Annotated in this window: 27 protein-coding genes and 3 pseudogenes; 23 read left to right on the forward strand and 7 right to left on the reverse strand. The window is 68.4% G+C overall.

Going from position 1 to position 41,196, the window contains the following annotated elements:
• Positions 1-999, reverse strand: a pseudogene (locus ACFWWR_RS40480) (VCBS repeat-containing protein); the annotation flags it as partial.
• 512 nt (positions 1,000-1,511) lie between these two features.
• On the opposite strand from ACFWWR_RS40480, the gene ACFWWR_RS40485 reads away from it, so the two are divergent.
• The 5 genes from ACFWWR_RS40485 (at position 1,512) to ACFWWR_RS40505 (ending at position 10,480) form a co-directional block, all read left to right on the forward strand.
• Entirely contained in the window at positions 1,512-8,216 is a 6,705-nt protein-coding gene (locus ACFWWR_RS40485) for a polymorphic toxin-type HINT domain-containing protein (protein WP_384308872.1), read from the forward strand.
• Positions 8,213-8,623 (forward strand): DUF6896 domain-containing protein, encoded by a 411-nt coding sequence (locus ACFWWR_RS40490; protein ID WP_383875112.1) that lies wholly within the window; start codon positions 8,213-8,215, stop codon positions 8,621-8,623. The genes ACFWWR_RS40485 and ACFWWR_RS40490 overlap by 4 nt, the downstream gene beginning before the upstream one ends.
• A gap of 148 nt (positions 8,624-8,771) precedes the next feature.
• A complete protein-coding gene (locus ACFWWR_RS40495) occupies positions 8,772-9,098 on the forward strand; it encodes a polymorphic toxin type 27 domain-containing protein (protein WP_383875114.1) in 327 nt (108 codons plus the stop codon).
• 42 nt (positions 9,099-9,140) lie between these two features.
• Positions 9,141-9,545, forward strand: coding sequence for a hypothetical protein (locus ACFWWR_RS40500; protein WP_383875116.1), 405 nt, complete (start codon positions 9,141-9,143; stop codon positions 9,543-9,545).
• A gap of 431 nt (positions 9,546-9,976) precedes the next feature.
• Positions 9,977-10,480: an SUKH-4 family immunity protein gene (locus ACFWWR_RS40505; RefSeq protein ID WP_383875118.1), complete on the forward strand. Its 504-nt coding sequence runs from the start codon at positions 9,977-9,979 to the stop codon at positions 10,478-10,480.
• A gap of 650 nt (positions 10,481-11,130) precedes the next feature.
• On the opposite strand, the gene ACFWWR_RS40510 is transcribed toward ACFWWR_RS40505, so the two are convergent.
• Positions 11,131-11,730, reverse strand: a complete 600-nt coding sequence (locus tag ACFWWR_RS40510) for a transposase (RefSeq protein WP_383875119.1) — start codon at positions 11,728-11,730, stop codon at positions 11,131-11,133.
• A gap of 213 nt (positions 11,731-11,943) precedes the next feature.
• Here ACFWWR_RS40510 and ACFWWR_RS40515 point away from each other — a divergent pair, with 213 nt between their 5' ends.
• The 3 genes from ACFWWR_RS40515 (at position 11,944) to ACFWWR_RS40525 (ending at position 13,563) form a co-directional block, all read left to right on the forward strand.
• Positions 11,944-12,333 carry a hypothetical protein gene (locus ACFWWR_RS40515; RefSeq protein WP_383875120.1) on the forward strand — a complete coding sequence of 130 codons (390 nt, stop codon included), beginning with the start codon at positions 11,944-11,946 and terminating at the stop codon, positions 12,331-12,333.
• Positions 12,334-12,853: 520 nt separating this feature from the next.
• Positions 12,854-13,246: a hypothetical protein gene (locus ACFWWR_RS40520; RefSeq protein ID WP_383875122.1), complete on the forward strand. Its 393-nt coding sequence runs from the start codon at positions 12,854-12,856 to the stop codon at positions 13,244-13,246.
• A gap of 146 nt (positions 13,247-13,392) precedes the next feature.
• On the forward strand, positions 13,393-13,563 hold the full coding sequence (locus tag ACFWWR_RS40525; RefSeq protein WP_383875124.1) for a hypothetical protein: 171 nt from the start codon (positions 13,393-13,395) through the stop codon (positions 13,561-13,563).
• Positions 13,564-13,769: 206 nt separating this feature from the next.
• Here the strand turns inward: ACFWWR_RS40525 and ACFWWR_RS40530 are convergent.
• Together ACFWWR_RS40530 and ACFWWR_RS40535 are read right to left on the reverse strand one after the other, a co-directional pair.
• Positions 13,770-15,147: pseudogene (locus ACFWWR_RS40530) on the reverse strand (IS1380 family transposase).
• Positions 15,148-15,412: 265 nt separating this feature from the next.
• Positions 15,413-17,971, reverse strand: a complete 2,559-nt coding sequence (locus ACFWWR_RS40535; RefSeq protein ID WP_384308874.1) for a GH32 C-terminal domain-containing protein — start codon at positions 17,969-17,971, stop codon at positions 15,413-15,415.
• Between the two features lie 542 nt (positions 17,972-18,513).
• Here ACFWWR_RS40535 and ACFWWR_RS40540 point away from each other — a divergent pair.
• The 7 genes from ACFWWR_RS40540 to ACFWWR_RS40570 all read left to right on the forward strand — a co-directional run bounded on the left by ACFWWR_RS40540 (position 18,514) and on the right by ACFWWR_RS40570 (position 30,211).
• Positions 18,514-19,521: a LacI family DNA-binding transcriptional regulator gene (locus tag ACFWWR_RS40540; RefSeq protein ID WP_383875128.1), complete on the forward strand. Its 1,008-nt coding sequence runs from the start codon at positions 18,514-18,516 to the stop codon at positions 19,519-19,521.
• Between the two features lie 395 nt (positions 19,522-19,916).
• Positions 19,917-21,215 (forward strand): extracellular solute-binding protein, encoded by a 1,299-nt coding sequence (locus tag ACFWWR_RS40545; RefSeq protein ID WP_384308877.1) that lies wholly within the window; start codon positions 19,917-19,919, stop codon positions 21,213-21,215.
• A gap of 48 nt (positions 21,216-21,263) precedes the next feature.
• Positions 21,264-22,250 carry a carbohydrate ABC transporter permease gene (locus tag ACFWWR_RS40550; RefSeq protein WP_383875132.1) on the forward strand — a complete coding sequence of 329 codons (987 nt, stop codon included), beginning with the start codon at positions 21,264-21,266 and terminating at the stop codon, positions 22,248-22,250.
• A 6-nt stretch (positions 22,251-22,256) separates the two neighbouring features.
• A complete protein-coding gene (locus ACFWWR_RS40555; protein ID WP_383875134.1) occupies positions 22,257-23,144 on the forward strand; it encodes a carbohydrate ABC transporter permease in 888 nt (295 codons plus the stop codon).
• Positions 23,145-23,311: 167 nt separating this feature from the next.
• The gene (locus tag ACFWWR_RS40560; RefSeq protein ID WP_384308908.1) at positions 23,312-25,609 is read left to right on the forward strand and encodes a glycoside hydrolase family 3 N-terminal domain-containing protein; all 2,298 of its coding nucleotides are present in this window, start codon (positions 23,312-23,314) and stop codon (positions 25,607-25,609) included.
• 100 nt (positions 25,610-25,709) lie between these two features.
• The gene (locus ACFWWR_RS40565) at positions 25,710-27,182 is read left to right on the forward strand and encodes a glycoside hydrolase family 32 protein (protein WP_384308880.1); all 1,473 of its coding nucleotides are present in this window, start codon (positions 25,710-25,712) and stop codon (positions 27,180-27,182) included.
• Positions 27,183-27,274: 92 nt separating this feature from the next.
• A complete protein-coding gene (locus ACFWWR_RS40570; RefSeq protein ID WP_384308883.1) occupies positions 27,275-30,211 on the forward strand; it encodes a discoidin domain-containing protein in 2,937 nt (978 codons plus the stop codon).
• Between the two features lie 159 nt (positions 30,212-30,370).
• Here the strand turns inward: ACFWWR_RS40570 and ACFWWR_RS40575 are convergent.
• A pseudogene (locus ACFWWR_RS40575) lies at positions 30,371-30,946 on the reverse strand (transposase); the annotation flags it as partial.
• A gap of 289 nt (positions 30,947-31,235) precedes the next feature.
• Between ACFWWR_RS40575 and ACFWWR_RS40580 the strand changes: the two are divergent.
• The 4 genes from ACFWWR_RS40580 (at position 31,236) to ACFWWR_RS40595 (ending at position 34,765) form a co-directional block, all read left to right on the forward strand.
• Complete coding sequence (locus ACFWWR_RS40580; protein ID WP_384308886.1) at positions 31,236-31,607, forward strand: hypothetical protein; 372 nt, start codon at positions 31,236-31,238, stop codon at positions 31,605-31,607.
• 276 nt (positions 31,608-31,883) lie between these two features.
• A complete protein-coding gene (locus tag ACFWWR_RS40585) occupies positions 31,884-33,119 on the forward strand; it encodes an acyltransferase family protein (RefSeq protein WP_384308888.1) in 1,236 nt (411 codons plus the stop codon).
• A gap of 767 nt (positions 33,120-33,886) precedes the next feature.
• A complete protein-coding gene (locus tag ACFWWR_RS40590) occupies positions 33,887-34,096 on the forward strand; it encodes a hypothetical protein (RefSeq protein WP_383875142.1) in 210 nt (69 codons plus the stop codon).
• Between the two features lie 462 nt (positions 34,097-34,558).
• Positions 34,559-34,765: a hypothetical protein gene (locus ACFWWR_RS40595; protein ID WP_384308890.1), complete on the forward strand. Its 207-nt coding sequence runs from the start codon at positions 34,559-34,561 to the stop codon at positions 34,763-34,765.
• Positions 34,766-35,063: 298 nt separating this feature from the next.
• Here ACFWWR_RS40595 and katG read toward each other — a convergent pair whose 3' ends face one another.
• Together katG and ACFWWR_RS40605 are read right to left on the reverse strand one after the other, a co-directional pair.
• Entirely contained in the window at positions 35,064-37,280 is a 2,217-nt protein-coding gene (katG, locus tag ACFWWR_RS40600) for a catalase/peroxidase HPI (protein WP_384308893.1), read from the reverse strand.
• Between the two features lie 33 nt (positions 37,281-37,313).
• The gene (locus ACFWWR_RS40605) at positions 37,314-37,751 is read right to left on the reverse strand and encodes a Fur family transcriptional regulator (RefSeq protein WP_384308896.1); all 438 of its coding nucleotides are present in this window, start codon (positions 37,749-37,751) and stop codon (positions 37,314-37,316) included.
• 226 nt (positions 37,752-37,977) lie between these two features.
• Between ACFWWR_RS40605 and ACFWWR_RS40610 the strand changes: the two genes are divergently transcribed.
• From ACFWWR_RS40610 to ACFWWR_RS40625, 4 genes are all read left to right on the forward strand, one after another.
• Positions 37,978-39,288: a phytase gene (locus ACFWWR_RS40610; protein WP_384308899.1), complete on the forward strand. Its 1,311-nt coding sequence runs from the start codon at positions 37,978-37,980 to the stop codon at positions 39,286-39,288.
• A 298-nt stretch (positions 39,289-39,586) separates the two neighbouring features.
• A complete protein-coding gene (locus ACFWWR_RS40615; RefSeq protein ID WP_384308902.1) occupies positions 39,587-40,168 on the forward strand; it encodes a hypothetical protein in 582 nt (193 codons plus the stop codon).
• A gap of 84 nt (positions 40,169-40,252) precedes the next feature.
• Positions 40,253-40,960: a YcnI family protein gene (locus ACFWWR_RS40620; RefSeq protein ID WP_384308911.1), complete on the forward strand. Its 708-nt coding sequence runs from the start codon at positions 40,253-40,255 to the stop codon at positions 40,958-40,960.
• Between the two features lie 33 nt (positions 40,961-40,993).
• A partial coding sequence (locus ACFWWR_RS40625) for a helix-turn-helix domain-containing protein (protein ID WP_384308905.1) occupies positions 40,994-41,196 on the forward strand: 203 nt, incomplete at its 3' end.

Consider the following 41,196-nt stretch of genomic DNA (forward strand, 5'->3'; position numbering starts at 1 on the left):
GTTCCAGTAACTGCTGGTCGGATGCGGCTTGTAGGCGATCGTCCAGGCCTCGCGGGTGCCGGTCATCCGCGGGTCGATGTAGACCGGGAACTCGGTGTCCGCAGCGTCCAACAGCTTCTGATCCGGCGTCAGCAAGATCTGGTCGTCGTTGACTTCGACGCCGACCTCACTGCTCTTGGTGCCGGGGGTGAGCGGGGAGGGCTCGGTGTCGGCGGCTGCGGCCTGAACGGTGGCGGCACTCGCCGTACGCAGCGACTTGGCGGTGCCGGACGAGGAGGCGGTCCGGGCCTCGGTTCCGGACGAGGCCGTCTGCGGCGCCGTCTCCTCCTCCACCGTGCCCGAGGAGTCCCACATCCGGGCCGTGGACGACGCGAACACCGTCTGCCCGGCCGCGTTGACCGCCCGGAGCGTGCCCGTCTCGGTGTCCTTGTGGACGTCCAGGCCCTTGGTGCGCAGACCGAAGCCGATCTCCGCCAGCTCCGGACGGTCGGCCGCCTCGGGCGTCTTCACGATCAGCGCCTGGCTGAAACCGTCCAGGCTCGCCCGGACCGCCAGGTCGACGCCGGGGAACACCTCGCGGTAGGTCGCGGTGGAGCCGTCGAGAACCGGCTCCGGCAGGGCTTTCGGCCAGGTCAGGGCCAGTTCGCCGCCCTGGTCGGCGAGGGTCACCAGACGGGTGTCGCCGCCGGCGGAGAACGTGATGCGACCGGGTGCCGCCTTGGGCGAGATCCGGCCGGTCACCTCGGTGAGCGTCGTGTCCACCGGGGTCCAGGTGCCCTCGCGCTTCACGCGGACGGGCAGGGTGTGCTGGGTCTGGCGCAGGTTCCCATTGGGTAAGGCGTGTGTCTCGCTGGTCTCGGTGCGGGCGGACGCCACCTCCACCGGCTCACCCGTTTCGGCGGCCCGCTCCAGCGCGCGTTCCTCGGCACTCGTGGCCGTCGGGGAGTCGGAGCCGGCCGGCGTGTCGGTCGCCAGGGACGTGAGCGGTGTCAGTCCCACTGACGTTCCGGCGAGCACCGCGACGAGCGCGGCCCGACTCCAGCGTCTGGCCCGGCGCTGTCTTCGTAATGTTTCTGGCATGGGCGAATCCCCCCGGAATCGTTGCCAGGCGAACCCCTCCACGGCGCCCGCCGCGCACCCGCCGACGCGGGCCGCAGCGCCGAACAGTACACGTTACAAGGGAAGTTCTTTACTGAAAGATGATCAGAGTGGGGATTGTCGCATTGCCTTCCCTTTGCTTGTCAGGCTGATCTTCACACCCTACTGTCTGACCGTTCACCACTCAATCACACAGAGTGAGTAAAGGGGGAGGTCCTTCAGTGGACCAATTAACGAGACAGTTGCGCTACTTAGCCCACTGGCACAGATCCGTGTCCCTCATCGTGGGACTCATCCTTTTCGTCGGACTCATACCCGACGATGCCAGTGCGGCCGACGGTGATTCCCGACTCGGGGACGTACAGCACGAAAAGTCTGTCCCAGGCAGGGATTTCGACAAAAAACGCCCACAGGTGCGCAATGACGCCGACGGCGCTTTTCGGCCGTCGGCCGGAAAAGCCGCAGCCGACACCTTCACGACTCTCGTCACCGACCGGAAGAACAAGCTGCCCAGGCGGGCGCCGCTGACCAGCGGCGGCGCCGTGGAGGGCTTCGGCGGCGACACCAGCCTGCGGAACCACATGGTGAGGGTCCGTCAGGCTTCGGCCCAGGCGTCGACCACCGGTACCGGCCCAGGCGTTCGCGCCCGGGGAGCGGCCCCGAAGCGCGCCGCAGCAGACCCCGGCACGGCCGTCCAGGTCCAGGTCAAGGACCAGGCCGTGGCCGAGCGGGCCGGCGTGCGAGGCGTGGTCTTCACCGCCGCGCCGGCCGAAGACGGTCAAGCAACCGCCGCTTCCGGCTCGGTCGAACTGGAGTTGGACTACAAGTCGATCAGGGACACGTATGGCGGTGACTGGGGCTCCCGGCTCCGGCTCTACCGCCTGCCGGCCTGTGCGCTGACCACGCCCGAGCTGGAGAAGTGCCGTACCCGCACCGCGCTGCCGGGCGCCAACGACCCGGCCGCGCAGAACGTCACCGGCACCGCCGACCTGGCGGCGGCGCCCACCGTGTTCGCCGCGGCGGCCGCGGCCGCCGGCCCCGGCGGGAGCCACGAAGCCACCTCACTGTCGCCCTCCGGCTCCTGGATGGCCGGTTCGTCCTCCGGCGGTTTCGCCTGGACCTATCCGATCGAGGCTCCCGAGGTCCCCGGCGGCCCGCAGCCCGAGGTCGAGCTGTCCTACTCCTCCCAGGCCGTGGACGGCCGTACCGCCTCCACCAGCGCGCAGTCCTCCTGGATCGCCGAGGGCTGGGACTACGAACCGGGCTTCATCGAGCGGCGCTACCGCTCCTGCTCGGACGACAAGGCGGCCATCAAGGACGACGCCGGCAAGGAGCTGAAGCCGAACAACACCGGCGACAGCGGAGACCTGTGCTGGGGCTCGGACCACGTGGTGATGTCGCTGGGCGGCAACACCACCGAACTCGTCAAGAAGGACGGCACCGACGAGTGGCGTCCCGCCGACGACGACGGCTCGCGCCTCCAGCGCAAGAGCGGCGCCGCCAACGGCTCGAAGGACGGCGAGTACTGGGTCCTGACCACCACCGACGGCACCCAGTACCACTTCGGCCTGAACAAGCTGCCCGGCGCCCCGGACGGCACGGTCACCAACTCGGCGCTGACGGTGCCGGTGTTCGGCAACCACCCGACCGAGCCGTGCCACGCCACCGCGTTCCTGGACTCCGACTGCAAGCAGGTCTACCGCTGGAACCTGGACTACGTCGTCGACCCGCTCGGCGACGCCATGACCCTGTGGTGGACCAAGTGGGCCAATTACTACGGCCAGAACATGAAGGCCGACCAGCAGGCGTCCTACGACCGCAACGCGCAGCTCTCGCGCATCGACTACGGCCTGCGTTCCGACAAGCTGTTCGGCGTCCTGCCGGCCGGCCGGGTCGCGTTCACGCTGGCCGAACGCTGCATTCCCAGCACCGCGTTCGACTGCGCGGAGTCCAAGCGGACCACCGCCAACGCCAAGTACTGGCCGGACACGCCGCTGGACCAGGAGTGCCTGTCCGGTGCCAAGTGCACCGACAAGTACTCCCCGACGTTCTGGACCACCAAGCGCCTGACGAAGATCAGCACGAGCGTGCTCTCCGGCAGTGCCCTGAAGCCGGTGGACTCCTGGACGCTGGACCAGTCCTACCCGGCCACCGGTGACGGCACCTCCCCGGCCCTGTGGCTGGAGTCCGTCGCCCGCACCGGGCACGGCGCCGGCGCCACCGCCGCCATGCCGAAGGTCACCTTCGCGGGACTCCAGCTCGACAACCGCGTCGACGGGGTCGAGGGCCTGCCGCCCTTCTCCCGCTACCGCGTCCACGCCATCGACACCGAGACCGGCGGCCGCATCGGCGTCAAGTACTCCGACCGTGACTGCCGGGCCCTGGAGCCGAAGCGGATGCCGGCGGCCCCCGAGTCCAACACCATGCGCTGCTACCCGCAGTACTGGACGCCCAAGGGCGCCCTCAACCAGGTGAAGGACTGGTTCCACAAGTACCTCGTCACCGAGGTCACCGAAGAGGACCTGGTCACCGACAGCCCCGCCAAGGTGACCTCCTACGAGTTCCTCGGCGGCGCCGGATGGGCGTACGACGACAGCGAGTTCACCGAGAACAAGCACCGCACCTGGTCGCAGTACCGCGGCTACGAGCGGGTCCGTACCCGTCTGGGCGGCGGAGACGACGTCAAGCAGCTCACCGAGCACCGCTACTTCCGCGGCCTGCACGGCGACAAGCAGCCCTCCGGCACCCTGACGTCGGCCGTCGTGACGAGCGACAACACCAGCTACGACGACCTTCCCCAGTACCAGGGGCAGTTGCTGGAGCAGATCAGCTACGAGTCCGACGGCGGACCCGTCGACTCGGCCACCGTCACCACCCCCTGGGCGGTGAAGACGGCGACTCGAACCCGCGCCGGGACCACGCCGCTGGAGGCGTGGATGACCCGTCCGGAGACCGCCCGCACCCGTGAGCGCGTCAAGGGCGACACCTGGCGGACCTCCACCGAGACCACCAAGTACGACAGCTACGGCATGCCGTACCAGGTGGAGGACAAGAGCCCCGGCGGCAAGGTCCGCTGTTCCACGGTCACTTACGCCCGCAACACCACGGCGTACCTGATCGAGCTGGAGTCCCGCGAGAGGACGACGCTCGGCGCCTGCGGCACGACCGGCGGCGAGGTCGTCGAGGACACCCGCACGCTGTACGACAACCTGGCCTTCGGCGCGGCCCCCACCAAGGGACTGCCCACCGAGATCCAGGAGATGAACGCCACCGGCGACGGCTACGTCACCATCGACCGCACCGAGTACGACATCCACGGCCGGGAGACCGCGACCTGGGACACGGACAACCGTAAGACGTCCGTCAAGTACGTGCCCCCGACGGTGGCTCGCCCCACCCAGCAGACCTCCACCGACCCCCTCGAACACACCGAGACCACGGTGTTCGACGACGTCCGTGGCCTGCCGCTGACCGAGGAGGACGCCAACGGCAAGAAGGCCACGATGGAGTACGACCCGCTGGGCCGTCTCCTGAAGGTCTGGGAGATCGACCACGATCCGGCGACCCAGACCCCCACGGCCACGTACGACTACACCGTCCGTCGCGACGGCCCGACGATCGTCACCTCGCGCACCCTGAAGGACAACGGCCAGTACGCCGTGTCCTACGAGATCCTCGACGGCCTGCTGCGCGAGCGGCAGACGCAGGACGAGGCGATCGGCGCGGGACGGATCGTCAACGACACCTTCTACGACAGCGCCGGGCGCCAGTGGAAGGAGAACGACGGCTACTACAACGTCGCCGAGCCCGAGGCGAAGCTGTTCCCGGTCGGGGACAACGACGTCCCGTCCCAGAACCGCATCACCTTCGACGGCATGGGCCAGCCCACCGCGGAGATCACGTACTACCGCGGCACGGAGAAGCTCCGCACGACGACCGAACGCGACGGTGACGTCTCCACGACGATCCCGCCCAAGGGCGACACTGTCACGGCCGTCTTCGAGGACGCCGAGGGCCGCGCCGAGCGGCTGCGCGAGTACACCGACACCGCCCGCACCAAGTGGCGGGACACGCTGTACGAGTACGACGACCTCGACAACCTGCGTAAGGTGACCGCCCCCGGCGGCGCCGTCACCACGTTCGAGTACGACAAGCGGGGCCGCCAGACGGCGATCACGGAGCCCGACGGCGGCCGTACCGAGATGCGGTACGACAACGCCGACAATGTGATCGCGACCGTCGACCCGCTCCAGCGGACCCTGGTCACCACCTACGACGCGGGCGGCCGTCCGACCACCCTGCGCGAGGGCAGCGACACCGGCCCCAAGCGCGTGGAGTGGACGTACGACACCCTCCTCAAGGGCATGCCCACGGCGCAGATCCGCCACGAGAACGGCCGTGAGTACCGGGAGGAGATCACTGCGTACGACAGCGCCTACCGGGTGAAGTCGACGAAGACGGTGATCCCCACCGAGGAGACGGGCCTGGCGGGCACGTACACGTACGACTACTCGTACACCCCGACCGGAAATCTCGCCTGGGTCGAGGTGCCGGGCCTGGGCGGCCTGGTGACCGAGAAGATCGTCTTCCGTTACAACTCCGACGACCTGCCGATCGCCATCGGCGGTGCGTCCACGTACCTCGCGGACGTCGAGTATTCGGCGTTCGGCGAGATCCTGCGCACGGACGCGGGTCCGGCCGGCAAGAAGGTGTACGGCAGTTACGTCTACGACGAGTTCACGCGTCGGCTCCAGACGTCCACCTTCGACCGCTCGGTCGCCCCGGGCCGCATCAGCGAGACGCGGTACGGGTACGACGAGGCCGGCAACGTCACCAAGATCACCGACGTGCCCGGCAGCGCGGCGCCCGGAGCGGGCGGGACGGACACGCAGTGCTTCGTCTACGACCAACTGCGTCAGATGTCCTCGGCCTGGACGGCGAAGACGGACGACTGCACGGCGGCCCCGTCCAAGGACACCGTCGGCGGTCCGGACGCCTACTGGAACTCGTACGCGTACGACACGGCGGGCAACCGCAAGACCCTCGTCGAGCACGACCCGACGGGCGACACCACCAAGGACGTCACCCGCTCGTACGTGTACGGCAAGGCGGGCGTCGGCGGCCCGAACGCGCTGGCCGAGATCAAGTCGGTCGGCCCGCAGGGCGAACGTCTGAACACCTTCGCCTACGACAAGGCCGGCAACACCACCGGGCGCCAGCACGGCGGCACCAACCAGGCCCTGGAATGGGACATGGAGGGCCAGCTGCGCAAGGTGACCCAGCCGGTCGAGGGCGGCGGCACGAAAACCACGTCGTACCTCTACGGCGCGGACGGCGAACGCCTGATCCGCACCGGCGCGGACGGCAGCCGCACGCTCTACCTCGGCGAGGCGGAGCTGACCGTCAACGCGGCCAACACCAGCGCGAAGGCGGAACGGTTCTATCCGCATCCCGACGGCTCGACGACGGTCCGTGCGACCGGCGGCGTCCGTCAGATCATGCTGGCCGACCATCACGGCACGTCCCACACGGTCGTGGACATGGTGGACCCGGCGATGGGCGTCACGCGGCGCAAGTCGATGCCGTTCGGTGAGGCGCGGGGGCAGCAGCCCACCACCTGGCCGGGACAGCGCGGCTTCGTCGGCGGCACGGTCGACCAGGACACGGGTCTGACCCGCCTCGGCGCCCGTGACTACGACCCGGTGACGGGACGGTTCATCACGGTCGACCCCATGGTCGACTACGGTCAGCCGGCCACGATGAACCCGTACGGCTACAGCAACAACGCGCCGGCCACCTTCTCCGACCCGTCGGGCGAGTTCTTCCCGATCCTGATCGGAATCGCGGCCCGCATCGCCATCCAGGCGGCGATCCGCGCGGCGGCCCGCCGTGCGGCGATCATCGCGGCGCGCAAGGCGGCCCAGGCGGCGGCCCGTCGGGCGGCTGCCCTGGCCCGCAAGCGGGCGCTCGAGGCCGCGAAGCGCGCGGCGGCGAAGGCCCGCCGTGAGGCGGCCCGCAAGGCGGCTGCCGCCAAGCGGGCGGCGGCCAAGCGGGCTGCGGCCCGTGCGGCGGCCAAGCGGGCGGCGGCCCGCAGGGCGGCGGCACAGGCGAGGGCCCGCGCGGCCCGAGCGGCGGCCAAGAAGGCGGCAGCCCGTAGGGCCGCGGCCCGCAAGGCGGCGGCCCGTCCGAAGCCGCGCTCCAAGCCGCGTTCCCAGCCGAAGCCGCGTCCGAAACCGTCGCAGGTGAAGCGGGCGGTGAAGAAGGTCGCGAAGGAGGTCCGGGAAGAGGCAAAGGAAACGGTCAAGGACGAGGCCGAGGGTGCGGCCTGCGAGGCCAACAGCTTCGCGCCCGGCACGAGAGTGTTGATGGCCGACGGCACCACGAAGGCGATCGAGAAGGTCAGAGCCGGCGACAAGGTCATGGCCACCGACCCGAAGACGGGGAAGACCTCCGTCCAGACGGCCGCGGCGACGATCATCGGCAAGGGCGCCAAGCGACTGGTGAAGGTGACGCTGTCGATCCACGACGGCTCCACCGCCGCGGCCAGAACCACCACGGTCACCGCCACCGCCGGACACCCCTTCTGGGTCCCGTCGCTGCGGGAGTGGATTGATGCCGACGAACTGAAGCCGGGCCAGTGGCTCCTGACAGCCTCGGGCACCTGGCTCCAGGTCGACGCGGTCCAGGCGTGGACGGCCACGAAGGCGACGGTGCACAACCTGACCGTCACGGACGTCCACACGTACTACGTGCTGGCGGGTGCCGAACCGGTCCTGGTGCACAACTGCTCCATCAGCCCTCACCAACTGGAGCGGACGGAGCAGCTCGGGGGCAAGGCCGACCGGGCGATCGTCGACACGATCGCCGACAGCATGTCCAGGGACGGCTGGGTCGGTGAGCCCATCGAAATCTTCGAGCACGTGAACAGGCGCTACGTCATCAATGGCCACCATCGGGTCTCGGCGGCCAAGAAGGCGGGGATCGACGTTCGCTATCGAGCCCTTACGCTTGACGAGGTCAAGGCCTACGGCTACAAATCCGCCGACGAAGTGGTCTGGGCGTCTGTCGAAGTGGGCGGGGACTTCCCCGAGGAGCGCAGAGGACGGAGGCGACGGTGAGCCAGTCGGGCGAAGCCGAGACCTGCGTGCGTTCCTTCCTGCGCGCGCACAAGCTCATCAGAACGGAGCTGGCGGGCACCTACCCCCAGTTCGACGGGCTGGAGAACGTCCTCAAGGCGGTCCGGGCGGGAGAGCTCGACCGAAGGGCCCGCTCGGACACCGGCTTCTCGTACGCGGTCCACGGCCGCGGATGCCGGATGGCCGGACCCGATGGGACCGAGGTCGACATGGACCTGCTCCTGGATGGGTCGGAGGCATTCGACGCCTGGCGCCTGGAGGTCTTCGCGCGAAGCGCCGACCTGGACCCAGTGCCGTCCAGAGAGGGCCTCGTACAGGCGTGCCGGGACATGGCGCGTCAGGGAATCCTCGACGAGCCGGAGTCGGGATGGTTCCGCATCATCGAATGACGGGCCATGCCTGAAGAGGAAGCTCCCGGCCGACACCTCGTCGGCCGGGAGCTTCCTCGTCTCCCGAAGACTTTCCTGAGCTGCGCGAACCATTGGGACGCGCAAGGGGTTCGATACGGTCCGTCCGGCGACGCGACTGCTGTTCGACATGGATTCCGCCGGGGTCCCGGAGTGGATGAACGGAGTGATGAACAGCGCGCGGGACTCCAATGTGACCCTCTCCATCACGCTCGACGGGATGCCGGGGGCCAACAACGACCCTCGCCACATCGCCAACGCGTTTCACACGGCCGTGCTCCGCGGCCGGAAGTTCGGAATCGGTCCCGGGCAGGAACTTCCCGGCCCGAACAACGGCACCGCGTGGGAGATGAGCGTGGTGGAACGGCAGGTCAGAATGGGCAATCGCTCATGGAGCTCGATCCAGTGGTATTCGGGAGGCAGACGGATCGAGGGGGTGGTGAACCCGTTCTCGTGACATCGGCTGCAGAGCAGGGCACGACAGGACAGGAGACAGGGCATGGAATTCAGCCAGCCGGACCGGCTTTTCAAGGTGTGGGACTACTCGGTCACGCATCGGACCCTGCGCCTGCGCAGCGACGCGCATCTCGACCTTGAGGCCGGGCCGCGTATCGAGGTGGCCGCCGGCCATGTCGACGTCATGTTCCTCCGCTCGACGATGAGGGGACTGACCATCCGTAGGGTCTCCTCCGCCGACGAGGTGGAGGCGGTGGCCGAGCGGTACGGCATCACCGAGGACCTGGACTACATGTTCCTGCTGGAGTCCGCCGACGGACCGGGCCTCATCGTGTCGGGGAACCCGTCCTGGGCCATGGCCGACTGTCCCGTCGACGCACCGTCCCTGTTCTCCAGGGCAGGTGAGGTCAACCGCTACCCCGGTGGCGTCATGGGGCAGATCGACTAGCACGACACCCGAAGAACGAAGCTTCGGGCCGACGGCCAGTCGGCCGGGAGCTTCGTCGTCTTATGAAGAGAGGCGTACGGGCAGGCCCTGTTGAGGGTGTTCAAACGGAGGTAGCGCTCATGACTCGGCAATTGCAGCGCTTCACCCCTGCGGAGGTTGGCCACGGGCTCTCGGGCGGGAGCGCAACTTCTTGCGGGACCAGTCGGAATGGCTGTGTCCGGCGTGCGGGGAGGTGGCGATTCGTTCCTATTTCAGAACCGCACGGCACGCGAGTGGTCCTCCAAGTTCTTCGACAGGCTCGATCGTCTGTGGGGAAGCGGCGCGCTTCCCCGGAAAGGTAGAAGAGACGGAATGAACGCGCTCAGGCGCGGTGGGACTGCTATCGGACAAGGGCGGCTTGTAGGTTTTCAGTGTCCTCCTGGAGGTACGGTGTGAGTGCAGTTCGATGGCTGCCCTTCGATCAAGTGGCTTTGCGGTCGCTGGGGTTGAGGAGTGCCGACGCGCAACTGCTGGCCGAACGCGGGTTGCCGGATGACTCGAATCGGATGTTCGTGCGTAATGCGCGCCGCGAACTGGACCTCCAGGAGTTCCCTGGGGTGGGGCCTGCGGTGTTCCTCGGTGATTTCGACGACGGAGTCAACAGTTACTGGCTCTCGGTGGCCGATGGGTCGGTATGGGGCAAGAAGGGGTATGAGGGTACGGAAGGTGATTTCACGAGGGTGAATTCATCGCTGTACGCCTTGCAGCGGATGCTGGAGATCTGGGAAGGATTCATCTTCTCTGGTGTTCATGAGGAGGATGACTCCTATGACGCTTTGGTGGAGCAGGTTGTCACCGAGGCCGGCGATGCAGACCCTGAGGTCTTCGTGGACGAGGATTCCTGGTGGTCTCGGGTGTTCGAGGAGATCGAGCTCGGGTCTCTCGCTCCGGAATGATGAACCGTCCGCCGTCGAGAGGCGGCGGCGGCCCAGAGCCTTGACGTGGGGTCCCTGGAGGACGAACCACGGGAGATCCCTTCACCTCAGTAACTGCCGCTTGCCATGAGAATCAAGAGCCGGCGGCCCGGTCAGGGGCGCCGCGCCCCAAGCGCGTGGCCATGATCCCGACCGGCGCTGCCCCGGCCTCTCCAGCAGACGCTGTTGGCGGCTCAGATGTTGAGCTCGGTGCGAGCTGAAGCTCGCACCGAGCTCTCCTGTATAGGCCAGTGCCGAGGTGCGAGGATGCGTAAGTGGTGACGGAAGCAGAGTGGGAGCGAATTCAAGGTGAGCTGCGCTTCGGTCAGGCCTTCACGGGCACTGTCGTCCGAGTGCCCAGGCCGGGGGCGATCGGTGTCTTCGTGGACATTGGCCTCAGTGTCGGAGGTTTCGTCGACGTCGTGCTGTTGCCTCGTCGGTGAAGCGAGGACTGGCCTGTCGAGGGGACAGTGACCGACTTCGAGGTCTGGTGGGTGCACAGCGATCAACAGCAAATACGGCTGAAGCCCTCTGACCCGCAGTACCTGTGCGAGGACTTCGCCGACCACGTTGCCCGCTTCAGGCCCAATTGGCCATCCGACGTCGGTAAATCAGTAAGGGGGCCGAGGTCATCAACTCCGTAGGCGCTGCTCAGTCTCGCTCTGTTGGAAAGCCGCAAAGTGTGAGACGCGCGTGCGGGCATGGGAGGTGCCGGAGAGCCAGGCATCGATGCGGGCGAGGTTGATCGCCGCCCCGGTGAGCTGGTGCTGGAGACTGGTCTTGGCAAGCCCGCGGTACCGGGATCTGCGCAGGCGGCAGCGCCCTACGCCTTGGGAAATGGTGTCTTCCACGCCGACGCGGAGTTGATAGCGCGCCTCCACTCCTGCTCGGCCCGGCGCCGGTGCAGAACTTCCTGGTTGTCCTGGTCCTGGAAAGTCGGCTTGCGGCGTGGTCCGCGCGTGCACGAATCCTTGACATGGCAACGTCGGCAGTCGGCCATGGAGAACTGGACTCGGATGTCGACTTTGCAGCACAAGGACCAACGCCAGTCGGCCCGGTGGCCAGGCAGGCTTGCCCCAGGCGGGGAACAGGTCCGCGAAGTCCTCGTCGCGAAACAGCACCCCTAACTCGTCACGGACCTGGATCGGGAGGCTGCCCTTCGGGAACGCCGCTCGGGCCACCCGAACCGTCTCCATCGGGATCTCCACTGCCCCATCCGGACACATCGACATCGACTCTCTCCCCCTACGACAACGTCGGTTCCCAAAACCACAACCAGGTCTTGGGAACCGACGTCACGCGACGCCCCGAATTAGCCAACAGCGTCTCCCAGCGCACGCCGGGCCCGCTCCTCGTCCGACGGAGCCCGCCTCCCGCCACCGCCCCGGCCCCGCATACCGTACGAGGGCGCAGGCGCCGTGCCGCGCGGAGGAGGAAGCCTGATCATGAGCGAGAAAGGGCGGGACCGCGCCCCCTGGGACGACGCGGGAGTGCTGGACGGGGCGGTCAGCGGGTCGCCGCGGTTCTCCGTGACCGGGGGAGGGACACGCCTGCGAGTGGAGTACCGGGTGGCGGGCGAGGGTGTCGCGGAGCTGAACTACGCCCCGACCGGCCAGGAGGGGGAGGAGGAGGTCGGTGTCGACGAGCCGCACCTGCCGTGGAGCAAGGAGGTCGTCATGCGCGGGCCGATCGTGATACCCGTGCTCGGCGTCACCCTCGACGAGGTCGGAGGACAAGCCGAACTCGTGGTGCTGGTGGATGGCCGCGAGTCCGCCCGGGTCACCGTCACCGGGCGCTCCGCCACCGGAATCTGCGTCGCCGACCCGCTGCCGTAGCGGCGGTCGGTCGACGGCGGCCGACCGTGAAGGTGACAGGCGAATGGCCCCGTTCCGCGCGCGGATGCACGTGGGGCGGGGCCGATACGCCTAGGGCGGGCGCCGGGTCAGGTCAGGTCAGCGATTTCACCCGCGGCCAGGTCGCGTCGTTCCGTATGGTCACGCCAGGGCCGGTCGGCGCCAGCGCCGCGATCGGCCTCGTGCCGCAGGCGCGCAGGGGTCAGGGCCGAGCCTGAGGCGGCCCAGCCCGTCGAGGGCGGCGGCACGAAGACCACGTCGTACCTGTACGGCGCGGACGGCGAACGCCTCATCCGCACCGGTGCGGACGGCAGTGGCACGCTCTACCTCGGTGAGGCGGAGCTGACCGTCAACGCGGCCAACACCAGCGCGAAGGCGGAGCGCTTCTACGCGCTGCCGGACGGTTCCACGATGGTCCGCGCGACCGGCGGACCCGGCTGGGCGCCCGTGACTACGACCCGACCACGGGACGGTTCATCCGAGACGGCTACGGAAGGGCGCCATGATCAGGCTGGCAGGAGACGACCGAGGCGGCTCCAAGACGTGCGACTGGGAAGTTGAGAATCCGACGCCGGAACGAATCGCTCAGTCGATCGCGGATCTTGATGGAACTCGATGGACTGAGGTTTCCGTGACAGAGGATGACCCTTTTCGGTATCTTTCGATTGCGGGTGGTCCGGATCTCTTCCTCGTTACGGGGGAATCTGTCGACGGAGAAATTCTCCAGTTGAAGAACCCTGAGTCTGTCTCGGATGAGGTCAGGCTCGTGTGCGGTGGCCAGATGGGTATTTTTGAACGATCCGATCTGGTTGACCGGGATCAAGCTGTCGAGGCTGTTTCGGAATTCCTGAAAGGTTTTCCTGATGGATTCAGCTCGGCCTGGTCTGTGGAATAGGAAAGGTTCGCCGGGGTGTGCGTCGAAGCACTTCCCGGCGATTTTCTTTTTCAGTCGCCGCCCGGAGTTGACGGCAACGTCATCCTGCGATTCGCAACGGCGAGCTGCGTCGGGGTGAGCGGCTGTCCTCCGCGCGCGAGCTGCAATTGCGCTTCGGGCTCGCGAGTTCGACAGTCCAGAACGCCAAGGTGCTTGACGAGTCCGTGGCGCGGCGCCGCGCGGACGAAGAAGCGGACGAAGAAGCGGTACGCCTCAGCGGCAAGACCGACGATGAGGTCCCCGACTTGCCGAAGGCCGACGGCGGCACTGATTCGTGACCAAGCCCCGGCGGCGGGGGCTTCCAGATGTCTAGCCTCGATCTTGCATGAGGGTCCGTCAGCTTCCTGGCGGACCCTTTCAGCTTGTTCGGGGCGGAGATTGCTGCGGGTGGGCAGATTGGCTACCCGGCTGTCGCGTCGGGTGGGCGCCGGTTCCACGGTTCCGGGTGTGGTGGGTGCTCGTCGGAACAGGTCGTTGTCGCTGGTCAGCCGGGGTTCGGCAGGGCTCGCAGTCGTTCGAACGCGTTGGTGATCACATCGGTCCAGGGCCAGTGGCAGGCCAGGCGGAGGATGCGGCGGCGGCCGGTCGTCACGAGCTGAGCGGCGGCGGAGAACAGTCGTAGCCGCAGACGTTTGGGCTCCCAGCGCCGGGCCTGGCAGGTCAGGGCGAGCATGGGCATCCAGGCCAGCAGGTCGAGTGCGATCTGAACGATCTCCAGCCAGATCCGGTTCTGCGCGGTCTGGTGGAGAGGGAGGTTGCGCAGGCCTGTGTCGCGGGCGGCACGGATGCGGTCCTCTGCCCTGGCACGCTGTCGGTGCCGCAGCTCCAGCTCCGTGATCGGACGGTCGGCGGTGTTGGTGGCAAAGCAGGTGATCCGCATCCCGTCCGCGTCAGTGATCCGCAACTGGGCGCCGGGGTGGGGCCGTTCCTTGCGGACGATCAGCCGCATCCCCTTAGGCCAGTCTTTGAGGCAGTCTCCGGCGAGTTCGGCAACCCATGCGCCGTCGCGGATCTCGCCGTCCGGCTCGACCGCGGGGGTCCAGGCCGAGACCGGCACCTTCAGCACGGCCTGATGCATGGCGTCGGTGGATGACCATGCCGACCGAGTAGGACAGCCACCGTCCTCGTGCAGTGAGCCAGTTCGGGAACTCGTGGGAGCCGCCGCCGGAGTCGGTACGGATCAGCGTCCGGCGCCCGCGCCGGTAGGCCTTCGGCAGCTGAGCCAAGGCCAGGCGGGCAGCTTCGATGTGGTCGGCGGCGGTGTTGCTGCCCGCATTGCCCGGCCGCAGCAAGCCGGCGACCGGTTCCCCGGAGCCCTCGCGGCCGTGGTCCACGAACGCGGACAGCGGGAGGTGGCCGAAGGTCTTCTTCCAGGTCGCGGTGGCGTCCTGCTTGTCGGAGTGCGCCAGGACCAGCACCCCGTCGATGTCCACGACCATCTCGCCTGCCTTGTCCGGGGCGTTGTGCCCGGCCAACCGCCAGACCTCCTGTCGGACTTCGGCCCGAGCGCCCCGGATGGCTGCAAGCGCCCGGGGCCCGGCACCGGCGAGGGTGTCGATCAGGCGGGAGACGGTCGGATCGGACGCCACGGGCCCGAACGCGGTGGGCTCAGCCCGCAGCATCGCCACGTCCGCCAGGCAGCCGCCGCTCAGCGCGACTGCCAGCGCAACATCCAGCAGGATCTTGCCCGGATCGTGCACCGCCCTGGGCTTGCGCCACGGGGCTAGTGCCGCTGATATCGCCGTATCCAGTCCGATCTGGCGGGCCGTCTCCACCAGCAGCACCCCGCCGGCCTGCGAGACCACACCGCGGCCATCGCCCGCGACGCGGACTCGCGGGTACGACCCGATACGCATACTCACTTGGGAAGTGCCCCCGACGGGCGCGGGAACAAGGGCCTGGATAATCCTCATTCTCACTGGTCAGAGCCGCTTTCTGCCTACTTGATCACCCATCGGGACGGCCGGCGCTTGAAAATCGCGAGGCTACTAGTGGCGCAGGGAGCCCCGCCCCATGGAGGTAGCTGTCACGCCGCTTCCTTGGCGCCTGCCTCGCCGGGAACCGAGCGGCTGAGAGCCGCCCGCCGGAAGTCGCTCTCGGTGGCCTGGCGCACTGACCTGCGGCTCGTCACCGCCAGATGGACCTCAGCTGCCACGCCTGCATGTGGTTGAGGGTGGCGGTGCCGCCTTCGGCGAAGACCTCGACGCCGGTGCTGGAGGGGTCGGGGAAGATCTGGTCGGTGATCACCGCTTCGCCGCTGCCGCCGAAGACCTCGACGGACGACCAGTCAACGAGGATCCGCAGCTTGACCTTGCCGTTCTTGGGCTTCAGGGGTGCGGTCTGGACGCCGGGAAAGGTGCTGTTGAAGTCCCCGGCGCCGGAGCGGGTGCGGTCGACGTACAGCTCCTGGGTCGTGGTGTCGTAGCCGATGACGGTCTCCTCGCCGCCTGCGCCGGTGCGCACCTTGAGGCCGAAGCGTTCGGCGTCTTTCAGGGAGAAGGTCGCCTCGATGTCGAGTGCCTTGCCGTTGGCCGCGCGGCTGATCAGCGGCTTGGAGGTGCTCTTGACGGTGACGCCTGACGCCGTCGCCGGGTGCTGCTGCCGGAGGGACTCCAGGCTGCCCACCGGCTTGCTGGTCAGCCGGGTCTGGCCGTTGATCGTGCGCAGGGCCATTTCCCGGGGAACGCTCTGCGCGCTGCGCCAGGGGGAGGTGGGGATGGATTGGCCGTAGTCCCAGTTGTTCATCCAGCCGATCATGTAGCGCTTGCCGCCCGGTGCGTGCTCCCAGGACACCGCCGCGTAGTAGTCCTTGCCGTAGTCGGTCCAGTCGGCGCGCTGCACGACGGACTTGGCGGGCTTGTCAGCGGTGGTGAACTGGTCGGCCATGACGTGGCCCCAGCCGGCGGAGTTCATGTCGACGACCTGGATCTGCGCCTTCTTGCCGACGTACGGGCGCATGTCGAAGGACGCCCAGTCCAGGCTCTCGCTGTCGGCGCCGGTGGCGCTGCGGACGACCTCGCCGTCGACGAGCAGGTTGACGGACGTCTCCTGGGAGACGCGCGGGGCCACGGCGTCGGACAACATGATGTGGTCGACGTTGAGGTGGCCCCAGCCGCCGCTGTTGTTGTCGACGATCTTGATCTGCGCCTTCTTGCCGGCGAGGTCGCCGACGTCCCACGAGGCCCAGTTGAGTGCCTCGCCGTCCTTTCCGGTGGCGCTGCGGACGACCTGGCCGTCCACGAGTAGCTCGACGGCGGTGGGGTTGTCGGAGTCGACCGGGTGGTTGCCGCCGCCGATGAGGAAGTTGATGTGCTTCTTGTCGATGGTGAACTCGGGCGATGTGAGTGTGCCGGTGGTCGAGTCGCCGTTCAGGAAGGTGTTGACCAGCCCGTCTCCCAGGAATCCGGAGACCTGCCCCTGGTCGGCGAGGGTGCCGGGGGCCGGCGCGGTACCGAAGGCGTCTCCGGTCTTCGTCCAGTCGCCGTAGGTGCCGCCTTCGAAGTCGGCGAGGACCGTGCCCTCGGGCGGAGTTCTGTCCATGACGGTTCCGGCCTCGTGCGGATGCCGCCCGCCACCGACCTTGAAGTTCAGGTAGGGGCTGTCCACGGTGAATTCGGGTGAGGTGAGGGTGCCGGTGGCGCCGTCACCGCCGTGGAAGCTGTTGGCGAGGCCCTTGCCGTCGAAGCCGGTGACCGCCCCCTGCCAGTCCACCGCACCGGTTGCCGGTCCCTGACCGAACGCGGTGCCGGTGGTCGTCCAGGAACCGAAATTGGTGCCCTCGAAGTCCTGCACCACCGTGCCGGTGGGCGGGGTGTAGGTGCCCTTGTCGTCGGCGGTGAACTTCTTGCCGTCGAAGTCACCGATGAAGTACTGCGAGCCCGAACCGCCCGCGATACCACCGGGATTGATGTTGACGACCAGGACCCACTTGATGTTGTTCTTGTCTCCGTCGACCGCGAGGGGGAACAGGTCGGGGCACTCCCACACGCCGCCCGTCGCACCGGCCGGCCCGAACTCGCTCTGCAGCTTCCAGTCCTTGAGGTTCTTGGACGAGTAGAACTGCACTTTGTGCTCGGCGGACAGAGACACCGTCATCAGCCAGCTCTTGGTCGGCTCGTACCACTGGACCTTGGGGTCGCGGAAGTTGTTGGAGCCGATGTCGATGACGGGATTGCCCTGGTACTTGGTCCAGGTGCGGCCGCGGTCGGTGCTGTAGGCGAGCGACTGGGCCTGCTTGCCGCCGTTCTTGTAGGCGCTGGTGTAGATCGCCACCATGGGCGGGTTCTTCCTGGTGCCGAACCCGGTGGTGTTGTCCCGGTCGACGACCGCACTGCCGGAGAACACCATCTCCTCGTCGTCGTGCGACAGGGCGAGCGGCAGCTCCTTCCAGTGCACGAGGTCCTTGCTCACCGCGTGCCCCCAGGACATGTCGCCCCAGGAGTTGTCGTTCGGGTTGTACTGGTAGAAGAGGTGGTACTCGCCCTTGTAGTAGACGAGGCCGTTGGGGTCGTTCATCCAGTTCTTCTGCGGAGTGAAGTGGAACTGGGGTCGGTAGGTCTCGGTGTACGGCGGGGTGTCGGCAGCTACGGCCTGGGGGGCGAGCGGGGCTGCGGACAGGGCGCAGACGGTCGCCACCGCCGCCATCATCCGTATGCGGGCATGCCGGGATACGCGTGCAGAGCTCATGGTGTCTCCTAGTCCCGCGGCTCGTCGGCGCAGCACTGACTGCGGCCCCGGCGCGGACGGACCGAAAAGTGACATCCCAGCGGCGTCGACGTCCACGCAGCCGACTGGGGTGTCAGCGACGACGAATGTCATCGATGACAGCGAGTGCCCGATTATGAAGGGCAATCCGGCCAGTGCGTCAACGGTGCGGGCGCGATTGCTCCGGGACGGGTCTGTGGTCCGTCGGGCATCGTCGGCGGCCGGCAGCCGCGCCAATGAGCTCGGCCATGGCGGGTTGGAGTCGGCAACCGCGCAGGTCAGAGCGGTGGCTTGGGTGGCAACCGGCAGGCTTCCGCGGCATCGTGCGAGACCGAGATCGGCTGCGTCAACGAGTTGTTTCCGGGGTGTTGACCGGTGGGGCCTCTCGGTGCTTCACTTCCGGAACCGGTACCGAAACCGGTTCCGGGACTGCTTCCGGTACCGGTTGCACGGGTCTCTGTACGATCGGCCCTTCGGTGCGGGAGGGAAGTCTTCCGCCTCTGCAGGAAGGGAGGGGAGGTGACATGGGAGTCACTATCGCCGACGTGGCCTCGCGGGCCGGCGTCAGCAAGACGACGGTCTCGCGGGTGCTGAACGGCAAAGGCGAGATCCACGAGAACACCGTCGTGAAGGTCCGCGAGGCCATCTCGGAGCTCGGCTATGTGCCGAGCGCCGGGGCAGTGGGGCTCGCACGCGGCACGACACAGATGATCGGCATGCTGGTCCCTGACTTGGCCTGGGCCTGGGCCGGCATAGTGCAGGCGGTCGTCGAGACGCTGGAGGCCGAGGGCTTCGGGCTGCGGATGCTGACCTGGAACCGCGGTGAGGAGTCACTGCGCAGGCTGGGCCTGCAGGTTGCTGCCAAGTCGTTCGACGGTCTGCTGGTGATAGAGCCCGAGGGGGCCCTGGGATCCATCACGGAACTGCACGAGGCCGGACTGCCGGTGGTGCTGATAGACGACCGCTTCCAGCGGCCGGGATTCCCCTATGTGGCCACCACCAACCGGGAGGGCGGTGAGCAGGCGGCGCGCCACCTGCTGGACCTCGGTCGCCGTCGCCCTCTGGTGGTGACCGGTCCTGATGAGTACGGCTGCACCCGGGAACGGTTGGGCGGCTTCGTCGACGTCTATGCGCAGGCCGGGATCGAGCTCGACCCGCGCAGCATCATCTGCGGCGACTTCTTGTTCGACAGCAGCCGGAGCGCGGTGGCGCAAGCTCTCGCGGACGGCGTGGAGTTCGACGCGGTCTTCGGGCACAACGACCCCTCGGCGGCAGGTGTGCTCGCGGCCTTGCACGAGGCCGGCCTCAAGATTCCGCGGGATGTCGCCGTGGTGGGCTTCGATGACGTCGAGCTGGCGTCGTACACCTATCCGGCACTGACCACCGTCCGCCAGCCGATGCGGGAGATGGGTGAGGCAGCGGCGCGTCTGCTGCTCGACCACGTGCGCAGATCGCCCGAGGCCGCCCCCTCGCGCATCATTCCCACCAGCCTCGTGATCCGCGGTTCGACGTTAGAGCCGAGCTCGAACTGACGCGACGTCATCGCGGTGCGTACGTGATGGCGCCTCGCAGCCGGGCGGTGCGTCGCCGGTGACGCACCGCCCCCCGTCTCCTTGAGACCTCGGCGACCCACTTCGGCCTCGCCTTCCTCGCAACCATGGCGGCTGCACACGCGTTCATGCGGCGCCGCCCACATGCACCCTTCCGCTCGCGCGTTCCCGATCCGGGACACCGAACGGCGCGCCTGGCCCACCCCGCCCGGCCCCTACCCACTCCGCGTCGGATGCTCCAGCCGCGCCCTGCGGCTGACCGCCGATGCCGCTGTCACCGCAGACGGTCCCCACCCGTGCGCCGGCCCATCCGGGCGTCCGCCCGCTCTCACCCTTAGCCCCCGCGCCTGTATCGCCCAACGGCAAGGAGCCGCATCATGCGTATCACCACCCGTCACGCTGTCAGAACCGTCCAGATCCTGTGCGTCACCGTCACGGCAGCCCTGGTGGCCACCGGCTGCGGCCGGAGCGAGGGCTCCGGCCCCGGCAACGATGCGCCCGCCAAGATCGGCGCGGGCAAGGCCAAGGGGACGGTGGTCATGTGGTCCATGGGCGACCCCGACGAAGACCTGAAGGAACTGGCCAAGAAGTTCGAGCAGGAGAACCCGGACGCAGACGTCAAGATCACCGCGGTCCCGTGGGACGGTGCCCACGACAAGCTGACCACCGCGATAGCCGGCGGCAACACACCGGACATGTCCATGGTGGGCAGCACCTGGATGGCCGAGATGGCAGCCTTGAACGGCTTCCAGGCCACCCCGGCGTCGATCAAGTCCTCGGACTTCTACCCCGGCCAGTGGGACACCACCAAGTACAAGAACACCTCCTACGGCGTCCCGTTCATCGCCGACACCCAAGCGGTCTACTACCGGACCGACATCACCAAAAAGGCCGGTATCAAGGGAGCCCTGGCCGGCGACTGGGACGGATACCTGAAGGACCTCAAGGCCATCCAGGCCACCGCCGGCAAGGACAACCCCAAGCTGCGGCACGCCAGCGGGCTGGTGATGGGCTTCAACTCCTGGATCTTCTGGCTGCCGATGGTCTGGCAGCAGGGCAGTGACATCTACGACGCCAAGACCGGAAATTTCACCTTCGACACGCCCGAGGTCGCCAAGGCGCTGGAGAACTACGCAAGCGTTCCGAAGCAGGGCCTCGCGCCGACCGACAGGGCGGACAACGTGCAGAGCTTCCAGGACGGGCTGACCGCCGTCTACCAGGAGGGCGCGTGGGCCGGCGGCACCTTCCACAAGGACTCCCCGCAGCTGGACGGCAAGTGGAAGACCATGCCGATGCCGTACTCCAAGCAGCCCGCCGGGTTCGCCGGCGGCAGCGACCTGGCGGTGTTCAAGGAGGCCAAGAACCCCGACGCGGCATGGAAGTTCGCCCAGTTCCTGACCGAGCCCGCCAACCTCGCGACCTATTCCAAGGCCACCGGCAGCCTGCCTCCTTCGCCCCAGGCGTGGACAGAGGGGAAGCTGACCGAGGACGAGAACTTGAAGGCGTTCGCCGAGCAGCTCGAGGTCAGCAAGGCGCCGCCCGCCATCACGACCTGGCAGCAGATCGCCGACACCATCGACTCCGAACTGGAGAAGCTGACCCTCGGCAAGGCCACCGTCGCCGAGGTGCAGAAGACGCTGCAGTCCAAGGCCACCAGCATCGGCACCGGCCGCTGAGCGCCGCCGCGTGAGTACCCCTCGTATGGACAACCCTCGCACGGACGGATGACATCCATGTCCACGAAAACGCTCCCCGAGCGGGGCGGCACCCACGAGCAGGGCACCGCAGGGTCGGAACGGAGTGCCGATCGCCGGCACTCCGGGCTCCGGAGCACGGCGCGCGGCAGGCAGGCCCGGGCCGCCTGGGTCCTCGCCGGCCCGTTCCTCGCGCTGTTCTTGGCCTTCATGCTGCTGCCGGTGGTGTGGTCGCTGCTGATGAGCCTGACCGACACCAAGAGCGCGGACCTGCGCACACCGCTGAACGTGTCGTTCGTCGGCCTCGACAACTACGTACGCCTCTTTGAGGACCCGCAGTTTTTCACGGCCCTGCGCAACACGGCCGTGTTCGTCCTGGTGGCCCTGCCCCTGACCCTGGCCGCCGGGCTCGCGGCGGCGGTTGCCCTCGACCGGGGCATCCGCCGCTTCCGGGCCGTCTTCCGGGTCGGCTTCTACCTGCCGGTGATCACCAGCATCGTGGCCGTCGCCGTGGTGTGGAAGACGCTCCTGGAACCTCGCGCGGGACTGGCGAACCTCGTCCTTGGCTGGTTCGGGATCGACGGTCCGGCCTGGCTGGCGGACACCCGCTTCGCCCTGCCCGTCATGATCGTGATGGCGATATGGCGCAACCTCGGCACGGTCATGATCATCATGCTGGCGGGTCTGCAGTCCGTACCCCAGTCCCTGATGGAAGCGGCCGAACTCGACGGCGCCGGGCCCTGGCAGCGGTTCTGGCGGGTCACCTTCCCGCTCCTGCGGCCGGCCCTGCTGCTGACCGCCGTGACCACCGGCATCGGCTATCTGCAGTTCTTCGACGAGCCGTTCGTGATGACTGACGGCGGACCGCTGGACTCCACCCTGTCGGCGACGTTGTACGCCTACAAACAGTTCGGCAACGGCAACTACGAGATGGCGTCGGCCGCCGGCTACGTCATCTTCGTCCTCATCGTCGCGCTGACCGTGCTGCAGTTCCGCGTGCTGCGAGACAAGGACTGATCCCTCATGAGCACCCTCTCCACTCTCCGAACGCCACAAGCGGGCACGAACCGCGCCCTGAGGCGCCGCCGCATCCGCCAGAACTGGGGCCAGCCCTGGCTGTACATACCGCTCGTCGGCGCCCTGCTGCTGATGATCGCGCCGTTCCTGTGGATGCTGTCCGGGTCGTTCAAGCCCGAGGCCGACATCCGCAGGGTCCCGCCCGTCCTGATACCCACGGCGCCCACGACCGCCAACTACGGCGAGCTGTTCAGCACGCTCGACTTCACGAGCATGTTCGCCAACTCCGTGATCGTGGCCCTCGCCGTGACCGCGGGCAACCTGATCTTCTGCTCGATGCTCGGATACGCCCTGGCCAAGCTGGAGTTCCGCGGACAGCGCGCCGTCTTCCTGCTGGTCATGGGGACGCTCATGATCCCGGGCCTGGTCACCTTCGTACCGCTGTACGTGCTGGTGGCCAACATGCAGCTGACCGGCTCCCTGCTCGGGCTGATCCTGCCGTTCCTGGCCACGCCCTTCGGGGTGTTCCTGATGCGGCAGTTCATCTCCACCCTGCCCGACGAACTGATCGACGCCGCCCGCGTCGACGGCTGCCGCGAACTGGCCATCTTCGCGAAGATCATCCTGCCGCTGACCAAGCCCGCCCTCGCCACCCTCGGGATCATCACCTTCCTCGGCTCCTGGAACAACTTCCTGTGGCCCCTGGTCGTGGCCCAGAACGAGAGCCAGTACACCCTTCCCGTCGGCCTCGCCCTGGCCAGCAGCGGACAGTCCTTCACCCGCTTCGGCATCCTGCTCGCCGGCGCCATGGTCGTCCTGCTGCCGGTGATGATCGTCTTCCTGCTCTTCCAGCGACAGTTCGTGGCGGGCATCGCCACCACCGGACTGAAGTGACACCCCGACTCCCGCCCAGCCGTCCCATGCCGTACCGGTCCCGCCCGGGACGGCGGACGGACGGCACGCGAGCCCCGCCGCGACGGGCGGCAAGGTTCGCGCGACGAAGCACTCACCGTCGCCCAGCAACTCTCTGATCTGTGACGACTCATCTCTTGGAGAACACCGTGGGACAGCCGGTCCACTCTGCCGCGTACCTGGATCCGGAAGCGTCCGTGGAAGCGAGAACCGACGACTTGCTGTCCCGGATGACCCTGCCGGAGAAGGTCGGGCAGCTGCTGATGCTCGACGCACAACACGGGGGCCTGGCGGACATCGTGTCGGCCAAGCTGGCCGGGGCAGTCCTGCATGTGTCTCCCGACCTCATGCCGCAGGCCATGGAACTGGCCCGGCAGACACGGCTCGGCATACCGCTGCTGACAGCCGACGACGGCATCCACGGCCACTCGTTCTGGCCGGGGGCGACCATCTTCCCGACCCAGCTGGCCATGGCCTGCACCTGGGACCCCTCCCTGCTCCACCGAGTCGCCCGAGCGGCCGCGACCGAAATCGCGGCGACCGGAATCCACGGGACGTTCTCCCCGGTGCTGTGCATCACCCGGGACCTGCGCTGGGGCCGGATCAACGAGACGTTCGGCGAGGACCCGTTCCTGATCGGTGAACTCGGGGCGGCGATGGTACGCGGCTACCAGGGCGACGGCCTCAGCGACCCGACAGCCGTGCTGGCGTACGCCAAGCACTTCGCGGGCTACTCCGAAACCCTGGGCGGGCGCGACGCCAGCGAAGCCGATCTCAGCCCTCGCAAGCTGCGCTCGTGGTTCCTGCCCCCCTTCGAGCAGGCGGTACGGGCCGGCTGCCGCGGCTTCATGCTCGGCTACCAGTCCATCGACGGGGTGCCCATCACCGCGCATCAGTGGCTGATCAACGACGTGCTCAAGGGCGAGTGGGGCTTCACCGGGACGCTGGTGACCGACTGGGACAACGTCGGCCGGATGGTCTACGACCAGCGGACCTGCGCCGACTACGCCGAGGCGGCGGCGGTCGCCGTCAACTCCGGGAACGACCTCATCATGGCCACACCGCAGTTCTTCGAGGGCGCCCAGGAGGCGGTCGCCCGCGGCCTGATTGAAGAGAAGCAGATCGATGACGCGGTACGGCGGGTTCTGCGGCTGAAGTTCGAGCTCGGACTTTTCGAGAACCCCCGCGCCCCCGACCCCGAGCGGCAGGCGCAGGTGATCGGCTGCCGCGCACACGCCGACCTCAACCTCGAAACCGCCCGACGCTCCCTGGTGTTGCTGCGCAACGAGGGGATCCTGCCCCTCGGGGGCGGGCTGACCTCGGACGGAACGGGGCGCGCCGTGAGCCGGGACAGACCGCGGACGATCGCGGTCATCGGCCCCAACGCCGACAGCACGCAAGCCATGCTCGGCGACTGGGCGGGCGCCACCGGCCAGGTCCCGTGGATGCCCGAAGGACATCCACGCGAGTCGGTGGAGACGGTGCTCGACGGCCTTCGCGCCGTCGCACCGGCCGACTGGACCATCACGTACGCCCGCGGAGCCGACATCGAAAGCCCCGCATCCAACTCCGAATGGTCCCTCGGTCCCGACGGCCAACCGCAGCCGGCTGTTTTCACCCCCGCCCCGGTCGACCAGGCACAGCTTCGGGAGGCCACCGCCGCCGCGGAGGCCGCCGACTACGCCGTCGTGGTCGTGGGGGACACCATTGCCCTCACCGGCGAGGTGCGCTCCACGGCCACGCTCGACCTCCAGGGAGGCCAGATCGCGCTCCTGGACGCGGTCGCCGCCACCGGCACACCGATGATCGTCGTACTCGCCCAATCAAAGCCGAGCACCCTCCCGGAGTCGGCACTGAACGCGGCAGCCCTTGTCGAGGCGTTCAACCCGGGCATGCGCGGTGGCCGCGCCGCCGCCGAACTCCTTCTCGGACTCATCGAACCCAGCGGCCGGCTCCCGGTCTCCTTCGCACGTCACGTCGGACAGCAACCGGTCTTCTACAACCAGGTGCGAGGCCAGCACGGGAGCCGCTACGCGGATCTCACACAGGACCCCCTGTTCGCGTTCGGCGAGGGCCTCACCTACACCACGGTCACCTACTCCGACCTGGTCGTGCACGACCCAGAGGTCTCCGCCGACGGCACCGTCGACGCCACGGTGCGGCTCACCAACAGCGGCAGCCGCAGGGCCGTGGAAACGGTCCAGGCGTACGTCAGCGACCTGACCACCAGCGTCACCTGGGCCGAGCAGGAGCTGAAGGGTTTCACCCAGGTTGAAATACCTCCCGGCGAAAGCCTGGACGTCCGCATCAGCATCCCTGCCTCCCAGTGCTCTCTCGTCACAGCTGACAACCGCCGAGTGGTTGAACCAGGCGAGTTCGCACTCCGCGTCGGCCCCAGCTCACGGCGGGAGCAGCAGCTGAGCGTGGAATTCCGCATCCGGACCTGAAGGCCGCACACAGGCTTGAAGACCACCGCCCCGTCGGCCCGCCGCCCCGCGAACCAGAGGGCCGGCGGGGCGGTCCCCTGTCATACCGAAAGGCACGCGTGTGTCCACTCCACCCCGCGATACACACTTCCCCGTCGCGCACCTGCGCCCGCCCCGCAACTGGATCAACGACCCCAACGGGCTGGTCTTCCACGACGGCCACTACCACGTGTGCTACCAGTACAACCCGCACGGAGCGAACCACGCCAACATGCACTGGGGCCACTTCCGCAGCCCCGACCTGCTGACCTGGGAGCCGCTGCCGATCGCCCTGTCCCCGACCCCCGGTGGCCTGGACGCCGACGGCTGCTTCTCCGGTAACGCCGTCTCCGACGGCGAACGGCTGGTCGCCTTCTACTCCGCGCACCGCGAGGACCGCTCGTTCCAGCACCAGCCGGTCACCCGGGCCGTCTCCCGAGACAGCGGCCGGACGTTCAGCCCGAGTGGTGAACTGGTCATCCCCGAGCTGCCCGAGGGCTGCACCATGTACCGCGACCCGTACGTCTGGCAGGACGGCGACGGCTGGCGGATGCTGGTCGGCGCCGCCCTCGCGGACGGCCGCGCCGCCGCCCTCCTGTACGACTCTCCCGACTTGGACGAGTGGACCTACCGGGGGCCTTTCGCGGCCCGCCGTCCGGAGCCCATCGGTGGCACCGACCTGCTCACCGGCGAGGGCTGGGAATGCCCGCAATACCTCCCGGCAGCCGACGGACGCGGCGCCCTCCTCTTCAGCACCTGGACCGAACCCACCGGTCCGCAGAGGGTCGCGGCCCTGATCGGCGAAGAGCATGACGGCCACTCCAAGGCGGGCTCAGCGGTACCCGCCGACCACGGCCCCGATTGCTACGCGCCCGCTCTCCTGCGTGCACCGGGCAACCGGTGGCTGCTGTGGGGCTGGTCATGGGAAGCCCGCGACGAAGCCTGGGCCGTCGCGGACGGATGGGCCGGCGTCCTCACCCTGCCCCGCGAGATCCATGTCGACGGCGACGGTTCGCTGCGCCAGCAGCCCGCCACCGAACTGCTCGCCCTGCGCGGCGAACACACCATCCACGCCGCAGGCGCGACGCACGGCCCGCAGCCGGTGGACCTCGGCAGCGTGGGCCGAGCCTTCGACCTGACGGCCCGTCTGGAGCCGACCGGAAACGCCGGTCTGCGGCTGCTCACCACCCCGGACGGCTCCGAGCACCTCGACATCCGCGTCGATACCGATGCGGGCGAACTGGTCGTCGACCGTGACCACGCCTCACTGGACCCCCGGGCCCGCGGCGGCTCCTACAGGATGCCCTGCCCCACTGGTCAGCCGGTCGAGCTGCGCGTGGTCGTCGACCACTCCATCGCCGAAATCTTCCTGACCACCACCGGCCAGGTCCTCACCCTGCGCTGCTACCCCACAGGGCAAGGCCCGTGGCGACTTGAGGCCCGCAGCGCACCAGGTACGCGCCTCGGCTTCGCGGTCGACGCGTGGGAGCTGCACCCGCTCGTGATCAAGGAGCCGAGCACCAGCGCCGCAGAGTCGGCGCCGACGTCGCCGTAGAACCGACTCCAACCGGTCGATCCCCCACCTCGGCAATGTGTCCCACCCCCTCTCCCAAGTACTGACCAAGCAGGTCCGAAGGAGGATCTTCCATGAGCTCATACGGTCTCGGGCGACGCCAGTTCCTGGCCACCGCCGTCGGTGTCGCCGCCGCCTGGACCTCGGTTTCCGGGAACTCCATCGCCGCCCCGCAACTGAAGCAAGCCTCACGTGACAATTCCGTCCGTGTGTGGCTGACGGACGTATCGGCCGACAAGTGGGTCGCCGGCCAGGACGATGTGCTGTTCAAGGCGAAGAGAACGGCCAACCCGCTCACGATCAAGATCGACGACAGCGTCAAGTACCAAAAGGTCCAAGGCTTCGGCGCGGCCATGACCGACTCCTCCGCCTGGCTCATCGACAAGCTGTCCACCGCCGAGCGGACCAAGTTGATGAACAAGCTGTTCGATCCCTCGAAGGGAATCGGCCTCAGCCTGCTCCGCTCCCCGATGGGCGCCACGGATTTCAACGCGTCCGGGAACTACTCCTACAACGACATGCCCGCGGGACAAACGGACCCGACGCTGTCCAACTTCTCCGTCCAGCATGACGTGCCGTACATCATTCCGGCCTTGCGGCAGGCCCTCTCACTCAACCCGTCCATCAAGATCATGGCCAACCCGTGGAGCCCGCCAGGCTGGATGAAGACCTCCGACTCCATGATCGGAGGCACCCTCAAGAGCGAGTACACCTCCGCGCTGGCCAACTACTTCGTCAAGTTCATCCAAGCCTATGGCGAAGCCGGCGTGCCCATCTCCTACATTTCCCCGCAAAACGAACCCATGGGTACTCCCACCTGGCCCGGGATGTTCCTGTCCGCGTACCAGGAAGCCGATTTGATCCAGGAGATCGGCAAGGCGTTCGAAGCCAACGGAATCTCCACGAAGATCCTGGCTTGGGACCATAACTGGGACGTGCCCTCGTATCCGGAGACGATTTTCAGCGACCCCGCAGCCTCCAAGTACACCGCGGGAACCGGGTGGCACATCTACAGCGGCAACCCGAACTACCAGACAGTGGTCCACAACGACTATCCGAGCAAGGAAACGTTCATCACGGAAGCCACCGGAGGCGTTTGGCAGGACAGCGACCAGACGGCGTTCAGTGAAGCACTGGGTACGTGGATCATCAACGGAACGCGCAACTGGGCGAACGGGGTGATGCTGTGGAACATCGCACTCGACCCCGATCGGGGCCCGCTCAACAGCGACACGGCCGGCATACCCATGCTTCGGGGGTTGCTCACGATCGACCCGGCCGACGGGCGGGTGTCCTACAACGTGGACTACCACGCCCTCGCTCACGCCAGCAGGTTCGTCAAGCCCGGAGCGCGCCGGATCTACTCGAACACATTCGGCGAAGGAAGCATAGAGAACGTCGCGTTCCAGAACCCGGACGGATCGAAGGTCCTGATCGCCCACAACTCGGGAAGCGCCGCGAAGACCTTCAGCGTCGCGGACGGGACACACTCGTTCGACTACACCCTGAACGCCGGCGACGCCGTCACCTTCACGTATGCCGGGCCTGCACAGAGCGGCCATACCCCCGCAGCGACCAAGGTCTCGGACCCGACGCACGACTTCACGTTCACGTCGGCATCCGGCCCGGTCACCGTCACGTACGACCCGGCACTGCTGCCCTACCAGAACTCCATCCGTACCGGAAACAAGCTGGTCACGTACTCCCTGCCGATCGGAGCTTCCGTCCAGACGACAGGAAGGGCGCTGAGCCGCAGCAAATGGACCGCCACGGCTTCCGCGCAGCCGGACTGGGGTGTGGCCGCAAACGCGATCGACGGCGACACCAACACACGGTGGAGTCTCGGGCATGGGCCGACGAGCGGTGACTGGTTCCAGATCGACCTGGGGAGCCCCACGAGCTTCAATAAAATCGTCATCGACACCGGCGTGAACAACTCGTTCGACTACGTCACCAAGTATCAGATCTACGTTTCGAACGACGGTGCCGATTGGGGCAGCGCGATTGCGAGCGGCAGCGGCGGCATCGGCAAGATAGCCGTCACGTTGCCGACCCGGACGGCACAGTACATTCGCATCGTCAGTACCGCGGCATCCGGTTTCTGGTGGGCCATCGGCGACATCGAGGTGTACGGGTCTGCGCGTGGAACCGGCTCGATCACAGCTCCGGCAGCGGTATCGAACGGCCTCCAGTTGAAGAGCTGGACCAGCAAGGAAGGGGAGCAGGTCACCGTAGTATTCAACGGGACCACCGACAGTAAGAGTTTCAAGATGTCCACCGACGGGTCGTACACCTGTACGCTGCCGGGCGGCACCTCGGCGATGTTCACGACCAAGAAGCTGTCGAGCTTCCCATCGCCGACGTTCAGTGATTTGAAGCCGGAACGAGGCATGCCGCGCTCCAAGTTCACGATTCCCGGTTCTGGTTTCGGCGATGCGCAGGGGCTGGGTACGGTGTATTTCGGATCGAGCTATGCCGAAATAGACACCTGGTCGGACACCAGCATCAGCGCCTACGTTCCGAAGGGACTTCCGGCGGGGAAGGTCACGGTTTCCGTGAAGGGAACCAGCGGAGTGGATGCAGGTGGATCTTCGTTCGACGTCATCGATCTAGGTCCTGCGCTGCCCAGGACGAGCTGGACCGCAAAGTCTTCGGACGCAAGTCAGTGGGACGCGCCCGGAAACATGATCGATGGCAATTCCGATACTCGGTACAGCTCCGGAACAGGGCAGTACGACGGCCTCTGGATCCAAGTGGACATGGGGCAGACCCAGACCTTCGACAAGATTGTGTTGGATGTCGGCGGCAGTGTCAGCGACTATGCGCGGAGCGCAGACGTATACGTATCCACGGATGGAACCGACTGGACCAAGGTTTCTTCCGTAGCGGACGGCCAACGAGTCCACCTGATTTCCTTCCCCACGCAGACAGCTCGCTACATCAAGGTCGTCAACACCGGCAACGTTGCTCGTAGCTGGTGGTCAGTCGCAGAATTCAACGTCTACAACTGACCCCGGCTTTCATGTAGGACGACCGTTGACCTTTGCCCCCGGCGCAGGGAGAGTGCCTCTTGTCGGCGGGAACAGGGAGCGCTGAATCCTAGTTCCCGTGGACGAGGCACTTCCGGGTGCCCGTGGCGGCTTCGAGCCCGCAGCGCGCCGAGTACGCGCATCGGCTACGCGATCGACATCCGCGTTGCCAGACAGCAACAGGCCCACGACGGTTCGCCGAACCCACCGCGGCCGTGGCCGACGAACCCCATCAGCGGGTCGTGCCCAAAGGTCTTCTTCCAGGTCGCGGCGGCGTCCTGTTTCTCGGAGTGCGCCAGGACGAGGACGCCATCCAGGTCCACGATCACATGCCCACCCGCGTCCGGCGCCGCTTCACCGGCCAACCGCCAGACAGGTTCGCGCACTTCGGCGCGGGCGATGCGCAGCGCGGCCAGGACCCGCTGCCCGCGCCACCTTGCTGATCACCGGGAGACCGACGGGCGGAGGCCGCCGACCCGAACACGGCCGGCTCGGCCCGCAACAGGCCCACATCGGCCAGGCAGTCCAACCGAGCGCGACAGCCGAGGCACGTCCAGCAGCATCTCCCCCGGATCGTGCACTGCCCCGACTTGCACGACGGCGCCAGAGCCACCGATATCGTCTGGTCCAGCTTGGGACGTCTTCCGCCTGCGAGACCACAGCCCGGCCACCGCCCTCGACGGGGACACGCGGGTAGGACCCGATCCGCTTCTTCACCTGTGAAGTGCCTCCGGCGGTGGCAGGAACAAGGACCTCGACAATCCGCATTCTTGCTGGCCAGAGGTACCTTTCGTTTTGTCTGACCACCCGTCGGACACCACACTTCATGAAAGCGCGAGGCTAGCCGCGGGCCCCTTGTCGGGCTTGCCGCCACCGTCGTGCGGGCTGTTGCCGTAGGCGGGAGTGCCTCCCGCAGTCCGCAGGTCAGAGACGTGGACGATGTCGTCAATACTGCGGAGGCATACGGGCATGTCATGTTGAGGGTGTTCAAACGGAGGTTGCGCTCATGACTCGGCAATTGCAGCGCTTCACCCCTGCGGAGGTTGAGGCGCTCGGGCGGGAGCGCAACTTCCTGCGGGACCAGTCGGAATGGCGATGTCCGGCGTGCGGGGAGGTGGCGATTCGTTCCTATTTGAGAACCGCGCGGCACGCGAGTGGTCCTTCTGTGATGAGTTACACCTGGTGTGCCGCGTGCCGCAGGACAGCCGGGTCGACCGGTCCTCTGCCGCCTGGCCTGACCATCTCGGACCCGTGGCGCGCCCTGGACCCGCAGGCGTGGGAGGAGTTCGACAAGAACCTCTCCAAGTTCTTCGACAGGCTCGATCGTCTGTGGGAAAGCGGCGCGCTTCCCCAGAGCTTCGATTGGAAAGGAAGATAGCCGTCCGGGGTTCCGTATGGACGACGACTCGGCGCGCCTGAGCTTCATCCCCCGGAGATCGACATCCCGCAGCTACGGGCTTCACCGGAGATGTTCCGGGAGGAGTTCGTAGAGCCGAGGAGAACCTACGGTCTGTCGCCACCTCCCCGGTGACGTACGCATGATGTGCGCGTCTGCCGTGCCGCCGGTGCCCCGGCGGCCGGAAAGCGGCGCTGGAACGTGTGGGCTGCATGACAAATGGTGTGACCTCCGCTGCGTGGGGCAGACGCGGCCGTTATGAGCACCCCTCATCCGAGCACGGTAGACGAGGCCACGGAGCAGAGCCTGGGCGTGCGAGCGGCGCCGCCCCTCGTCCCCTCGCCGGCCGAACGGCACAGACGCGGCGGGCGGGGCTTTCCGTCGGCACTGCGTGGTGGGCGGGTGGCGGGGCTGGACGGATTGCGGACGGTCGCCGTGCTGTTGGTGATCGTGTATCACGTGGAGCCGGACGTGGTGCCCGGAGGCTCGGTGGGCGTGGACGTCTTCTTCACGCTCAGCGGGTTCGTCATCACCCGGCTGCTGGTCGCCGAGTACGCCCGTACCGGCCGCGTCGGCCTGGGGTCGTTCTACCGGCGGCGGTGGCTGCGGCTGGTGCCGGCGATGCTGGTGATGTGCGCGGTCATATCCCTGCTGTCCTTGGCGCTCCCGCTGCCACTGCTCGACGGGGCGTGGGTGGCGGCGGCACTGGCCGCGGCCTCGGTGGTCAATCTCGTACGGGCTGGGCAGCCCGGCCCGTACTCGGACCTCACCGCGCCCTTCAGCCACACCTGGTCGCTGGGCGTGGAGGAACAGTTCTACCTGGCCTGGCCGCTCCTGCTGCTGGTACTGCTACGGCACGCGACGGCGCGGACGGTGCTGGGCTGGGTCGCGGCGCTGTGCGTCCTGCCGGTGCTCTGGCGGATGGTGCTCTGGGACCCCACGGCGGCGCACCGCATCTACAACGGCCCCGACACCCGTGCCGACCAGCTCCTCGTCGGGGCTCTGCTCGCCGTCGTCGTGGCCCGGCTGCGGGCCGAGGATCCCCGACTGGCGTTGCTGCGCCGATGGGCGGGACGGCTCTGCTGGCCCGCGCTCGCGCTGCTGGGGCTGATCGCCTGGCAGATCCCGATCACCGGAGCGAGCGGGTGGAACCCCGTGTGGTACACGGTCGGCTTCCTGGCCGCGGCCGTTCTGTCGGCCACGGTGGTGGCCGCGCTGGACTTGTGCCCCCGGTCGTGGCCCTCCCGTCTGCTGTCGGTGTCCGCCCTGGCATGGGTCGGACGCAACCTCAGCTACGGGATGTACCTGTGGCACTACCCCGTCATCCGGCTGCTCTCCGGCCTCGGTGTGGACGGCGTCCGGCTGCTCCCCGTCGGCGTCACGGTGACGGTCGCGGCGGCCCTGGCCTCATACGTCCTCGTCGAACGGCCCCTGCTGCGACACCGCCGGTTCCGCGTGCGCCGGTTGGAGCCGGTGGTCGCTGCGGCGCGTTGACCGGACCCGTGACGGGGGCCTCCGAGATGGAGCCGACCGTGCCGACCACGCCGACCACGTGACCGTGCCGACCACGTGACCGTGCCGACCGTGCGACCACGTGACCGTGATGGGGGCGCGGCGGGCTGCCGGCCGATATGTCCATGCGGGACTTCATCGAGGCGGGCTCCTGCCTCCGTGCGCTCCTCCGCTCCCCGGAACCGGAGAGGCGCGCGACTGCTGCAGGCCGAGGGGACGGCCGTACAGCTCGACGCGGCGGCGATCGGCGGCCGCCTGGCCGCGTCCACGGCGTGGCCGTCCCCGAGCACTCGCTCCGCGCTCCTCGTTGGCGGAGGTCCACGGGCCCTCTCCCAGGTCGCGGGCACTCGCCAATGCGGGCCCGACCGCCGCGACCGCGTGACCGCCGCCGCACGCGTGCGGCCTTCGTCGCGGCGCCGGGGGAGCCCGCGGGCGGGACCACACGGCGCTCGGCGGCAGCCTGAGCCTGTCCGTCGTGGTGCAGATGCTCGTCGCGGCCGTCGCGCCCTGGTGAGCCCTGGTGAGCACCGGCGAGTCCGGCAGCGGCACCCTCCGCACCACGGTCGCCCACCACTCCGCGCTGGGCCAGTGTGAGGATCGTCCCGGTTCGGTCCGGCAGCACAACCCTCGGGGAGGATCAGCCGTCTTCCCTCGGGGGATGTCGAACAAGCTCGTCGAGCGCGTCGACACTGCCGGACCCGCCCCGGCGGGCGAGGGCGGGCTCATCTCTTCGCAAGGAGGCACGTGGGATGGCCGTACATCGGGTACCTCACGAGTCGGACGGCTTCCTCGCGTGCTCGCGAAGGCACGGGGAGGCGGCCATCGGGAGCGGACAGACCGCTGGGGAGCCCGTCGACGTCATCTGCGAGGTGGTCGTACCGCTGCTGCGCCGTGCCGACCTGCTGTCCCAGCTCCTGCGGATCGGGTGCCTACGCGACCCGCGCGAGCAGGAAGTGTAGGGCTTGCCGGAGGACGCGGCTCGGGTGAGCGGCGGTGCCTTCGCCGAAGCCGAGAGGGATGGTTGCGGGTGCTTGCGGTCTCGGCTGGTTGCCGAAGATCCGGTAAACCTGCACACCGTTCACCGACAGGCCGTACGGAGCCCGGACCGTGGTCACGGCTGGGTCGGATTACGGCGGACTCGGCGCGGGCGTGGCCGTCTCGGGAACAGTCGGCAACCGTCATGCGTGCAGCGCAGCAGTGGGTCGTGTGAAGGGTTAGGCGTGTTCGGTCACCGCGTGGGCACGCCGGTGAAGTTGGGATTCGCGGTGTGTCCCCTGTGGGCCTCGGACGGCTGGCCGCCCTTTTGCCGACGTGCTTTGATCCTGCGCGTGGCGCAAGTCGCCGGATGAGTTCCCGCCTTTGACCATCGGGCGAACTCTGCCAGCCATTCCGAAATACCTATGCGAAGGGAACCGCGCGCAATGAACCTTGCTTGCCCGGTTGAAACAGCCGAGATCTCCGACGCCGACCTGGACCACGTCTCCGGCGGTCTCGCCGTCGGCGGCTCCGGCGGCTCCGGCGGTCTCTTCGTCGAGACGCCGATCGCGGACGTCTGCGCCGACCTCGTCGCCGTCGCCTCGACCGAGGGGCTTGGAGCGGGCGCGAGCGTCCACACTGCCGCTCTGTGACGAAAAGTGTGCCCAGCTATGGCCCCGGATCGGATGATCCGGGGCCATGGTGATGCGTCCGGCTCAATTCCACGATTTCAGCCGCCCTCGGTGTCACCGACGGCAAGCTCACCGGCGAACTCGCTGGCCACTCAGCCACCGAGCCCCGAGCCACCGAGCCACCGAGACTCATCCGTCCGTGGCGGGGTTCCGGCCTTCCGGCCGAAGGACCGTGTGGCGCACATGGCGACGCTGACCGTTGGCGCACATGGCGATGCCCGGGCCGCCCCCTGTGGGCCGGCCCGGGCATCGTTCACGATCAGACGAGGTCGAACCGGTCCAGGTTCATGACCTTGTCCCACGCGGAGACGAAGTCCTTCACGAACTTCTCCTTCGCGTCGTCGCTCGCGTAGACCTCAGCGAGGGCGCGCAGCTCGGAGTTCGAGCCGAAGACGAGGTCGGCGCGGGTGCCGGTCCACTTGACCTCGCCGGTGGCGGGGTCGCGGCCCTCGAACGTGGTCTGGTCCTCCGAGGTCGAGCTCCACGTCGTACCCAGGTCCAGGAGGTTGACGAAGAAGTCGTTCGTCAGGGTCCCGGGGGTGTCGGTGAGGACGCCGTGCGCGGACTGCCCCTGGTTGGCGCCCAGGACGCGCAGGCCGCCGACGAGGACGGTCAGCTCGGGGGCGCTCAGGGTGAGCAGGTTCGCCTTGTCGAGCAGCAGGTACTCGGCCGGCAGGCGGGTGCCCTTGCCGAGGTAGTTGCGGAACCCGTCCGCGACCGGCTCCAGCGCGGCGAAGGACTCCGCGTCGGTGTGCTCCTCGGTGGCGTCCACGCGGCCCGGCGTGAAGGGGACCTCCACGTCGAAGCCGGCGTCCTTGGCGGCCTTCTCGACCGCGGCGGCACCGCCGAGGACGATCAGGTCGGCCAGGGAGACCTTCTTGGCGCCGGCGTTGAACTCGGCCTGGACGCCCTCCAGGACGCGCAGGACCTGGGCGAGCTGGTCGGGGTCGTTGGCCTCCCAGCCGCGCTGCGGCTCAAGGCGGATGCGGGCGCCGTTGGCACCGCCGCGCTTGTCGCTGCCACGGAACGTGGACGCCGAGGCCCACGCGGTGGACACCAGCTGCGAGACGGTCAGCCCGGACGCGAGAAGCTTGGCCTTCAGTGCCGTCACGTCGGCGGCGTCGATGACCTCGCCCTCGGCCTGCGGCAGCGGGTCCTGCCACAGCAGCGTCTCCCCGGGGACCTCCGGGCCGAGGTACAGGGACTTCGGGCCCAGGTCGCGGTGGGTCAGCTTGAACCAGGCGCGGGCGAAGGCGTCCGCGAACTCGGCCGGGTTCTCGTGGAAGCGCTTGGAGATCTCACCGTAGATCGGGTCGAAGCGCAGCGAGAGGTCGGTGGTGAGCATCGTGGGCAGACGCTTCTTCGACGGGTCGTGCGCGTCCGGGATGATCGCCTCGGCGTCCTTGGCCACCCACTGCTTGGCGCCGGCCGGGGACTCGGACAGCTCCCACTCGTAGCCGAAGAGGATGTCGAAGAAGTCGTTGCTCCACTGGGTGGGCTTGGTGGTCCAGGTGACCTCGAGACCGGACGTGATGGCGTCGCCGCCCTTGCCGGTGCCGTAGGTGGACTTCCAGCCCAGGCCCTGCTCCTCCAGGGAGGCGGCCTCGGGGTCGTTGCCCACGTGGTCGGCGGGGCCGGCACCGTGGGTCTTGCCGAAGGTGTGGCCACCGGCGATGAGGGCGACGGTCTCCTCGTCGTTCATCGCCATGCGGCGGAACGTCTCGCGGATGTCGCGCGCCGCGGCCAGCGGGTCCGGGTTGCCGTTGGGGCCCTCCGGGTTGACGTAGATGAGGCCCATCTGGACGGCGCCGAGCGGGTTCTCCAGCTCACGGTCGCCGGTGTAGCGCTGGTCGTCGAGCCAGGTGGTCTCGGGACCCCAGTAGACGTCCTCGTCGGCCTCCCAGACGTCGGCGCGGCCGCCGGCGAAGCCGAAGGTCTCGAAGCCCATCGTCTCCAGCGCGACATTGCCCGTGAGGATCATGAGGTCGGCCCAGGAGATGGACTGGCCGTACTTCTTCTTGACCGGCCACAGCAGACGGCGGGCCTTGTCGAGGTTGCCGTTGTCCGGCCAGCTGTTCAGCGGCGCGAAGCGCTGCTGGCCACGGCCGCCACCGCCGCGGCCGTCGCTGATGCGGTAGGTGCCGGCGCTGTGCCAGGCCATGCGGATCATCAGCGGGCCGTAGTTGCCGAAGTCGGCGGGCCACCAGTCCTGCGAGGTGGTCAGCACCTCGGCGATGTCCCGTTTCACGGCCGCCAGGTCGAGGTTCTGGAACGCCTCGGCGTAGTCGAACGACTCACCGAGGGGGTTCGCGACGACCGGGTCCTTGGCAAGGATCTTCAGGTTGAGGCGCTCCGGCCACCACTGGCGGTTTCCGCCGCCCTGGGTCGGGTGCGGGGCGCGCCCGTGCGCGACCGGGCAGCCTCCGGCCTCCTCCGGCTTCGGGTCCGTGACAATCGCGTCATGGTTCTCGGTCATAGGGAATCCTTCCGAACGGGGTGGATCAAGAGCTCAGGAGCTGGGGGCGGTGGAGCAGGAGGGGCACAGGCCCCAGTAGATGACCTCGGCCTCGTCGACCGAGAAGCCGTGGTCGACGGACGCGGTCAGGCAGGGGGCATGGCCGACCGCGCAGTCGACGTCGGCGACGACGCCGCACGACCGGCACACGAGGTGGTGGTGGTTGTCGCCGACGCGGCCCTCGAACCGGGCGGGGCTGCCCGGTGGCTCGATGCGGCGTACGAGCCCCGCGGCGGTGAGCGCGTGCAGGGCTTCGTACACGGCTTGAAGCGATATGTGACCGACACGGTCGCGCACCCCGGAGGCGATCGCCTCGACGCCGAGGTGGTCGCCGCCCCGGACGGTCTCGAGCAGCGCGACACGGGCGGCCGTCACCCGCAGGCCGGCACCACGCAGTTCCTCGGCAGTGGCGGGGGGCTGGGGCGCAGTCATGCCGCCAACCTACCCTCATAAACACGAATGGTTCAAGAAAAGGAATGGTACAAGTTTGGTGTCCTGTGGGTGGCGGGCGAACGCCGGGCCGTCGACACCCCGGCGAACGGCGGCCGTCCTACGGTCGTACGCGCCATGGCGGCCCGACAGGTCGCCGTCTCCTGGTGGCAAACTCTCTCCCGCACCATCGACATGTCCTTGACACATCGACGGTAAGGAAGCGCCTGTGAGAACGCCCCGCACCGCGCGAAGAGCCGCACTTCTCGCCTCGGGCACCGTGCTGACGACCCTCCTCGCGGTCTCCCCCGCGGGGGCCGCCGACCTGCCGGTGGTCACCGCCACCGGCGAGACCGCCGCCCTCCACGACGACGAGGCCGGCGGCAACTCCGACGCCGACGACCCGGCGATCTGGCGCAACCCCGCCGACCCCGGGCGCAGCCTCGTCATCGCCACCGCCAAGGAAGGCGGTCTGCGGGTCTACGGCCTCGACGCCCGCCTCGTGCAGTCGCTGCCCGCCCCGCAGCCGCCCGCCGAGGACGACGCCCCGGGCCGCTTCAACAACGTCGACCTCGTCTCCGGCCTGCGTACGTCGGCCGGGCGGGCCGACGTGGCGGTGGTGAGCGACCGTGGCGGCGACCGACTGCGCGTCTACCGCGTCGATCCGTCACGGCCGGGCGGTCCGCTGACCGACGTCACGGACCCGGCCGCCGCCCCGGTCTTCTCCGCCGACCAGACCGAGATCAACGACCAGCGCACGGCGTACGGCCTGGCCACCTGGACGGACAGGACGACCGGCCGTGCCTACGCGTTGGTGAGTCAACGCGAACGCACCCGCCTCGCCCTGCTCGAACTCGTCCCGGCCGCGAACGGCACGGTCGGCTACCGCAAGATCCGCACCCTCGGCCTCCCCTCCACCTTCCGTCTGCCGAACGGCACGGCCTGGAGCCCCTGCCTGGAGCCCGGCGAACTCCCGCAGGTCGAGGGCATGGTCGTCGACCCGGCCACCGGCACGCTCTACGCGGGCCAGGAGGACGTCGGCATCTGGCGGCTCCGCGCCGACCTCACCGGCAAGCCGGTGCTGGTGGACAAGGTGAAGGAGTACGGCGTCCCCGGGACGTATGACGAGGAGACCGAGGAGTGTGCTCCGGGTGCCGACCCCGGATACGGCGGCAGGCGTCTGTCGGCCGACGTCGAGGGCCTGACGCTCTTCCAGGAGCGGGACGGCGACGGCTATCTGCTCGCCTCCAGCCAGGGCGACAACACCTTCGCCCTGTACGACCGCGAGGTGAGCGAGGACAACGAGTACGAGGGCGGCTTCCGGATCGGCGCCGCGACCGACGCGCTCGACGGCGTGGAGGAGTGCGACGGCGCCGCCGTCCTGAACGCCCCGCTCGGCGACCGCTACCCGCGCGGCCTGCTCGTCGTCCAGGACGGTCGGGAGACCCCCGCCGTGCCGGACGGCGAGGGCGGTACGCGAACGGCGACCGGCTTCAAGTTCGTCGACCTCGGTGCCGTGGTGGACGCCGCCGGGATGTGACGCCGGTGGGCGACGCCGGCCGACGACCGTGAGCAGCACCCGGGGCGCGGTGTCACCGCTGCCCGTACAGGTCGGTGTCCGGGCGCGCCGGGCCCGGTGGTGACGCCGGCGGCCCGCCGCTCGACGTCGTGACCGGCCCTGGGGTGCTGCTCCGTCACCGCGGGGTCGGCCGCCTGGGCTGGCCGGCGGGGTCGGCGGCACGTGGCCGGGAATCGTCCGGTCATGCCCGTGCAAAAACCGTCGCGGAATGGCCGGGCGCGGGCCGGGCGCCCCGGGGTGAGTGGCAGGATCGGGCGGCATGAGGGCGTCCCCTGCGGTGCGAGGGCTGCGTGCGGCGGTGTTCGCGGCGCTGTGCGTGCTGCTGGCCGCCGGGGGACACGCGCTGGCGACCGGGATGGCGCCGCCGGTGTGGGTGCAAATCGCGGGGTTCGTGCCGGTGTTCGTAGGCGGATGCCTGCTGGGCGGGCGGGAGCGGTCGTTGGTGCCCATCGGCGCTGCGACGCTCATGGCGCAGGGCGGGTTGCACTTCGCGTTCGGGGCCGCGCGGCCGCATGCGGTCGTGGCCGTGCACGGCATGCGTATGCAGCAGTCACACGCCCTGACGCCCCACGCCACCCTGGCCCACGTCGCGGCCGCCCTCCTGCTGACCTGGTGGCTGCGTCGCGGCGAGGCCGCGTTGTGGTCGCTGTTGCGCCGGGCCGCCGCGCTCGTGCCGGGGCTCGTCGCCTGGTGGCAGCTGCTGAGGGGCGGGTGGGCCGTACCGGCCCGTCCGGAGGCCGTGCGACGAGCAGGCGACGGACCGGGAGCGCTGCGCCGGATCCTGCTGCGGCACGCGGTGCGGCGACGCGGCCCGCCCCTGGGGATTCCGTACGCGATCTGACCCCCGACACCCTTTCCCAGTACGGAGATCCACCCACCCATGTCCTACCGCCCGATGGCCTACCGAGCCATGGCCTACCGCCCCATGTCCTGCACACCCGCCACGCTGCGCCGCGCCGGCGCCGTCACCCTCCTCGCCGCCGCCGGAGTCCTGGCCGCCGCGGGCGCCGCCTCCGCGCACGTCACCGTCCACCCCGAGAGCTACGCCAAGGGCGCCACCGACGGCGTCCTGAGCTTCCGCGTCCCCGACGAGGACGACTCCTTGAGTACCACGAAGGTGCAGCTCTTCCTCCCCACCGACCACCCCGTCCTCGGCGCACTCGTCTCCCCGCACGACGGCTGGAGCGCCAAGGTGACCGACACGAAGCTGAAGACGCCGGTCAAGACGGACGACGGCACCATCACCGACGCCGTCTCCGAGATCACCTGGACCGGCGGGGCGATCAAGCCGGGCCACTACGAGGACTTCGACGTCGCCTTCGGTCAACTGCCCGACAACACCGCACAGTTGACCTTCAAGACCTTGCAGACGTACTCCGACGGGAAGGTCGTCCGGTGGATCGAGGAGGCCGAGCAGGGCGCGGAGGAGCCGGAGAACCCGGCACCGGTGCTCAAGCTCACGGCGGGTGACGGTACGTCGGAGGCGGCACCCGTGAGTTCCCGGTCCACGGTGGCCTCGGCGAGCGACTCCACCGCGCGCGGGCTCGGCATCGCCGGTCTGGTGGTGGGCGTACTGGGCCTGGCGGCCGCCGTGTTCGCCGTCGTGCGAAGGGGTACCGCCTCCTCCGCCTAGTGACCTGAGTCGAAGGTTCGTCGTTGGTTGGGTATGAGTCGTCCGGGTCCGAAGATTCCGCCGTTGTCGTTGACTGATGCCCAGCGGGCCGTGCTGGAGGGCTGGGTTCGTCGCCGTCGCACCACGGCTCAGGCGCTGGCCCAGCGCTCAAGGATCGTGCTGGAGTGCGCCGACGGGCACTCGATCATGGAGGTGTCACGCCGGCTGCGGATCACTCCGGACACGGTCCGCACCTG

Source organism: Streptomyces sp. NPDC058678 (genome assembly GCF_042714835.1).
Lineage (GTDB): Bacteria > Actinomycetota > Actinomycetes > Streptomycetales > Streptomycetaceae > Streptomyces.

Coding starts and splice junctions, on each gene's coding strand:
- ACFWWR_RS40495 (WP_383875114.1), top strand. CDS start 8,772: ATGGATTCCGCCGGGGTCCCGGAGTGGATGAACGGAGTGATGAACAGC.
- ACFWWR_RS40500 (WP_383875116.1), top strand. CDS start 9,141: ATGGAATTCAGCCAGCCGGACCGGCTTTTCAAGGTGTGGGACTACTCG.
- ACFWWR_RS40510 (WP_383875119.1), bottom strand. CDS start 11,730: ATGTCGATGTGTCCGGATGGGGCAGTGGAGATCCCGATGGAGACGGTT.
- ACFWWR_RS40515 (WP_383875120.1), top strand. CDS start 11,944: ATGAGCGAGAAAGGGCGGGACCGCGCCCCCTGGGACGACGCGGGAGTG.
- ACFWWR_RS40520 (WP_383875122.1), top strand. CDS start 12,854: ATGATCAGGCTGGCAGGAGACGACCGAGGCGGCTCCAAGACGTGCGAC.
- ACFWWR_RS40535 (WP_384308874.1), bottom strand. CDS start 17,971: ATGAGCTCTGCACGCGTATCCCGGCATGCCCGCATACGGATGATGGCG.
- ACFWWR_RS40540 (WP_383875128.1), top strand. CDS start 18,514: ATGGGAGTCACTATCGCCGACGTGGCCTCGCGGGCCGGCGTCAGCAAG.
- ACFWWR_RS40545 (WP_384308877.1), top strand. CDS start 19,917: ATGCGTATCACCACCCGTCACGCTGTCAGAACCGTCCAGATCCTGTGC.
- ACFWWR_RS40550 (WP_383875132.1), top strand. CDS start 21,264: ATGACATCCATGTCCACGAAAACGCTCCCCGAGCGGGGCGGCACCCAC.
- ACFWWR_RS40555 (WP_383875134.1), top strand. CDS start 22,257: ATGAGCACCCTCTCCACTCTCCGAACGCCACAAGCGGGCACGAACCGC.
- ACFWWR_RS40570 (WP_384308883.1), top strand. CDS start 27,275: ATGAGCTCATACGGTCTCGGGCGACGCCAGTTCCTGGCCACCGCCGTC.
- ACFWWR_RS40580 (WP_384308886.1), top strand. CDS start 31,236: ATGACTCGGCAATTGCAGCGCTTCACCCCTGCGGAGGTTGAGGCGCTC.
- ACFWWR_RS40585 (WP_384308888.1), top strand. CDS start 31,884: ATGAGCACCCCTCATCCGAGCACGGTAGACGAGGCCACGGAGCAGAGC.
- ACFWWR_RS40590 (WP_383875142.1), top strand. CDS start 33,887: ATGGCCGTACATCGGGTACCTCACGAGTCGGACGGCTTCCTCGCGTGC.
- ACFWWR_RS40595 (WP_384308890.1), top strand. CDS start 34,559: ATGAACCTTGCTTGCCCGGTTGAAACAGCCGAGATCTCCGACGCCGAC.
- katG (WP_384308893.1), bottom strand. CDS start 37,280: ATGACCGAGAACCATGACGCGATTGTCACGGACCCGAAGCCGGAGGAG.
- ACFWWR_RS40605 (WP_384308896.1), bottom strand. CDS start 37,751: ATGACTGCGCCCCAGCCCCCCGCCACTGCCGAGGAACTGCGTGGTGCC.
- ACFWWR_RS40615 (WP_384308902.1), top strand. CDS start 39,587: ATGAGGGCGTCCCCTGCGGTGCGAGGGCTGCGTGCGGCGGTGTTCGCG.
- ACFWWR_RS40620 (WP_384308911.1), top strand. CDS start 40,253: ATGTCCTGCACACCCGCCACGCTGCGCCGCGCCGGCGCCGTCACCCTC.